Here is a 57,671-nt window from a genome sequence, read left to right as displayed (position 1 = left end):
TTTGGCGCTATGTGCGCCTTTATGTGTTCCTCCCAGGCTGGTTTCATGACCGGACAGAATATTTTGCTTGATGGCGGTGCTTTCCCAGGTGTGATTTAAGCCCTTCAAATTCCCTTCCAAAAGGTCATCTCTTGCAGATGGCCTTTTTTATTGATCAGCCCCCATCATAAATGAATAACCTGTGGATGAAAAAATGCGTTCTTTATTCTCAAACCAGTCCCGAATAATCCATAAAACCTGAGACAAAACCAACAATATGATGAAGCTAATTAGCTGGTTAAAATGTGTGCAGTGCAACCAGCTAATATATATTTACTTTACAGTCACTTCTGAAACAATCGTTTTAAAACTTCTGATAGAAGCTTGATTTAATTAAATATTTTCAAACTGCAATATTTATTAATGTTCCAGAATATTGTAGTATTCATGAATAGAAATGAGAGAAAAAATCTCAATAAAAATAAACTACAATATTAACAAGGGCTTACGTCGGTGACCGGACCGGAGACATTTTACACACACATACCATTTGCAGTCGCGCAGATAGATAACAACAACAACATCACAAATCCCAATCAGGCCATGATAGACTTGATGGGGGTACCTGCAACAGGGGTTGAATTAGCAAAAGTTCTCGCGATCCCTGAAGACATTGAATGGCTCACCGCTTCTGAAACAATACAGAAAGCAGAAAACACCAGCATTCTCTTACAGAAGATGCATGGCTGTGCCTTTATGGCGGAGATTGCCATTACGCCATCGCCGGATGGGAAAGATTGTCGCATCCTGTGGATCAATTCCGCCAAATCGCTGGAAAATGCGAACCAGTCGCTCAAGATCATCTTTGAGAATGCACCGCAAGCCTTGTTGGTTTGCCATCCGGTGACCTCAAAGATCATGCGCATCAACCATGCAGCCAGCAAAATGTTTGGTATGGATTTGGAAGACCGTACCCAATGGGGCAGTTTTGACGATCTGGTGAAGCCAACGACACGTAAAGCCGTCTTCCACAAAGTTCATAACGAAAACACCATCGATGAATCCCGCATCATGGTGTTTGACCGCCACCAATCCAAAATCCCGGTTTCCCTTTCTGCGCGCAAACTGGATATCGGGGGCGGGCAGTGCATTCTGATCGGCCTGACCACAGGTCTTGGCAAAATTGCAGAAGGAACGGCCCAGCTTAAAAAAGAATTTGTCGCTTCCGAAGCCGCCGAACCAATTTTAAACGCAACGCCAGTCCCCTTAATTGCAGCCACCCTTGAAAACGGCAAAATCGCACGACTGAACGTGGCAGCAAGCCGTCTGCTAAAGGTCAACCCACAGGATGTGGAAGCAGGCAAGGACACGCTTAACAGCTTTATTGCCGCCTCTCAAATCCGACCGCTTCTGGATCAGATCAAATTACAGGGGGAACTGGCTGAACAACAAATCACCATTACCCCAAAAGCTGGGGACAATTTCACCTGTTATGCGTCGGCCCGTCGTGCACAAGTGGATGGACGTGAATTTGCTGTCATAGGGTTAAGCGATACGCCCCCGCCAGATACCACAGGCTATGAAGATTTCTTCGATCAGGCACCACTGCCGATGCTGTTGATCGACAAAACCGATAAAGCCTGGATCAAACGGTTAAACCGTCGCGCCCATGAGCTGTTTATCGCAGGTGATGACAGTGATCTGGAACAGCTGCGCTTAAAAGACATTCTCGGTCTGAGAACCTATGCCCAATTCCGTAAAATCCTAGAAAAATCAGGATTTTCCGACGATTTTGAAACGGATTTGAACACCGCATATGGCGAAGAAATCGCTTGTTTACTGTCCGGCCATACTGTTCTGGTCAATGGGGAAGAACTTTTCCTCGTCAGCATCAACGATATTACCGAACGTAAAGAAAGCGCCCTGACGCTGGAACGGTTCTTTAACGCCGCCCCCCTGCCGATGATCCTTTCCACGCTGGAAACCGGGAAAGTCCGACGGATCAACAGGCGTGCATCAGAATTATTTGCAACCCCTGTGGATGTGGAACGTGCGACGCTTTCGCTGAAAGATTTCTTCGGGCAGGAAGAAACAGACGCCTTTTTCCAGAAGATCAAAAACGGTGGCTTTGTTGATGATTTCGAAGTCATTATCGAAACCCCATATGGTGAAAAAATCTGGGGCCTTCTGTCTGGTCAGTTGATCAATATCGAAGGCGAAGACTGCATCATGACAGGCATCAACGACATTACAGAACGTAAGAATGTCGAAGAAGCGCTCAAGCAATCGCGCGAAGAAGCCCTTGAAGCCACTCGCCAAAAGTCCACATTCCTATCGACTATGAGCCACGAAATCAGAACACCGATGACTGGCGTTCTTGGTATGCTAGAACTTTTACATATGACCAAGCTGGATGAAGAACAGAATTCAGCTGTCTCGGTCGTTAAAGATTCAGCAACGGCACTTCTGACCATCATTGACGACATCCTTGATTTCTCCAAAATCGAAGCAGGTCGCCTTCAGCTTGAAACCATTGCCTTTGACATCCGCGAGGTCGTCGAAGGCGCAGTTGAGCTGATGGGGGCTCGCGCACGCGGCAAAGGGCTGGAACTTCTGTGTCATGTGGATGAATCCGTCCCACAAGGCGTCCTTGGCGATCCGACGCGTCTGCGCCAAATTCTGTTAAACCTGATCGGGAACGCGGTGAAATTCACCTCAAACGGAGCGATTGTTGTCCGCGTACTCAGCATCCTAAACAAAGGGGATACAGCCTTTGTTCGCTTTGAAATTCAGGATGACGGCATCGGGATTTCGAAAGAAAAGCTCCGCCTGCTGTTTAAACCATTCTCACAGACCGATGCATCAACCAGCCGACACTTCGGTGGTACAGGCCTTGGCCTTTCCATCTGTAAAGCATTGACTGAATTGATGAAAGGCCAGATCAGCGTCACAAGTGAAGCAGGCGAGGGGGCAACCTTCTGGTTTGAACTGGGACTTGAAAAGACTGAGGTCGATACGCAAACCGACAAGAATGCCCTTGAAGGTGTCCACGCCTTGATCCTGCAAAGCCACGAAGATACCTTGCTGACCTATACCCAAATTCTTGAACAGCAAGGGGCCATCGTCTGTGGGGCCAAAAGCCTTGAAGATGCCCAGAACAAATGCATGCAGGGCACACCGGATGTAGCCATTATTGATCATTCCCACGAAGGGTTTGACGGGTTTGCTGCCATCAGAAAGCTGCAGGCCGACACCAAACTTGCCAGCGAAAGCATCATTCTGACCTCGTCCGATTATGCCGATAACGTCATGCAGGAAGCCCGGGAATTGGGGCTGGGCGGACGTATCTTTAAACCGGTCAGAAGTACAGCCCTTATCCGTCAGGCCTGCCTTGCTGCGGGCCGAGAAAGCACAATTCAGGCTCATAATGAGATTAAACCACGTCCGCAAATGGACCGTGAAGATGCCATTGCCGAAAACAAGATGGTCCTATTTGCAGAAGACAATCCAACCAACCAAATGGTTATCGGCAAACAACTGTCACGACTGGGCTATGCCTATGACATTGCAGAAAACGGCGTTGTAGCGCTTGAAAAGCTGTCACAGGTAGATTACGCGCTTCTGCTGACCGACTGCCGCATGCCGGAAATGAACGGCCTGGAACTATCGCTCACCATCCGTAAACAAGAAATTGATGACAAGGCGGAAAAACGTCTTCCCATCGTTGCCCTGACCGCCAACGCAACGGCAGAAGATGCTGATGCCTGCCTGTCCGCAGGCATGGATGATTATCTTGTCAAGCCACTAAAGTTTGAAAAGCTGGGCGAGGCCATGCAGAAATGGCTGCCGCTGGATCCAATTGAAACTATGGACGCTGAGATCATTGAAGAAAGCGAACCAGTCACGACGGACGAAACAGCTGTCGCTTCAGATACACCGCCTGTGGACCTGGAACAGCTAGGCGAAATCCTGGGCATGGACGATATGGAAATGTTCGGCGACATCCTGAACTTCTTTGTCGAAACCATGGATGAACTGCTAGTGGATCTGGAAGGATCCATCGCAGCCAATGACGTGGAAGCCATTTCAGATCATGCCCATGCGGCCAAAGGAGCGTCACGCAACGCCGCTGCCAAAGACCTGGGGGACGAACTGGAATATCTTGAAAAGAACGCAACCTCCATGAACCCGGATGATATCAAATCCACCCATCAGAACATCGTTAAAAACTTCGGTGTTGTAAAAGAATATGTCGCTCAATTAGGGAATTAGAAGAATGGGATCAATCGATTATTCATTAATGGACGCACTTGTTGTTGATGATGAAAAATTCTCACTGAAAATTGTCTCACGCATCATGAATCAGATCGGGTTTCGCGATGTGCGCGAAGCAAAAGACGGCGGACAGGCCCTTTCTGCCCTGATTGAATATCACGAAGATAAAGCGCAATTGGTGATCGCGGATTTCAATATGCCACAGGTCACCGGCCTGCAACTGTTAAAAGCCATTCGCACCGGGACAAAAAAGGTCCCGCGCGACACGCCATTAATTATGCTGACTGGAAATACCGACAAACACCTGGTGGCTGCAGCCATGGCCCTGGATGTAGATGCGTTTGTTGCAAAGCCCGTTTCTATGAAAGGGCTGCAGGACCGGATCAACCGAGTTTTGAAATCGGCACGCCCCTTAAAGGAGATCGAGGATTATCAAAAAGTCGATGTAGACATAAAAATCGCACAGCCTGCCGATGAGAAGAAGGAAATCGAACATCACGGCTCCGTCCTAAGAAAAGACGGTGGTGGCGGCAAGGAAGTGCTGCTAACCAGGGTCAGGGTAGGGGCAACGCTTGCCCGTCCTGTGCGCCTGTCAGATGGTAAAATTGTCCTGAATTCAGGCGTAAAAGTCACGGAGCGACTTGTCGATAAACTAAAAGACCTGAACGGGCTTGGTGAAAAGATCGAAACGCTTTGGGTTGAATAATCAGATAGGGGAGATTATTCTGCTGCAAAACCAATCAGAAACAGGATAATACCCCATGTCTAATGCCATTTCCCAGGACGCCCTTAATCAATTGTTTTTTGAAGCCCGCACACACAATGCGTGGCAGGATAAGAACGTGCCGGACGAACTGCTGGCACAGGCCTGGGAAACGGCCCGCTGGGCCCCAACCAGCATGAATTGCAACCCAACGCGCGTCACCTTTTTGAAATCCAAAGCGGCCAAAGAAAAACTGAAGCCATGCCTATCAGAAGGCAATATCGAAAAAACCATGCAGGCCCCGGTCTGTGCGATCATTTCCATTGATCCGGAATTTTACGTCAATATGCCGCGCCTGTTCCCGTCCTTCCCCGGAGCGGCCGATATGTTTGAAGCATCCCCCGATCTGGCCGAAGAAACAGCCTTCAGAAATGGTACATTGCAGGGTGCTTATTTCATGATTGCGTGCCGTTCTTTGGGACTAGATTGCGGTCCCATGTCCGGATTTGACAATCAGAAATTAGATGAAATTTTCTATAGTGGTTCCAAATTCAAGTCTAACTTCCTGTGTAATATTGGCTATGGTGACAAGGCTGGATTATATGACAGAAACCCACGCCCAGCTTTTGACGAAGTCTGCACCGTGGAGTAATTCATCCTTTTGTGTGAATACGTTATGGTAACTATCCCTTAAGGATATTTACGTGATATTGTGTGTGCAATAACACATAAAGATCGCGGAAATGAGCCAAGTTAACCAAGCTGTAAAAAGTATAGTAAACCCGAATTTACTGACTTGTTCGCCCACTGATACCATTTCGACCTGCGCCCATTCCATGCAAATGAAAGGCTGCAGTTCGATCCTTGTGGTTGAGAATGGCGTGCCAATCGGCATCTGGACAGAACGCGACAGTTTGCAATTAGACGTTTCAAACCTGGCGATCTTTGATCGCCCGGTCCGCGATTTTATGACCTCCCCGGTCAAAAGCATCCGCGATGATATTTCCATTGGCGCAGCCGCTGTGCGGTTTAAGGAAGAAAAAGTCCGCCACTTGCTGGTCGTGGATGGCGACAGCACGCCCATTGGCATCATCACTCAGACAGATGTGATCCTGAAACATGGGGAAGAATATTATCTGACGCTTAAAACCGTCGGCCAGACCATCACCATGACGGCCCCTGTTGTTAATGCAGACACCCCCTTTATAGATGCCATCCTCAACATCCAGAACGCGCCACAGGCCGCCGTCTGCGTATTTTTCCCCGATCACAGTTATGGCATTGTCACTGAAAAAGACATCACCCGCTTTGTATCGCAAAAACATTTCCCGACCACGATGGGGGACGCAGCATCCAGACCACTGGCAACCATTGCGAACAGCGCAAACCTTTTGGAAGCCCGTCACAGGCTGATCCACACCGGGTTTCGCCATCTGGGCGTCCACAACGACAAAGGCGAAGTCATTGGCCTGATCAGCTTTTCCAGCATTCTGTCCAGCCTGCAGTTTGAATATGTCCGGCGCATCAATACAATTCTGGAAGAACGCTCCCATGCGTTGATCCAGTCGCAAAACAGCCTGCATCTGGCTCACAAGATCATCGAAGCCTCCCTTGACGGGATCATCATCGTCAATCAGCAAGGCAAGATCGAATATGTAAACCCGACCTTCACCGAAGTAACGGGCTATAGCGCAGACGAAGCCATCGGCAAGACACCGACCTTGCTGAAATCCGGCCGCCATGGTGACGATTATTACAGCGATATGTGGTCTAAACTGTCCGAAGACGGCTATTGGCAGGGCGAGATTTGGAACCGACGCAAAAATGGCGAACTTTATCCTGAATGGCTTACCATCACCGCGATTAAAAACGATCAGGGTGAGATTTACCAATATGCCGGTATTTTCTGCGATATTTCAGAACGCAAAAGCCAGGAAAATGAAATCCGCCGTCTGGCCTATTTTGATGAACTGACAAAGCTTCCCAACCGCCGCCTGTTTGGGGATCGCCTGCAAATGGCCATTGCGCGCGCCAAGCGTCATGATGAACGTCTGGCGGTTATGTTTGTCGATCTCGATCATTTTAAAAAAATCAACGACACCCTTGGCCACAATACGGGCGATGCGCTTCTGGTCGAAGCTGCTGAACGTCTGGTCCACTGTACTCGCGGCGAAGATACAGTCGCACGCCTGGGCGGGGATGAATTTATCCTGATGTTCCCGGATATTGCCTCTATTGAAGAAGTGACAAAAGTTGCTGACCGGATCGTTGAATCCTTCTCTCAACCCTTTGTAATTGATGACAAAAAACTATTTGTGACCTCCAGCCTGGGGCTCAGCATCTTCCCTGATGATGGGGAAAAGGCCGAAATTCTGATCAAAAACGCCGATGCAGCCATGTATCGATCCAAGGATGAAGGGCGCAGCACCTTTAACCTGTTTAATCCATCTTTCACCGAACTGGGGATGCGGCAACTGACTGTCGAATCAGCCTTGCGCGGCGCCATTAAAAACAACGAATTTCAGCTTTATTTCCAACCCCAGGCCAAAGCGCAGGACGGTACCTTAATCGCCGCAGAAGCCCTGCTACGCTGGCATAACGATGAAATTGGGGAGATTGGCCCGGCAGAATTCATCCCGATTGCTGAGGAGATCGGCATGAATATCCAGATCGGGGAATGGGTGCTGGATCAGGCCTGCGCACAATTAAAAGAATGGCAGATGCAAAATCATCCACCCATCATCATTGCCATCAATATTTCACCGGAACAGATCACAGACACAAGCTTCCCCAAACTGGTGGAAGAAACCCTGAAAAAGTACGATATCAGCGGCGCCTGTCTGGAAATTGAAATCACCGAAGGCTCCTTCATCAATCAGCCGGAACTGGTGCGTACCAACCTCTACGCCCTTAAAAACATTGGAGTTCGCATTGCCATTGATGATTTTGGCACAGGCTATTCCAATCTCGCATACCTGCGCAAACTACCGATTGACCACTTAAAAATCGATCAGAGCTTCATTCACGAGATGTTTCAGGAAAAAGGCAATCGTCAGCTGGTTTCCACCATCATTAACATGAGCCAGAGCCTGGGCATGCAGTCCGTTGCCGAAGGGGTGGAAACCAAAAAACAGGCCGAATTCCTCAATGAAGGCGGCTGTTCCATCCTGCAAGGCTATCTGTTATCCAAACCGGAACCGGCAGAAAGTTTCGCCCGGCATTTCAAGTCTGCTTTTATGTCGCTGGAAGATGACGATTAAGCTTCTTCCATTTCTTTTTCCAGCCAATCCATAATTTCATCAATTTTGGCAGGCTTCGCCTCTAGGAAAAACTCACCACCTGGCGCAATTCGGATCGCCGGGCCAAAAGTGCATTGCCCCAAACATATAAATTTTTCAATAGGATACGTCAGACCCCGCTTGGCGACTTCCTGCTTTAAAAGGTCCAGGGTTTTCTCACTGCCACGCATGGCACAAGACGGGCTATCCACCCCGAAACGGCGGTTTGTGCAGACATAAACGGTCTTTGGGGCAGGGGAGTCAGACATAAATCTCTCGCATTTTATCTAAAAAACTTCGATTGCAGTTAAAAGATTCAAAATTAGATAAAATTGAATCGATTTCGAATTAATGAGGCGAAAATAATCTGATGGCAAATCAAAAATTTATTAACACAAACCAAATGTTGATAATAATATTTCACCACAAAAATTGCATTTCAGGACGAAATCACCTCACGTCCCAGTTCGGTTAACTTGCACACCAGCCAGTCCGGTTTCAAGGGGTTTGCAAACCAAGGTTCGGCCCATCCATTTCGGATGCAGCTTTTTACCGTCTGACTATTTATCTGCTGACCATACTCATCAAACAAGGGCAGCTTGCCCCCTGCCTGTGTGAGGCCCCGTTCCAGCCATTTGCGTTGCGCTGCTGATGGTTTTTGACCATCATGGCCGTCATCCTCTTTTTCAATCTTCTCTGTCATAGCAATCTCATTTTGATTACGTCAGGGATTTTAAAAGGGTAATGTGAAAATGGAAAAACGCCAAGTTTTATACATAACGACCATGAAACGGCAGGCTGATCGCCTGAGATAGCGGAGACTTCAATGGAAACGGTACTTCTTTACGCCACATGCGCAAACGAAGCAGAAGCGCGCGCAATTGGCCGCACTCTGGTACAGGAACGTCTTGTCGCCTGCGTCAATATTCTGCCCACCATCCAATCCTTATATTGGTGGAACGATGAAGTTCAGGAAGATACGGAAACGGCCTTTTTTGCCAAAGCCACCCGCGAAAATGTCGATAGAATCGTCACCCGCATAAAAGAAATTCATAGCTATGATTGCCCGGCAATCATCACAACGAACATCGAAAATGGCAACGAAGGTTTCCTGAAATGGATCACCGATGAATGCCGAAAATAGGGGTGTTTTTTGACCGATTACGTTTCGATACCGTTACGTAAATCAGCAAGAATGACTGGCAAAACCTGACTGTGTTCCGGCGCAGGCCGGGACCTCTTTAACGCCATTGCACTTCTTCTAAAAGGCCCCTGCCTTCGCCGGGGAACAGAAATTATAACTTCACACTAACAACAGCCTGTGCCGCAATCCCCTCACCACGGCCTGTAAAACCTAATTTTTCCGTCGTCGTGCCCTTCACACTGACACGATCCACCTCAATTCCCGCAATTTCTGCGATTTTCTGACGCATAGCATCCCGGTGCGGGCCGATTTTTGGGCGTTCACAGATAATCGTCAGATCAACATTCACCAGTATTCCGCCTTTTTCCGCCACCAGATCACAAGCTTTGTTTAAAAAGCGATCAGATGAGGCACCTTTCCATTGCGCGTCACTCGGGGGAAAATGACTGCCGATATCCCCGGCGCCAATTGCCCCCATGATTGCGTCCGTCAAGGCATGAAGTGCCACATCCGCATCAGAATGTCCTTTAAGCCCTTCATTATGTGGGACTTTCACGCCACACAATGTCACATGATCACCTTCACAGAAGCGGTGAACATCAAAGCCTGAACCTGTGCGAAATTCCGTCATTGTTTCAACAATCCTTTGGCCCTGAAACAGGTCTTCCTGAGTCGTTATCTTAAAATTATCAGCGTTCCCCATCACAAAACGAACGGACTTGCCCACCGCTTCCAGCAAAGCAGCATCATCCGTCAACTCCTTACCCTTAAGCTGTTGGTGTGCCGGATAAATATCTGAAAACATAAAGCCCTGCGGGGTCTGTGCGCGCCACAAATTGCTGCGATCCACAGTTTCACCACACAGGCCGTTTTCTTCACGTTTTATGGTATCAGCAACGGGCAGGGCGGGAATAACCCCGACGCCATCGTCTGTTGCCTCAATCACCCGATCAATCACCTCGGCGCTGACAAACGGACGCGCTGCATCATGGATCAGCACCAGGCCCGGGGCAAAATCAGCCAAACTTTCCAGACCGTTACAGACTGAATCTTGCCGTGTCGCCCCGCCAAAAGCAGGTGCTAAAAGCGTCAATCCAGCCACAGCCGATTCGTATAAATCCTGATCATCTGGATGAATCAACACCCGGACATCCCTAATTTTTGGATGAGACAAAAAAGTCTGCACCGTATGGCGCAAAACAGAATGATTGCCCAATTGACAATATTGCTTAGGCAAATCCCCGCCAAAGCGTCGTCCACGCCCGGCTGCAACGATGATGGCATAAATAGATTTCATAAGTTCTTCATACCCATCATCCCCTTAAGAGACAATAGCTATTGCATCCCTGCGCCACATAAGGCTAGATACTTGCCATGATGATACAGTCCATGGTTTTCAGTTTCAGCGCGGTTTTGTCACTGGCTTTGCCAGCGCTCTATTTCTTTAAAGAACCCAAAGGGCAGGGGGGAACCTTCTGGTCCTTGATAGCCGTTGCCATTGCCGGAACCATCAGCTGGACACTCGCCCAATTGTCCGGGGAATGGCGCACGTCGCTGTCTCTGGCCATCTGGGTGACCATCTCCGCCAGTATTATCAGCTTCACCATCACCTGCGGAATAAACCGTCTGGCCTGGCGTTTAACACCTTTGTTGATGCCGTATCTGGCTGCCATGGGCCTGTGGGCCATGCTGTGGCAAGCCTTCCCCGGTCATGTGATTGAAGGAGAAGGCGCGCTGAACAACTGGATCATGTTCCATATTGCGATCTCAGTCTTCACTTACGCGCTCGCCACCATCGCTGCCGTGGCCGCACTCAGCGCCTTTTTGGTGGAACGCGCCTTAAAACGCAAACGCCCAACCAAACTGACCCGCATGCTGCCCTCTGTCATCGACAGCGAAAGCCTGCTGGTGCGCCTGCTGATCGCCTGCGAAGTCATTTTGGGGCTGGATATTCTATCGGGTATGGGTGTTTCCATGATGGAAACCGGACATTTGCTGATCGCAGATCACAAATCGCTTTTCTCCATCGGTGCCTTTGTTGCCATTGCCGGATTGTTGTGGGCACAGTATCAAAGCGGTGTGCGGGGTCGTAAAGCCGCCCGGATCGTGCTTGTGGCTTATCTGCTGCTGAGCCTTGGATTCCTTGGCGTAAAGTTTGTCACCGACGTCATGATGGCCTAAACGCGCTCCGATTATTGCGCATATTTTGACCATAAAACAACTTTGCCTAATTTTTGGCGTTTTCTGATTGGAAACGCTTTTTTTGTTTTGCATCACTTTTCAAAAATGCCTATAACTTAGGCATGGAATTATTTTGATGAAAAAACAGTCAATGCAGATCGGACCCATCACTTTAGAAAGCCCCGTAATCCTGGCCCCCATGTCGGGCGTGACAGATATGCCCTTTCGAAAACTGGTTAAAAAATTCGGCGCAGGCCTTGTGGTTTCAGAAATGATCGCCAGTAAAGAAATGCTGCGCGCGTCCGAAAAAACCAAGAAAATGTCAACACCTTGTGAAGATGAAAGCCCCATGGCCGTGCAATTGGCCGGGACCGAACCAGACGTCATGGCCGAAGCTGCGCGCATGAACGAAGCACGCGGTGCCGACATTATCGACATTAATATGGGCTGCCCGGTTAAAAAGGTCGTTAAGTCCTTTGCAGGCTCTGCCCTTATGCGCAATGAAAAGCTGGCGGGCGAGATCATGAAGGCGGTGAAAGATGCTGTCTCCATCCCCGTCACAGTTAAAATGCGCCTGGGCTGGGATGATGAAAGCCGAAATGCCGTCACCTTAGCCAAAATGGCAGAAGATACAGGCTTGTCTTGCGTCACCATCCATGGACGCACGCGCGATCAAATGTATGGCGGGCATGCGGACTGGAACGCCATTGCCCCAATCAAACAAGCCGTTTCCATCCCTGTCATTGGCAATGGAGATATCCTGAATATTGAAGATGTAGACACCATGATTGCCCAAAGCGGTGTGGATGGCGTCATGGTTGGTCGTGGCGCTTATGGCCGCCCCTGGTTCTTAAAAGAGGTTATGCAGTACCTCAAATCCGGGGAACGTATTGATCCGCCCAGCATGGAAGAACAGCGCGACGTAGTGCTAGAACATTACGACGCCATGCTGGCTCATTACGGGGAACATGTCGGCGTGCGCCATGCCCGCAAACATCTCAGCTGGTATTGCAAGGGCATGCACGGCGCAACCGAATTCAGAACCGAGATCATGAAACTGCAATCGCCGGGCGACGTCAAACAGCATATTACCGACTTCTATAATCAAAACATCGAACGAAAGGTGGCCTAAGAGATGCCCAACAAGCCGATTTCCTTTGATGGTGAGGTGATTTTAAATTCCGTTGCTGCTTGCGTGTTCGTGATTGCATCCGACGGCACCATGCAGTTCGTCAACACAAGCGGGGAACAACTCCTACAAGCCAGCGCCAAATATTTAAAAGGGCGCGCCATTGATGAATTTATCCCCCATGACAGCCCCATCCTGGCCCTGATCACACAGGCGCGCCACGATCGGGCCAATGTCTCAGAAAACAGCATTACCATTGAATCGCCCCGTCTGGGCAAACATCTGGTCAATGCGCATGCCTCACCTCTGGTAGAAGATACATCCCTGATTATCCTGACCGTGACCAAACGGTCCTTGGCCGATCAGATCGCACGTCAGCTTAAACACCGATCTGCCGCGCGCACAATCACTGCCATGTCCGCCATGCTCGCCCACGAAATCAAAAACCCGCTTTCCGGTATTCGTGGGGCTGCCCAGTTGCTGGAAACCACAGCGGATGAAGATGACAAAGGCCTGACCCGTCTGATCACGGACGAAACAGATCGCATCTGCGCCCTTGTAGATCGGATGGAATCTTTTTCAGATGGCCGTCCAATCAAGCGCGAAGCGGTCAACATCCACCAGGTTCTGGAACATGTGCGTCAACTGGCCCAAAACGGCTTTGGCAAGAATGTCCGGTTTATTGAACAGTATGACCCGTCATTACCCCCGGTTTTCGGCAACAAGGACAACCTGATCCAGATAGTCCTGAACCTTGTGAAAAATGCCTGCGAAGCCGCAACGCAAGACAATGCAGAAATTATCCTGACCACCGCTTACCAACATGGTGTACGTCTGGCCGTTCCCGGGTCAAACACCCGGGTGCATTTGCCACTGATGGTGTCTATTCAGGATAACGGTCCGGGCATCCCGGATGACCTTAGAAGTCAATTGTTCGAACCTTTTGTCACCACCAAGGCAAAAGGCAGCGGACTGGGCCTTGCGTTGGTCGCCAAGATGATTGGCGATCATGGCGGGCTGATTGAATGTGAAAGCGAACAGAAGAAAACAATCTTTCGCATTATGTTACCGATGTATTCAGAAAAACAGCATGGTCCAATCGTGACCAACAAGGAAGATGTATCATGAGCGCCACTATTTTAGTTGCCGATGACGACGCCGCCATCCGTACCGTTCTAAACCAGGCCCTGGGTCGGGCAGGGTATGACGTGCAGGTCACAGGCAATGCCTCCACCCTCTGGCGATGGGTTAGCGAAGGTTTGGGCGATCTGGTCATCACCGATGTTGTCATGCCGGATGAAAATGGCCTGGACCTTATCCCGCGCATTAAAAAGCTGAGACCGGAATTACGCTGCATCGTCATGAGTGCGCAAAACACCTTGATGACGGCCGTGCGTGCCACCGAACGCGGCGCCTTTGAATATCTGCCCAAACCGTTTGATTTAAACGAACTGCTTTCAGTCGTCAAACGTGCTCTTGAAACCCCGCAGCCCTGCAAAGCAGCTCCTATCAGCAATGACCATGTGGAAGATGAATTGCCGCTCATCGGTCGTTCTGCCGCCATGCAGGATATCTACCGCACGCTCGCGCGATTGATGGGTACAGACCTGTCAGTGATGATCACCGGGGAGTCCGGCACAGGTAAAGAACTTGTGGCCCGTGCCCTTCATGATTATGGCAAACGGCGAAACGGAAGCTTCGTTGCCCTGAACATGGCTGCTATTCCCAAAGAACTGATAGAAAGCGAACTCTTCGGTCATGAAAAAGGATCCTTTACCGGGGCGACAAACCGCAAGTCCGGCCGCTTTGAACAAGCTGAAGGTGGAACCCTATTTCTGGATGAAATTGGCGACATGCCCGCCGAAGCCCAGACGCGTTTGTTGCGCGTCTTGCAGGAAGGGGAATTCACCACCGTTGGTGGATCCACACCTATCAAAGCCAACGTGCGCATCGTCGCAGCCACCCACCGGGATTTGCGCAGCCTGATCCGCCAGGGACTGTTTCGCGAAGATTTATATTACCGTCTCAATGTTGTGCCGATCCGCTTGCCCCCCTTGCGTGAACGCACCGAAGATATCCCCGAACTGGCCAACCACTTCCTCAGTCTGGTTGCTGAAGAAGGATTGCCCTGGAAAACCATCGAAGGCCCGGCGCTTGATCGACTGAAACAGCATAACTGGCCCGGCAACGTGCGTGAACTTGAAAACATCGTGCGCCGTCTGGCTGCGCTTTATTCGCAAGAAACCATCACGCTTGAAGTCATCCAGCAAGAACTGGCTGAATTAAGCGCACAAAGCGCATCTTCAGGTGGCGATAGTGATCCGGATAACCTGTCTGCTGCCGTAGAACGTCATTTGCGTTCTTACTTTGATGCCCATGGTGATAGCCTGCCACCAGCCGGACTTTATGACCGTGTCCTCAAAGAACTGGAAAGACCTTTAATTTCAATGACTTTGGAAGCAACCAACGGCAATCAGATTAAGTCTGCACAAGTCTTGGGGTTGAACAGAAACACCCTTCGTAAAAAGATACGTGAGCTGAATATTCCGATTACAAAAAACGCCGGAAAATAAATTAGCGGCAAAAGTGCAACAGGCGTTGCATCTTTGCAACAAGACGGTCTAAACTCTCCGCTTGAAATGTAAAATTGGCATTCGCGGAGAGTTTTTTTGTCCACAGCCACATCAAGTGCCGATCGTTTATCCAAGACGCTTACCTGGATCAAACGCCATCGCTTAAACAGACGCTTTGCTCTCCTGCTTGTTGCAGCGACCATCCTTTCCGGAATTGCCACATTTGTCGCCATGACCAGCTCCGGCCCGGAAGGGTCAAACCCATCTCTGGTCCTGAACCTGCTTTACCTTGATGCTGTCCTGATGTTGTTACTGGGTACGCTGATTGCCCGACGCATTGTAAAACTGCGCAGCCAACACTCCAAGGGCGTTGCGGGAACCAAGCTTCATACCAAGTTGGTTATCTTTTTCAGCCTGCTGGCCGTTACACCTGCCATTCTGGTGGCGATCTTTGCCGGGCTATATCTGAACTTGGGCATGCAGTCCTGGTTTAATGAAAGGGTATCAACGGCCCTGAGTTCATCCCAAACAGTCGCCAAAGCCTATCGCGATGAACATGTACGCAGTATCCAGATTGATGCATTGGGTCTTGCAAATATCCTAAACCGCAATGCGGCCATTCTATCACGATCCAAATATACGTTGGAACGTGAACTGCAAAAACTTGCGCTCGACAACAATCTGGCCGAAGTTGCGCTGATTGACAGACAAGGGCGCGTGCTTGCCCGCACCGCCCTGACACTCAGCCTGACGTTCAACCAAATTTCGCCAGAAGTCTTTGAAAGTGCAGAAAAAAATGAAGTCGTCATCACCTTTGAGCCACAAAATGATCGTGCACGTGCCGTTCTGAAACTTGAAAATTACATTGATACCTACCTGTTTATCGGGCGCTTCATCCCCCCAGAAGTCAGCGGGTCTATTGATCGTGTGGAACGAGCCTATCAGCAGTATTCTGAACTGGAAAAACGCCGTGAAGGTATTCACATCAGCTTTATCATGATCTTCCTGATCATCGCGCTGATGCTTTTGCTGGCCGCAGCCTGGCTGGGCATGACCTTTGCCAACCAGATGGCCCGTCCGATCACTGATCTGATTGCAGCAAGTGAACGTATCCGGCAAGGTGATTTGCAGGCCCGTGTTGATAAAGACCACAGCGGAGATGAAATCGGACTATTGGGCCGTGCCTTTAACCGGATGGCAGAACAGCTGGAAAGTCAGCGCCATGACCTGGTGGAAGCCAACCGGGAACTGGCTGAACGTCATCGCTTTACCGAAACTGTTCTGGACGGCGTCAGCGCAGGCGTGATCGGTCTGGATACCGCCGGACACATCCATCTGCCCAACCGTTTTTCCGGCCTGTTTTTAAAATCTGAAATCAACGACCTGATCGGCCTGCATCTAAAAGAAGTGGTCCCCGAACTGGAAGACCTGCTTACCCAGGCCATCGACAAGCCAACACGCCCGGCACAAGGCGAAGTCAAACTGCTGCGTGATGGCCAGGTTCGCATCATCAATGCCAGTATTGCCGCAGAATGGGTGGATGAAGATATTATCGGTTATGTTCTGACCTTTGACGATATTACCGAGCTGCAAAGCGCACAACGAAGTGCAGCCTGGGCCAATGTGGCACGTCGGATTGCGCACGAGATCAAAAACCCGCTAACCCCGATCCAACTGTCGGCAGAACGGCTAAAACGGAAATATCTGAAACATATTGAGAATGACCCGGAGACATTTTCCATGTGCACAGATACCATCATCCGCCAGGTCGATGACATGCGCGAAATGGTCAATGAATTTTCATCTTTCGCCCGCATGCCTCGCCCGGTATTGAAGATGGAAAATATTTCTGAAATCTGTGGCGAGATCATCTTTCTGGAAAAGAACCGCTCAGACGCCATTGAATATACCCTGAATTTGCCCGAAAACGATTTAACGCTGCTATGCGACCGTCAACAGGTATCGCGTTTGCTGACAAACCTGGTGAAAAATGGCGCAGAAGCCGTCTTTGGCAAATATGACCTGGACCCGGAAGACCCACTGCCAGAAGGCCTTGATGCCCCCATAGGGCAGGTTGGCCTGACGGTATCTGAACAGAATAATGAAATCATTGTCTGCATCGAAGATACAGGCAAAGGCTTCCCCAATGAACAACGCGACCGCCTGACCGACCCTTACGTAACCACACGCACAAAAGGGACCGGGCTTGGCCTAGCGATTTCCAAAAAGATTATGGAAGAACATCAGGGTCACCTGGCCCTGAAAGACCGCGACGGTGGTGGCGCGGTCGTCGAACTTCGCTTTAGCGAGCTTGAAGAACATGGATTGTCCCAATCCACATCACAAAAAGACAACGAAAAAAGTCCAATGGACGCAACAATAAGGTTGGTAACTGATGGCGCATGACATTTTAATTGTAGATGATGAAGCTGATATCCGCATGTTAACAGCAGGCATTCTGGAGGATGAAGGCTATGAAACACGCGAAGCAGGCGGGGATGAACAGGCCCTTGAAAGCGTACGCACACGCCGCCCAAGTCTTGTTCTGCTGGATATCTGGCTGCAGGGCAGCAAGCTTGATGGGCTTGGCATTCTAAAAGCGCTGAAAAAAGATCACCCAGACCTTCCCGTTGTGATGATGAGCGGCCATGGCACCATTGAAACTGCGGTAAAGGCCCTTCATGACGGGGCCTATGACTTCATTGAAAAGCCTTTTAAGACAGATCGTCTTTTGATGGCGGTTGAACGCGCGTTGGAAACCGCAGACCTGCGCCGCGAAAATGCCGAGCTGCGCAGCCGTGGCAATGTGGAAAGTGAATTGATCGGATCATCTTCGCGCATGAACCAGTTGCGTAGCGCCGTTGAAAAAGTGGCCTCATCCAATTCCCGTGTGCTGATCAATGGCCCGGCAGGGTCGGGTAAAGAGGTTTGCGCACGTCATCTTCATGCCCAGTCACGCCGTGCCCGTGGTCCCTTTGTGGTCCTGAACTGCGCCACCATGGACGCAGACAAAGTTGAAAGTGAACTTTTTGGCGTAGAGGCCAATGGTGGCCCCGGCAAGGTCGGCTTCTTTGAACAGGCCCACAATGGCACCTTGCTTCTGGATGAAGTGGCCGATATGCCACAGGATACCCAAGGCAAGATCGTACGCGTCCTGCAGGAACAGCGTTTCCAGCGTGTAGGCGGTAATACATCTGTTGAAGTCGATGTGCGCGTCATGGCCGCAACGTCGAAAGATTTGAGCCAAGAAATGTCAGAAGGACGCTTTCGCGAAGACCTTTTCTACCGTTTAAGCGTCGTTCCGCTGGATTTACCATCCCTGAATGCGCATCGCGAAGACATCCCGGAACTTGCTGATTATTTTATGAACAAGACAGCCGACAGTCTCGGCCATGCCGCACGCACCTTTGCCGATGACGCTATCGCAGCACTTCAGGCCTATGAATGGCCCGGTAATGTGCGGGAACTTAGAAATGTTGTAGAACGGGTCCTGATTATGGCCCCGGGGGATGCAAGCCAGTCCATCAAGGCCGACATGCTGCCCCGCGAAGTCATCAGCACCGATTCAGACAGTTTAAAATGGGATCAAAGCAGCGAAGTTATGGGACTGCCCCTGCGTGATGCTCGGGAAATTTTTGAACGGGAATACCTGAATACCCAAATCAATCGCTTTGGCGGCAATATTTCCAAAACAGCTTCTTTTGTCGGAATGGAACGCTCAGCCTTGCATCGCAAGCTTAAATCGTTAAGTTTGACACCGGATGAAAAAGGCAAGGCGAATTAATCATGAAAGTTATCATTTGCGGCGCAGGTCAGGTTGGCTCCAACATTGCCCACTATCTTGCCCTTGAAGACAACGATGTGACCGTGGTTGACCAATCTCCAACCTTGATTGGTAAACTAACCGATACACTGGATTGCCGGGGCGTTACAGGCCATGCCTCCCACCCGGATGTTTTGAAAGAAGCCGGGGCAGGGGAAGCAGACATGTTAATCGCGGTAACCTATACCGACGAAATCAACATGATCGCAGCGCAGGTTGCCCATTCTCTTTTTAACGTACCAACCAAAATTGCGCGGATCCGTTCGCAAAGCTATCTGGCACCAGAATGGCAAAACCTTTACACCCGTGAAAATCTGCCCATCGATGTGATCATTTCTCCGGAAATTGAAGTTGCACGCGCGGTCATGCGTCGTCTGACCGTTCCTGGGGCTACTGACATGATCCCGCTTTGTGGCGGCAAAGTTCGACTTGTAGGCGTACGCTGTGAAGAAGATTGTCCGTTGATCCATACGCCTTTGCGTCAACTAACACAGCTTTTCCCCGATCTCAGCATCGTGGTTGTGGGGATGGTACGGGATGGCAAATCCCTGATCCCCAGAAGTGACGATCAATTTCTGCCTGGTGACGAAGTCTTCTTTGTGGTCGATGAACAACATATGTCACGCACACTTACCGCTTTTGGTCATGATGAAACCGAAGCACGTCGCCTGCTGATCTTTGGCGGTGGTAACATCGGTTTGTTCCTTGCCCAGCAGCTGGAACGCGAATTCCCCTGGGTAAACGCCAAGATCATTGAAAAAAGCGAAGACCGCGCCCGCCAGATCGCCTCGCAACTGACCAAAACGACCGTGTTATGTGGTGATGTGCGTGATCAGGAACTGCTGATGGAAGCCAACGTAAATTCAGCTGAAACCATCGTTGCGGTAACAGATGATGATGAAACCAATATTCTGGGTTCCCTCCTTGCAAAACGCATGGGGTCTCAACGCGCCGTGACGCTGATCAACAAATCATTGTACGAACCTCTCCTAAGTAATCTTGATATCGATGTGGTGGTCAACCCGCGTAACATCACCGTCTCGCAAATCCTGCAACAGGTGCGCCGTGGCCGCATCCACAGTGTGCATAGCTTGCGTGAAGGATTCGGAGAATTGATTGAGGCCGAAGCGCTTGAAACCTCCCCACTGGTGGGCGAACCGCTGCGTGACGTTAAAATGCCCGCAGGCGTTCTGTTAGGCGCGATTGTACGCGATGGCGAAGTAATCAGCCCACGTGGCGGCACCATCGTTCAACCCAAGGACCGCGTGGTGCTGTTTGCTGCCTCTGATGCGGTGCGCAAGGTTGAAAAGATGTTCTCTGTTCGTCTTGAATTTTTCTAGAAATCACAAATACAAGAAAGATATCCTTCATGACCAAGCCTTCACGCCCCAAAGCGCTTTTGTTTGATTGGGACAATACATTGGTGGATACATGGCCTGCAATCCATGATGCTCATAACCACACATTGGTTGCCATGGGAAAAGAAGCCTGGACCTTTGAAGAAACCAAGCAACGGGTAAGAAAATCTATGCGCGACAGCTTCCCTGCGTTATATGGTGACAAATGGGAGAAAGCAGGCGAAATTTTCTATGCCCGATTCGAAGAATCGCACATTCGCGAGCTTGCCCCCTATGACGAGGCGGAAACCATGCTGAAAGCCTTGTATTCCAAGGGTTACTACCTGTCTGTTGTCTCAAATAAGACCGGAAAGTACCTGCGTGAAGAGGCAGATCATCTGGGATGGACCAAATATTTCAATAAGATACTTGGGGCAGGGGATGCTCAACTAGATAAACCCGACCCAGCGCCGGTTGATTTGGCCCTTGAAGGCAGCGGAATTGCTAGGGATTCCGGGGTTTGGTTCGTAGGTGATACGGACGTTGATTTACAGTGCGCACACAACTCTGGATGTGTAGGGGTACTGGTACGAAACGAGGCGCCAATTAAGGGAGAGTTTGACGGCATCGCTCCTTCTTGGTATTTCAATAACTGCATGGAGTTATTAGCAACATTAGAAAATTGTGAAGTCTGGGAGACAGATCAAGTTGCAAACGCTCTATAAAAACACTTTAACCATAAATGCCAACGATAAAGATAAATAGGGGATAAGACCCATGGCTGCTGAAAAATCCCAGAATGTGCAAGACGTCTTTCTTAATCACATTCGTAAACAGAAAAACTCCGTCACCATCTTTTTGGTAAACGGTGTGAAATTACAAGGGATCGTTACGTGGTTCGATAACTTCTCCGTGCTCCTGCGCAGAGATGGCCACACTCAACTGGTGTACAAGCATGCAATTTCGACAATCATGCCTTCTTCACCGGTGCAGCTGTTTGACCCAACTTCGGAAGACGAAGAATAAACGTGTCAGACAGTTCCTTTCCACCCAAAGACAAATCAGAAAAAGGGTGGACCAAAGATAACGACCGCATTCCTTGCATGGTCGTTCACCCGCATCTTAAAAGTGAGCGCGGAAATTTACGCTCGCCCGAAGCACGTTTGGAAGAATGCGTGGGCCTTGCCCTTGCGATCCATGTGGATGTCGTGCATCAGGAAGTCGTCAATGTTGCACGCCCCAAGGCCCCGACCTTGTTTGGTCAGGGTGTTGTGGAAGCGCTTGCCACCACCGTGGGCCGTGCGGGGCTTAAAAAGTGGGAATGGGCAGATGACAGTATTGATCTGGCCATCGTCGATGCCACCCTTACACCCGTTCAGCAACGCAACCTTGAAAAAGCCTGGAATTGCAAAGTCATTGATCGCACAGGTCTGATCCTTGAAATCTTCGGGGAACGTGCCCGCACGTCCGAAGGTTCCCTTCAGGTCGAACTGGCAGCCCTTACCTATCAACGTTCCCGCCTGGTCCGGTCCTGGACTCACCTGGAACGTCAGCGTGGTGGTGCAGGTTTCCTTGGCGGGCCTGGTGAATCGCAGATCGAACTTGATCGCCGGATCATTGACGACAAAATCGTACGCCTGAAAAAAGACCTGGAAAGCGTGAAGCGCACCCGCGAACTGCACCGAAAATCACGACGTAGTACGCCTTATCCTATCGTTGCGCTTGTGGGCTATACCAACGCAGGTAAATCCACACTCTTTAATCGACTGACCAAAGCCGAAGTCTTTGCCGAAGATTTGCTCTTTGCCACGCTGGACCCGACCATGCGCTCCATCAAGCTGCCTTCGGGCCGTGATGTGATCCTCTCTGATACGGTAGGGTTTATTTCCGAACTCCCACACGAACTGGTTGCCGCCTTCCACGCCACATTGGAAGAAGTCCATGAAGCAGACGTGATCCTGCATGTGCGTGATGCCTCTCATCCTGATACGGACGCGCAGCGCGCCGATGTGCTGGATGTTCTCAAAACATTGGGTGTGGAAGACAAGCTCGAAGATTGCCTGATCGAGGTTTATAACAAATCCGATCTGCTGGCAGAGGATGATATCGAGATCATCACCAACCGGACCAACCGTTCCGATGGTCGTGTTTCCTTGGTGTCCGCCATTTCAGGGCAGGGCACGGATGATCTGTTAAATGACATCAATGAACTGCTCAGTGCCCAGTTTGCCAAGTTCGAACTGGAAATCCCTTATAGTGACGGCCAATTGCTCAGCTGGCTCTATAACCACGGCGAAGTCACCCAACGCGTTGATACCGAAACCCACATCGATATCAGCGTGCGCATGAACGACGCCAATACAGCCCGTTTCAAACAACGCTATCCGCAATTTTTCGAAAGCGATGATAAGACGGATGCGAATGAAGGTGAATCCGCTGGTGGTTGGTCACCGACCTGAAGCCTCACCCAAATTGTCATCCCCCAAAATTGTCATCCCGGATTTATTCCGGGACAATCGGTAAAAGAAATTTCCAACAGTTCGGACTTGCACTCTCGGATTGTCCCGGAATAAATCCGGGATGACAGATAAGAGGGTAGATAAGAACGACACGCCCCACTTTTCCCTTTCATTAACCATCTTGGGTTACCATCTCTACAAGTAGATGATGTTTCGAAAGTGAAAACATGGCAACCAAACAAGCACAGGCCCGCTGGCGCAGCAAACATGCGTTGGTGAAAAAGCAGCTCAACGTCATGGCCAAACGGCTGATCCATGAAGATTTGGAAGAAATGGCCAAATCGTTCGAGCTTAAAGGCAAAGCCGAAGCCGTCACTTTTGCCACCTACGTCACCAAAGCCATGCAGCAACAAGCCGAATATAACCCCGAAGCCAAACGTATCATGGACCTGTTGGAACATGCCTATAAACGGGATCGTGATATTTATCGGCCATAAAAGAAATAAATCTTCTAGTTAACGCTACTCTTCGTTGTCCATCATTCGAATTTGGTGCATGGAAAAATACATCCAGAATGTGCCCTGTAAACATCCCCACGATAATCGAAGAGAAATCAACAGTAATAATATTCCGAACATGGTACCTGCATGAAAATCGAAAAAACGAAATGAAAATTTCAAGCCATCGAAGAATTTTAAAAATGAAACTAGCCAATACACAAATGTTATAGATATTCCTAGGATTGACAGGTGAAATGGGAAGACATAATCAGCAACGCCACCATCTTTGAATTCTGACAATCTAAAAATTTCTTTGCTAACCAAAACATTTTGCACAGCACCAACCAAAGAAATGACAATCGTCATTAAAAAGATGGATAAAGGAATTGAAACTTTTTCGGAAACCGTCGAAGGTGAACTATTGAGAAACAGAGATATGACAATGCCTAAATATACTTCCAACACTATCCAGCCTTGAACAACTCTGGAAACTCCCCTCTTTCCACCAGAACCATAAATAAACCAGCTGAAAAATGAATACCATTGACTATTCATTTGCGTTCCTGACTTCTCTATATTTTTTCTTCAAAACATTCGAAAATTCAGTGAAATTATCAATAATCTTATTTTTTGCTTCTATAAAAACATGATTCTTTCCCAAAGACTTTCTAACCAATTTTTTGCTCTCAGGAAGCTTCATTGTCGCACCTGCATCATCCCCAGTAGAGGCAGATGAGCGGGAAAGGCCCTCTGCTATTTCTTTGTCCAAATTCCCACCCGTCAAAATCGTCCGTGAATAGTGCGACCTACCTGCCTTATTCAACTTTTTCAAAGGGACAACAAAATCATCTGCATCAAAGGCGTTGGGGTGCTTTACCTCAAAATAAAATTTAGAAATTAATTCCGCATTATTCAAATGCTCAATAAAGCCTGTCGGGTCAATGATTGGATCAATAGTTGCTACTGCATTAAGTTCTTTACTTACCACCGAACTATCAAACAATTTAGATAACATGTTCGCTGAGTGAGTTATTGATGTAGAAAAGTCTGAATTTCTGCCAATAGCACATACTCCAAGTTCAATGTTAATGAGCACCTCGACAAATGGATAATCAGGGTGCTCTTTCTCCACTATCTCGCCTTGACTAATTTCATTGGTATGAACTTTCCTGCTTCTTGCAAATTTAAAATATACATTACCATGCTGAGCGTCTTGTTTTTCAAGCGCATAGTAACTTCTAGTTTTCAAATGTCTTTCTAAAGTACCTGCCAGAACTCTGCGTAAAATTTCACGCCCTTCTGGAAACTCCACAAAAAGCATTGATTGATATTGGAAAAACTGAACTCGAAAAATCTGATAAACTTCCATAACGCCCCTCAAATTAAACATAAAAGAGTATTTAATTAAATTATTACACGCTAATAATTAACTGAACATTTACCTGTACTAATTTTCCCGATGACTCCCAAACCATCCCTTGCTAAAAGGGGCGGATGAAAATTGATGTGGACCATATCACCCGGATTATTGCCGAGGTTGCGGATGAGGAAATCATGCCGCGCTTTCAAAAGCTCAACAGCGGCGATATCATGGAAAAATCACCCGGTGATCTGGTCACGACGGCTGATCTCGAAGCCGAAACGAAACTGATTGCCCGTCTGCAGGACGCGCTGCCCGGCTCCCTCGTTGTCGGGGAAGAAGGAGTTTCGGAAAATAAATCCGTTCTGGATGCTTTGGAAAGTGATAATCCGGTCTGGATTATCGACCCGGTGGATGGCACCCGTAACTTTGCCAATGGCGAAAGTGTTTTCGGCACCATGGTTGCTCTGTCTCTATCCGGTGAAATCATCGCCGGATGGATTCATGACCCGGCGCGCAGCCGCACGGCTGTGGCTGAAAAAGGGGCAGGGGCTGTCCTGTCCGGTAAAAAACTGCAGGTTCGTGACATCACTGCCTTTGAACGCATGACCGTTGCGTTAAGTTTCAGTCACCGACAATGGATTGAACAACGCGCCATTGATGGCTTGGGCCCGGTGCCGCACATGGCAAGGCGCTATGGGTCGGTTGCCCATGACTATATTTCCCTTGCTTGTGGGGAATTTCACTGTGCGCAATATCGCAGACTGAATCCATGGGATCATGCACCGGGCGTGCTGATCCACCGTGAAGCTGGCGGATATGATCAGATGATCGCTGCCAAAGAACCTTATAAAGCCCAAATCTATGCGGAAGACTGTTTGCTGTTAACCCCGAATAAAGAGATTTGGGAGCAGGCACGCGCCTTCCTTAACCCGGGGTCAGACAGCTATCATGTCTAAATCCCCCTTAGAGATTTTACAGAACACCTTTGGCTACGAAGAATTTCGCGGCGTTCAGGCTGAAGTGATTGATCGCACCATTGAAGGCGGTGACTCGTTAGTCCTAATGCCTACAGGGGGAGGAAAATCCCTTTGTTACCAAATCCCGGCGGTCTGCCGTGACGGCTGCGCCATCGTGATTTCACCGCTCATCGCGCTTATGCAGGACCAGGTTACCGCGCTTTGCCAAGTCGGTATCAAGGCGGCAACGCTGAATTCCACCATTGATCCGCAAACCACGCAGGAGATTGAACGCGCCATGCGGGCAGGGGAGCTGGATCTGGTCTATGTCGCCCCGGAAAGATTGCTGACGGATCGGTTCTTTACGCTTCTAAACCACTGCAAGATCTCCCTCTTTGCCATTGATGAGGCCCACTGTGTGTCCCAATGGGGCCACGATTTCCGCCCGGAATATCGCCAGCTCGTCAGCCTGCATGACAATTTCCCGAACATTCCACGCATTGCATTGACCGCCACAGCAGATGGTCCGACACGTAATGACATTGTGGAACGGCTTAATTTGGGCGCGGGCAAGGTCTTTATCACCGGTTTTGACCGTCCCAACATTCGTTACAGCATCGCACCGAAAAAGAACGCCAAGACCCAACTGCTTAAATTCCTTGGCGATTTTGGCGAACATGACAGCGGTATTATTTACTGCATGAGCCGCAAAAAAGTCGAAGACATGGCCGACTGGCTGCGCGATCAGGGCTATGATGCGCTGTCCTATCACGCTGGCATGGATAAAAACATCCGCAGCATCAATCAGGACAAGTTCGTGCGCGAAGAAGGCATGGTCATGGTCGCCACCGTCGCCTTCGGTATGGGGATCGACAAGCCGGATGTGCGCTTCGTTGCACACATGGACCCACCCAAGAGCCTTGAAGCCTATTATCAGGAAACGGGCCGTGCCGGGCGTGATGGCCTACCGTCCCACGTCTGGATGGCCTATGGGCTGCAGGATGTGACCAAGCTGCGCCAGTTCACCGAAAGTTCAGAACTGCCGGAACGTCAGAAACATGTGGAACGTCAGAAGCTTGATGCGCTGCTGGCTTATTGTGAAACCCACAGATGCCGCCGTCAGGTCCTGCTGGAATATTTCGGCGAAACCCTGCCAGAGCCTTGTGGCAATTGCGATACCTGCCTGAACCCGGTTGACACGTTTGATGGCACTGTGCCTGCACAAAAGGTGCTGTCCTGTATCTACCGGACCGGAGAAACCTTTGGGGCAGGGCATATCATCGATGTATTGCTGGGTGAAACCAACGACAAGATCATCCGTTTTCGCCATAACGAACTCAGTACTTATGGGATCGGAAAAGAATTAAAACGCGATACCTGGCGCTCCATCATTCGCCAACTGGTCGCCCTTGGCCTCATCCGCATGGATATCGAAGGCTATGGCGGCCTGAAACTGGGCCCGGACGTGCGTGCTGTCCTTCGCGGAGAACAAACCGTCCTGATGCGCAAAGACCCGGATGGCCGCGGCACTGCCAAAGCCAGACGCGCAACCAAATCCTCCATCGTGCTGGAACGCGAAGACGACAAGGCTTTGTTTGAAGCCTTGCGTGCGCAGAGACGAACACTGGCAGAAGAGCAGGGCGTTCCCCCTTACGTCATCTTTGCAGATGCCACACTCATCGAAATCGCCAAAGAGCGCCCGATGAAAAGCGATGACTTCCTGAATATCTCAGGCGTCGGGCAAACCAAACTGGAAAGATACGGTGCTGTCTTTATGGATGTTGTGGCGGAATTTGAGTAGCTCTCCCACACTGTCATCCCGGATTTATTCTGGGACAACCCGTTGAAGCTGGTCCGAACGATTGAAAATTCGTTTTACCGATTGTCCCGGAATAAATCCGGGATGACAGGTTCTTGAGTTTATTGTCACCGTGACAAACTAATCTTTGCCACACCAAAACCCAGCCCATATACTTCCTTCCAATCATTCTAAATCAATGGAAGGCAAAGCTTATGAAAGTCGCATTTTTGGGTCTGGGCGTTATGGGATATCCGATGGCGGGGTACCTGACAAAAAACGGTCATGACGTCACCGTTTATAACCGCACGACCGCAAAAGCAGAAAAATGGGCCGCTGAATATAACGGTAATTTTGCAGAAACGCCTGCGAAGGCCACTGAGGGCGCGCAAATCGTTTTTGCATGCGTCGGTAACGATGATGACCTTAGAAGCGTCTGTACGGGCGATAATGGCGCTTTTAGCGCGATGGACAGTGGCGCAATCTTTATCGATCACACAACAACCTCTGCCGAAGTGGCACGTGAGCTTTACGCAAAAGCCAAAGAAATCGGGCTTTCCTTTATGGATGCGCCAGTCTCTGGCGGCCAGGCGGGCGCTGAGAACGGTACGCTGACCATTATGGTTGGCGGAGATGAAGCGGATTTTGCCACGACAGAACCCGTCCAGCAATCCTACGCCCAGGCCGTGACCCACATGGGTGACGTTGGGGCAGGGCAATTGACCAAGATGGTCAATCAGATCACATTTGTTGCCGCCGTGCAGGGAATTTCAGAAGGATTGGCCTTTGCTGAAAATGCCGGACTGGATGCCAAAAAAGTCATTGATGTGATCTCGAAAGGGGCAGCCGGATCATGGCAATTATCGAACCGCGGATACACCATGGTGGACGATAAATTCGACTTCGGATTTGCCGTCGATTGGGTCAGAAAAGACCTCGGATTTGCCCTTGATGAATCGCGTAAAAACGGGTCCGCCTTACCCGTCACAGGCCTTATTGATCAGTATTATAAAGAGGTCCAACGCATGGGCGGCGGACGCTGGGACACCTCCAGTTTGATCAAACTTTTACGCGACTAGATTTCACTTTAAGAAGCGAGAAATATCTTTAACTTTCAATAACTTAAAAGTTAAAGTTAAATCTATTTCTCACTTTCTTTTGCCGCCTGCCAATGACTTTCCATCTCTTCCAACGTGACCTCAGTCATCTCTTTTCCGGACGCTCTGACACCATTTTCCATTGCCTTAAAGCGACGTTCAAATTTTACGTTACAGGACCGTAACGCACTGTCTGGATCGACATCCGCCCAGCGGGCCAAATTTACCACGGTAAAGAGCAGATCACCAATCTCATCCTTGACGCGTTCCTGAGATAAATTGACCTCGCGAACCTCTTCTTCGACCTCGGCCAATTCCTCTCTGATCTTATCCAGAACACCCGTCACATCCGGCCAGTCAAACCCGACACGCACAGCTCGCTTCTGAAGTTTCAATGCCCGGGTTAAAGACGGTAATCCACCTGCAACGCCATCCAGTGCAGAAGGGGGATTTTCACCTTTTTCGGCTGCCTTGGCCTTGCGCTCATTCTCTTTCTGTTGTTCCCACGCAATTGTTTGTGCATCGGCCGTTTCGATCACTTCATCGCCAAAGACATGAGGATGGCGGCTCAGCATCTTTTCAGCGATACTGCCAGCTACTTGATTGAAATCAAACAGTTTTTCATCTTTTGCCATCTGCGCATGAAAGACGACCTGAAGCAACAGATCGCCCAGCTCTTCACGCAGGTGAGGCCAGTCTTTGTGCTCAATCGCATCTGCGACTTCATATGCTTCTTCAATCGTGTGGGGCGCGATAGTTTCAAAGGTTTGCTCGATATCCCAGGGGCAGCCGTTTTCCGGATCACGCAGTTTTTCCATAATGGCCAACAGGCGAGCGATTTCACTGTCAAAAGAGGCGGCGTCATAATTCTTCACGTTTAAGCTCCAAACGATCAAACAGGTCAAAAATATTTCGACACACAATGCCTGAGAAAATGAAGACAAGAAAGCGGGAAATTCATCGCACAGCAAGACAGCCTGAGGCGACGCGTTGGCGACATCATCTTCACTAAGCTCACAGGCTTGTTCTTATTTGCGAACTTCAGAACCGCAACTGTCAGGTGAACCCAAAGTTAAAGTAAAATCACAACAGGGGAGCCACATATTTTTCATGCCAACCTCATCTTTCTCGACATATCTTTTGTCGCATAATTTATATTATGTATCAAAATGATACATAATATTTATCAATGCCTTATGTTTATACTGAATGAGTTATTGCGGAGTTAATGTAAGATTACATAACCCAAACTTCTCTTGGTTTAGGAGCGCTGAGATGGTTTAAGGTTTCTACTCTGGCGATTCTCTGGGGCTACTCTGCCAGACAAGCACAATGATGTTACAGCGGCTTTTCCGGGCTGTTTTTGACAAGAAGTAATCAGAGAACTTAAGTGAATTGGGTCAATAAAATGAGTCTTGGCTGAGTTACAAAACGCATCAAAAAAGGCCCCTTTTCAATCCAAGGAGCCGTCTTAAAATCAAGCGAATGATTCTAGCAAAATTAAGATTTAAAGGATAATTTCCAGACCATCAAAACATGGACGGACATTTTCAGGCAATTTCGCCCTCAGCGCGTCATAGTCCAACCCTGTGCCCAAATGAGTCAAAAACGCCTTTTCAGGAGCAATGCGCTTTATCCAGCGAAGTGCCTTATCCACATCGGCGTGCGTCTGATGCGGCACATCGACCAATGTGCCGATGACCCAAATCTTCACACCTTCTAATAACTTGAGGCTCTCATCAGACATATTCACCACGTCTGTTGAATATGCGAAATCCCCGATCCGGTATCCGATGGTCTCGCAATATCCATGGTCCTGCAGGATCGGCATGATGGATTGCCCATCGATCTCAAACGACTTTCCAGTTTCGATCAGATGCGGAACCAGGACCGGTTTGTAAAAAACGTCCACACCGTCTGGCAAAGGATCGAGCACATAGCCAAATCGTTCTGAAATATGATCCAGTGTTTCCTGATTGAGGTACACATCCAATGGCGCGTTCTGAAGCCGATTAACGCTTCGCAGATCATCGATACCATGTAAATGGTCCGCATGGCCGTGTGTATAGAGAACCGCGTCCAGACGGCTTAAATCAGCGTTTAAGAGCTGCTGACGCACGTCTGGAGAGGTATCTACTAGTAGAGACAGGGCATGATTTTCGATCAAAATGGATGGTCTGAGACGCCTGTTTTTGGGGTTTTCGGGGTCACACTTGCCCCAATAGTTCCCGATCCCGGGGACGCCACCTGAGGGGCCGCAGCCAAGGATCGTAACTTTCATATCAGCCCCGTTTCGCTTTCGAAAAGAGTGTGAAGAAATTGTCTGTAGTCTGTGTCGCCATTTCTTCTTCTGACACGCCCTTCACTTCTGCCACCTTTGCCGATGTATAGGCCGTAAAGGCTGGCTCATTGCGTTTCCCCCGCTTGGGGATGGGTGACAGGTACGGCGCATCCGTTTCCACCAACAGGCGGTCCAGCGGCACGTCCTTGATGGCCTCACGCAGTTCCTCTGCCTTTTTAAAGGTAATGATGCCGGAGATCGAAATATAAAGCCCCAACTCCACCATCCGGTCCGCAAAAGCCTTGGAGGCAGAGAAACAATGGATCAGCCCTTTAAAGGGAGCCGCCGCCATTTCTTCTTCGATAATGCGCAGCGTATCTTCTTCGGCATCACGCGTGTGAATGATCACAGGCAGGTCCAGTTTACGCGCGGCTTCAATATGGGTGCGGAACTGTTTTTGCTGGATTTCACGCGGGCTGTGCTCATAAAAATAGTCCAGCCCGGTTTCCCCAAAGCCGATAACCTTGTCACTCGCTGCTGGACCCGTCAGGTCTTCAACGCTGACTTCCGGCTCACTATCCGCATTATGGGGGTGAATACCGATGGTGCAGTATATATTGTCATGTGCTTTTGCGATGTCATGGACCTGATCGAATTTGGTCACATAGGTGCAAATGGTCATCATGGTTTTAACGCCAGCTTCATCTGCGCGCGCGAGAACCTCGTCAAAATCTTCTGCAAAATCGGGAAAATCCAGATGGCAATGGCTATCAACTAACATCAAAGATATGGCTTAGACTTGCGTCAAAGCCCCTTTCTTTTTCGCTTTTTCCAGATCAAGGGAATTCAGTTCTTCCACATCCCCATTTTCAAACACGATCTCAAAAACCGTCTCTTTATTCTTCGGGTTTTGACGCAGCGCGCGTTTGATCAGGAATTTGCCGTCTTTACCTTCATAAGAATTTTCCAATTCTTCATGGTCGATAAAACGTGGGAAGACCCCTTCCGGTTTTTCAAGTGGCGTACCGCCCTTCAAAGCCCCTACCTCACCGCAAGATGCGAAGCTGCGCTGATCATCAGCAATTTCCAGCAAGCCCAGCATTTTGTCCATAGCCGTCGGCATCAGTGGCTGCAGCAGCAAGGCAACGTTACGGATGGTTTCACACAGAACGTAAAGCACTGTGCCCATACGAGCCGGATCTTCCTTTTTAAGCTTCCAAGGCGCCTGATGATCCACATAGGCATTGGCCGCACGAATGGCAAGCCAGATGGTCTCAATCGCATCGTTAAAGGCCTGCACATCAATCTGCTTGCGTACCTCAGCCAGCAGACCATAGGCCTGACCCATCATTTCTTTATCTTCAGCCGTAAATTCACCCGGTGTCGGGATGGCGCCGTCACAGTTCTTCACAACCATGGACAGAACACGCTGGGACAAGTTGCCCAGATCGTTCGCCAATTCACCATTCATACGTGAAACCATGGCGGAATGGGCGAAATCGCCATCATTACCAAAGGGCACTTCGCGCAACATGAAATAGCGCACCTGATCCAGACCGTATTTATTAACCAGATCAATCGGATCAATCACGTTGCCGAGGGATTTTGAGATTTTCTCACCTTCGTTTGTCCACCAGCCGTGGGCAAAAACGCGTTTTGGTGTGGGCAGTTCAGCCGCCATCAGGAAAGCGGGCCAATAAACCGCATGAAAACGAAGAATATCTTTACCGACCATATGCACATCAGCAGGCCAGTATTTCTGATAATCAGCCGCGTCTGTATCTGGATAGCCGCAGGCGGTGATATAGTTTGTCAGCGCATCCAGCCACACATACATGATATGTGCATCATCATTTGGCACCGGAACCCCCCATTTAAAGGTCGTTCTGGAAACGGAAAGGTCCTGCAGACCGCCTTTTACAAAGCTCAGCACTTCGTTGCGGCGTGATTTTGGCAGGATGAAATCAGGATTGGCTTCATAAAATGCCAGAAGCTTGTCTTCCCAGGCCGACAGCTTGAAGAAATAGCTAGGTTCTTCCATCCATTCAACTTCCGCACCAGATGCTTTGGCAACGCGGGTGCCGTCTGGCTTCTTCTCGGTTTCATCTTCCGTATAAAAGGCCTCGTCACGCACCGCATACCAGCCTTCATAGGCGCCAAGGTAAATATCGCCGTTATCCAGCAGTTTCTGCCACAGGGCCTGACAGGCTTTTTTGTGGCGTTCTTCCGTTGTGCGGATGAAGTCGTCATTGGTGTAGCCCATGAATTCGGCCAAATCACGGAAGTTCTGCGACACGCCATCCGTGAATACTTGCGGATCAACCCCTTTTGCATTGGCGGAATTTTCCACCTTCTGACCATGCTCGTCCGTTCCGGTCAGGAATTTGACATCATAGCCGTCCAGACGCTTGAACCGGGCCATCACATCACAGGCCAGAGACGTATAGGCATGGCCGATATGTGGCTTGTCGTTCACATAATAAATGGGCGTTGTGATGTAAAAAGGTGTCGATCCCGTCATGGGTCACTCCAAACAAAGAAAGAATAAATATATAGTTTAGCGCTTCATCGCCCCTTCAAGGGCGAGGAAAGAATTCAGCACAGCCTGTTTGCGATCCAGATTGCCGCTTTGCGCCTGATCGAACAAAGAGCCAACCTTGCTCCATACATCCATCAGTTTGTTCATATCGCCAGTTTGCAAGATACGAACCATCAATGCGTCTTCTGCCTCGTTTAAGCCGAGCCCTGAGGTCTTAGCGCGTGCGCCCTGGGAGATCAAGCGTCCTAACCACCATCTAAGCAGGTCACCAAGCGTGCGAAAGGCCTCATCCGCCCCAGCCCTAGACATCTTGTCTCCCAGCTTATGCAAGGCTTCCACGTCCAATTGTGGCAAAGTGGACAGCAGGCTGACCAACTCTTCATAGAGGCTTAAACCACCCTCATCAAACAGGGAAAGGGCGCGTCCAAAGCTGCCTTCGGCCAATTTTGCAAGACCTTGCGCTTCTTCCGGGGACGATTCGGGCGCATATTTCCCCATCAGATCGACCAAAATATCATCTGATAAAGCGTTCAAATTCAAAGTCCGACAGCGAGACCTGATGGTTGGCAGCAAACGGCCCGGATTGTGCGCCAGCAATAGCAGAACAGCCTGTTCAGGCGGCTCTTCCAATACTTTCAAAACAGCGTTGGCGGAATTTCGGTTCATTTCGTCTGCGGCATCAATCACCACAACACGCCAGCCGCCTTCGGCTGAGGTTTTCCCAAGGAAAGCCCCCACCCCACGCACGCGATCTACGCCAATCTGACCCTTAAAACGGTTTTTCTTTTCATCGAATTCACGCTCAATGGTCATGATATCAGCATGACCACCCGCTGCAATACGGCGAAAGACAGCATCTTCCGGGTCCACATAAAGGCTTTCCGGATCGGTGGATGGCAAGGTATCGCCAAACAGACTGTCGCCTTCATCCCCACCAGGTTTACCGTGCTTTAACAGAAAACGTGCAAATCGATAGGCAAGAGTCGCTTTTCCAATGCCACGTGGGCCTGTAATCAGCCAGGCATGATGCATACGACCGGAATTATAACTTTCCAGCAGCGTCTTTTCCGCCTCATCATGACCAATCAGGTCGGGGCTTGTTTTCGGGGTGAGGCGGTCATCATCCATCATTGAAGGCCACCTTTAGACGGTCTGAAACAGCATTTTGTAAATCCTGCTGAATCTCTTCAATCCCCTGACGCGCGTCAACCACGCAGCAACGATCCGGATCATTTTCAGCGATTTCCAGAAAACCAGCCTTCAGACGAGTATGGAAATCGCGCGCCATTTTTTCATAGCGGTCTTCCCCTGCCCCACGACCCAGGGCGCGTTCGATACCTGTTTCAACAGGCAGATCCAGAACAAACGTCAGGTCCGGTCTGAAGTTTTCGATGGAAACGTCCCACAGGTTATAAAGCAGCTTTAAATTCAGACCATGACCATAGCCCTGATAAGCGATGGTGGAATCAGCAAAACGATCTGAGATCACCCACTTTCCAGCTTCAAGTGCAGGCCAGACGGTTTTAACCAGATGATCACGACGTGCAGCAAAATTCAACAAGGCTTCGGTCATGCCGTCCCAGCGACCAGGATCACCATTGACCAGCAGGTTACGGATATCTTCTGCGCCCTGACTGCCACCGGGTTCGCGGGTGAGGACGACTTCGATGCCTTGGTCTTCAAGGGCGGCTTTTAAAAGACGCACCTGCGTGCTTTTGCCAGCCCCTTCGCCGCCTTCAAGGGTTATAAAACGCCCCTTCGACATTACCCGGTTACACCCCAGATAATGGATTTAACAGCCGCACCCAGACGACCAACAAAGCCCAGACGGTCAGCATCTTCAGCTGCATAAAGCGGAATGACGATGTCTTTGGTTTCAGGGGCTGAGATAACAACGGTCGCCAGTTGCTGGCCTTTTTGAACAGGGGCCGGGATCGGGCCGTCATATTTGACCTGGACTTTCATCTTGCGACGGCTTTTGCGCGGCAGGGTGATTTCCACATCCTGATCAATCACAAGACCGACACTTTGTTTGTTGGACAGCCACAGTTCGGCTTGAGAAACTTCCTGACCTTTCTGGAACAAAGCGTAATTGTTAAATTCACGGAACCCCCATTCCATCAGTCTTTCAGACTCGCTGGAACGTGCACGCACGCTGTTCAGACCATTGACCACAAGGATCAGACGGCGCCCATCGCGCATGGCAGACGAGGTCAGCCCGTAGCCAGCTTCGGACGTATGACCTGTTTTCAGCCCGTCTGCGCCCATTGTTTTATACAAAAGCGGGTTACGGTTGCTTTGGCGGATACCATTATATTTGAAATTCTTTTCAGCGAAATATTTGTAATATTCCGGATATTCCTCAATCAACGCCTTGGCAAGAATGGCAAGATCGTGGGCCGTCATACGTTGACCCGGGTCCGGCCAGCCTGTTGCGTTTGCAAAAGATGAATCTTCCATACCCAATTCACGGGCTTTTTCCGTCATTTCAACAGCAAAATTCTTTTCAGAACCGGAAATCGCTTCGGCCACCACGATACAGGCGTCGTTACCGGATTGAATAATAATGCCTTTGATCAGGTCTTCCACACGCACCTTTTGGCGAGGTTCCAGGAACATGGTGGAACTACCAGAAGCTGCCCCGCCCTTACGCCAGGCTTTTTCAGAAACCGTAAATTTATCATCCAGCGTCAAACGGCCATCTTTTAAGCGTTCAAACACCAGATACAAGGTCATGAGCTTGCTCATAGACGCTGGTGGCATAGAGGCATGTGATTCTTTTTCCAACAGGACATGGCCTGTCTTTATATCGATCATCAGGGCTTCGCGCGCCGTTGTGTCAATCGCAAATGCCGAAGTTGCCAGTACGGTTGTTGCTAAGGCTGTTGCCAGAAATGTTGTACGCAGGCCCATGTTAGCCTTTCCCTTTTTCGATGATAATCTTTGCCGACGGATAGCCCGCCTGAATAACGTCATTTAAAATCTGATCCGCCTGACCAACGCTTTGCAGCGGCCCGACACGCACGCGGAAGAAATCCCGACCATTAACCAGCACCTGCGATACCTGCACATCACCAACGGAAGACAGTTTCGCTTTCACACGGTTGGCATTTTCATACTTTGAAAATGCGCCTGCCTGAATATACATGCGCGTGGCAGAAACAGCGTAAGTCTTAACCGTTTCGGTTGGCTTCACCACTTCAGGCTCACGAATTGCAGATTGTGCAACAGGCTTGTCCGCCATTGTCATTTGCTGCTGTGGTTGAGGGGCAGCTTGCGCACCTTGCGGGACATCCAGGCTTTGTGCGCTTACCTGCGGCTTTGCCATCCCGGTTGATTTAATCGGGGAATCTTTGGATGCAATCTGGTTGACATAAGAATTCTTGATGGCAAGGCTCTGGTCTTTCAGGATTTCAACCTTCACCCGCGCTGTACCCTGCTTTTCAAAGCCCAGCAACTGCGCACCACGTTTGGACATATCAAGGATACGGCCATGGGCAAAAGGCCCACGGTCATTCACACGCACGACCAGGGAACGGCCATTTTCAAGGTTGGTAACACGCACCAGTGACGGCAGCGGCAATGTACGGTGGGCCGCACTGACCAAATTCATGTCAAACACTTCACCATTGGCTGTTGGCTTGCCATGGAATTGTGGGCCATACCAGGATGAAATCCCTGTTTCCACATAATCAAAATCTTCCGCTGGATAATACCAGACGCCCTGAATTTGATAGGGATTGCCGACTTTATAATGGCCTGCAACAGGTTTATCGCTGCCTGCCGACTTGATAGAACTGGATAAAAAGGTCGTTTCTGCACAGCCCGATAAAAAGACAGAAGCCATCAAACCCATGGCTAAATGTGCAGGTTTTAAAAATCGTTTCATCATAAAGGAACCTTTTTTCCATCCTTTCGGCTTAAAATCTGCGACAGCATACTGTTGGATGTCCATTGCTTCAACCCTGCCTTACTTCAATAATTCCAAAAGTTCGACCGTTGGATGGCCATCTGCCGGAATTCCAATGCTTTTCTGGAAAGCCTTAATGCCTTTGCGGGTACGTGATCCTGCAATTCCATCAGGTTTTCCAACGTCATAGCCTTTGGCGTTCAAACGTGTCTGGATCATCATGGACTGATCACGGCTCAGCGGTGTTTCTTTCACCTGTGGTGTCTTCAATGGGCCTTTCCAGACCAGACGATCCGCCAGATGCCCCACGGCAATGGCGTAGAAGTTCGAACGATTCCAGTCCAGAATCGTGCGAAAGTTCTCATAAACCAAAAATGCAGGGCCTTTATAGCCGGATGGCAGGATCAAGGAGCCCTTCATATCAGCCTGTGGCAAGGCCTTGCCGTCAATATTGACAACACCCAGCTTTGCCCATTCAGACAGGTTCTTTTTCGTACGAAGCCCGGTCAAATCCAGATTAAATCCTTTGGGCAGCTTGACTTCACGCCCCCACGTTTCACCCGGTTGCCAGCCAGACTGCAACAGGAAGTTTGAAGCGGAATGGAACACATCCAGCAGACTGCCCCACATATCACTTTTGCCATCACCGTCACCATCAACCGCATAGGCTTTATAAGTCGTTGGCATAAACTGGCAATAGCCCATGGCACCCGCCCAGGACGCTTTCACATCATAAGGGATGTGCCCCTGATCCATAATCTCAAGGGTTGTCAGCAGTTGCTTGGTAAAGAAATCACGACGGCGTTTATCATGAGCCAGTGTGGTCAGAGACTGCACCAGCGGGAACACGCCTGTGTAATCCCCAAAGTTTGTTTCCAGCCCCCAAAACGCCACCAGAAAACGCGGCTGCACACCATATTTCGCATGAACCTTATCAAACAGTTTCTTGTGCTTCTTCAATAGCTCACGGCCACGCTTGATGCGTTTTTCCGAGATGCTATTGTTCAGATATTTCCAGAAGGTCAGGGAAAATTCCGGCTGACGGCGGTCCAGTTCCAGCACACGCTGATTTGGTTCCAGACCGGTCAGGGTCGCCGTGATGGTCTTTTGGGAAATGCCGCTTTGAGCCGCTACATTTTTAAAATTATCCAGCCATGATTGATAACTTTCTTGAGCATGCGAAGATGTCGGGCTGCTTAACAACAAAGCGCCTGCGACCGTCGCTGCTTTCAAAAATCTTTTCTTATCAATCATTTGGACCTCTTCAGTTAGGGGGATGGGAAAAATTCCGAAGTTTTATCGGTCAAATAATAAGCCAAAAGCCCTAACCATTCGTGAAGAGACGCCCTTAAAACGCCCAATCCCTGACGCGGATTTAACAGGACGCTGTAATGTGGATCAGGGCTGGTATGATAGTCCACCGGATAGGCCAGCACATTCACCCCCTGATGACGAAAAGCCGCCACTGACCGGGGCATATGACGGGCTGATGTCACCAGCAGCCAGGTCCCGGATGCCTTCTCTTTAATAATATCTTTGGTATAAAGCGCATTTTCATAGGTGTTTTGAGACACATTTTCCAGAACCAAGCGATCCGGGTTGGACACGATTTTTTCAAGCAGCGGCTGGATCATGGAGGCTTCGGTCAAGTCCGGTCGCCCCATCAACCCTGCCCCACCCGTAAAAATAATGGGGACGTCTGGGTAGCGTTCGCCTAGGTCATACAAAGAGAGGACACGGTCAATATTGCCATTCAGCGCCAAGCCACCACGTTGATCCGTCGTGTAAACATCCACCATGCCACCCAGCACGATGATCCCATCAATCTCTTTTGGATAATCGACAACAGTTGGAAAACGATTTTCCAAGGTTGTTTGCAGGTATGCCCCGAAAGGTACAATCCCGAAGATCAAATAGAAAGCAAACGCAATGCCACAAAAGAATTTCGCCAGTCTGATCTTGTTAAGAAATAGAAAGACCACCCCAAAGGTCAGCAGCAAAAACAGAATGTTTCCCGGTTCGAACAGCCACCAGAAGATTTTGGAGAGATAGAAAAACAAAGTACCCCTAACCCTTTATAAAGTCAGCAATAAACGCCATTACTTCTTTATTATGATCTGTTGCCCCGTCCAGCTTTAAAATTGCCTGATCTGCCAGATCATTCGGCAGGACATTGCCTTTTTTAAAAGTAATCAGGTCGCGCTCAAACGCCTGACTGAATTCCGGGTGCGGCTGAATGGAGACAGCTTTGTTCTTATATATAAGTCCGGCATGGGGACAATGGTCCGTCTTTGCAAAGACACCGGCCTCTGGTGGCAGTTTCACCACCTGATCCTGATGGATGGCATGTAAACCCATCTTACCTTCAAGTCCCGCAAAGGGTTCCAGCAGGTCATACTCAATATGGCCCAGCCCCCATCCGGCATCAGATTTTTCCACATGGCCACCCAAGGCTTGCGCAAGAATTTGATGGCCGAAACAGATACCAACCAGGGGAATATTGGCCGCATAGGCTTCTTTTAAGAACTCCTGCAGCTTCAACATCCAGGGCAAATTTTCATAAACCCCGTGTTTTGATCCGGTCACCAACCAGGCATCACACTGGATGATGCTGGTCGGGATGATGTCTTTATAAGCCGCATAGGTAATGAAGGACAGATCAGGGTCTGCTTCCAACAGGGCATCAATGAAGAAATCTTCATACACCCCGCCGTAGCCTTGCATCAATTCCTGCTCAAAGGCACCGCAGACCAAAATCCCAAGTGACGTCATTACTTTGTCTCAATCAAACCGGATGTTGGGGAACTTGGATCGGCATATGTTTTCTTTGGCATACGGCCAGCATGGTAAGCAAGGCGGCCACTTTCCACCGCCAGCTTCATGGCTTTCGCCATGGCAATCGGGTCTTTCGCCGCTGCAATCGCCGTGTTCATCAGGACACCATCACAGCCCAGTTCCATCGCAAAGGCTGCATCAGATGCTGTTCCCACACCGGCATCCACAAGTACAGGAACATTGGCGTTCTGTTTAATGATCTGGATGTTCACCGGGTTCAAAATACCAAGGCCGGACCCTATCAGGGATCCCAGCGGCATAATTGCCACACAGCCCATATCTTCCAGCGTTTTGGCCGCAATCGGATCGTCAGAGCAATAGACCATGACCTTGAACCCTTCTTTAATCAGCATCTCTGCCGCTTTCAGGGTTTCAGGCATATTGGGATAAAGGGTTGTCTGATCCCCCAGAACTTCCAGCTTCACCAGATCCCAGCCACCAGCTTCGCGTGCCAGGCGCAGGGTACGCACCGCATCATCGCAGGTAAAACAGCCTGCCGTGTTTGGCAGATAAGTGTATTTTTTAGGGTCAACATAATCGACCAGCATGGGTTCATTCGGGTTGGTCACATTGACACGGCGCACCGCAACGGTGACGATTTCTGCCCCACTGGCTTCAATCGCGATTTTGGTTTCTTCAAAATCCTTATACTTCCCGGTGCCGACCAAAAGTCTTGAATTAAAGGTCTGTCCGGCAATATCAAATGTGTCGTTCACGTCCTGTGATCCTCCGCCAATAAAATGTACGATTTCCAGCTTGTCGCCATCCCCAACGAGAATGTCGGCAAACTGTGATTTTGGGACAATTTCCAGATTGCGTTCAACCGCAACTTTTTTAGGGTCAATTCCGATCTCTGTTAAAAAGTCTGCAACAGATTTGGCTTGATCCAAACTACGTTCTTCACCGTTTACAATAACAATCATTTCTCACTCGCTGGATGAATTTTGCAGCGGAGTATGGACGAGCCATTCTGGATGCGCAAGAGGTCGATTAAAGAAAGATTGCATGCTGTGAAAGGCGTGTTATAAAGCATCATAATACTTCGCACATAAACGATAATGCGGATTGATAATTAATGTCCCACAAGGTCCTCATACTGAACGGTCCCAATCTAAACCTCCTGGGTAAGCGGGAGCCAGAAATCTATGGTTCTCAGACACTTAAGGACGTAGAAGACCAGTGTAAAAAGAATGCACTTTCTTTAAATCTGGAAATCGACTTTCGCCAGACCAATAGCGAAGGCACGTTGGTTGACTGGATTCAGGAAGCACGGGAATCGTTTGACGCCATTGTTATCAACCCGGCAGCCTACACACACACATCGGTTGCGATCCTAGATGCGCTCCAGGCTGCTGACAAACCTGTGATCGAAGTACATCTATCCAACATTCACAAGCGTGAAGAATTCCGGCATACATCCTATGTATCCAAAACAGCAACCGGGGTCATCTGTGGCCTGGGCGTGCAAGGGTACGAACTGGCCTTGCTGGCAGTTTCACGCATCCTCTCAAGTCGCTGATATAAGAGAAAACTTTATAATGGCTAACGACAAATTCAATAGCGAACTGGTTCGCGAACTGGCTGAACTTCTAAATGACACAGGGCTGACCGAGATCGAGTACGGACAGGACGACTGGCATGTACGCGTTGCGAAAAACATCACTGTTAACGCAACTGCTGCCGCGCCTGCTGCCGTAGCGGCCCCTGCTGCTGCACCTGCTGCAGCCCCAGCGGATGCTGGTCAGGATGATGCCAACCACCCAGGTGCGGTAACATCGCCCATGGTTGGTGTTGCTTACCTTTCCCCGGATCCTGATTCACCAAACTTTGTAAATGTTGGTGACAGCGTTGCTGAAGGTGAAACACTGTGTCTGGTCGAAGCGATGAAAGTCTTCAACCCGATCCATGCGCCAAAGTCCGGCAAAGTGTCCCGCGTGCTCGTCAGCTCAGGTTCCCCTGTAGAATTTGGCGATCCTCTGTTCATCATCGAATAATCGGATTAGTCCATGTTTGAAAAAGTCCTTATTGCCAACCGTGGTGAAATTGCCCTTCGCATTCACCGTGCCTGTAAGGAAATGGGCATTTCGACGGTGGCAGTCCATTCCACAGCAGACGCTGATGCCATGCATGTGCGTCTGGCTGATGAAGCCGTCTGTATCGGCCCTGCTGCCTCGAAAGACAGCTATCTGAACATTCAGGCGATTTTGTCTGCAGCCACCATCACCGGTGCTGATGCGATCCACCCCGGCTATGGTTTTTTATCGGAAAATGCTAATTTTGCTGAAATGGTGGAAGAACACGGCTTTACCTTTATCGGCCCAACACCGGAACACATCCGCCAGATGGGTGATAAAATCACGGCCAAGCAAATTGCCGAACAAACGGGTATGCCAATCGTACCCGGTTCTGCAGGATCTGTTGACACGGTCGAAGACGCCCTGAAAATCGGTGAAGAATTTGGCTATCCCGTTATCGTAAAAGCCACTGCTGGTGGTGGCGGGAAAGGCATGCAGCTCGTCAAAAATGCTGATGAGATGGAAGTCAACTGGAAGATGGCCCGTACCGAAGCCCTGGCGGCTTTTGGTAACGCGGACGTTTACATTGAGAAATTCCTCCAAAAACCACGTCACATCGAAATTCAGGTTTTGTGTGATACGCACGGTAATGCGGTTCATGTGGGTGAACGTGACTGTTCCCTGCAGCGCCGTAACCAAAAGGTTCTGGAAGAAGCCCCATCGCCTGCCTTAAATGACACACAGCGCGCCAAAATCGGTGAAACCGTGGCGGACGCCATGCGCAAGATGAAGTATCGCGGCGTTGGCACGGTGGAATTCCTTTATGAAAATGGTGAGTTCTTCTTTATTGAGATGAACACCCGTCTTCAGGTGGAACACCCGATTTCAGAAATGATTTCCGGTCTGGACCTGTGTCGTGAACAAATCCGTGTTGCAAGTGGTGCGCCGCTTGGCATGACACAGGATGACATCAAGTTTCATGGTCATTCCATTGAATGTCGCATCAATGCGGAAGACCCTGAAAACTTCATGCCGTGTCCGGGTAAAGTCACCGACTATCACGCCCCTGGCGGCCTGTCCGTTCGTGTCGATTCCGCGCTTTATGCTGGCTATAAAGTGCCACCGCACTATGACAGTATGATCGCCAAGCTGATCGTTCATGGCAACAACCGGAACGAATGCCTGATGCGTCTGCGTCGCGCCCTTGGTGAATATGTCATCGGCGGCATCAAAAGCTCTATCCCGTTGCATCAAAAACTCATGGAAAACCAAGAGTTCATCAACGGGGACTACGATATCAAATGGCTCGAAAAATTCGTCGGGCTTGAAGATTAAGACAAGAAAAAACGCTCTGAGAAATCAGGGCGTTTTTTTTGGCCCCGGACACAGTACCTCCGCCTTTTTCTTGCTTTAAATCCTGCAAACCATATATTTGAAAGATGGATAAAAGCGAAAGATACCATATAACACCGGAAACCCTGCTTCGCGCCTATGCTGCCGGAGTCTTTCCCATGGCGGAAACACGCGATGCCAAGGACCTCTTCTGGGTGGACCCGGAAGAACGCGGTATCTTTCCACTCAACGGACTTAAAATCTCCAAATCTCTTTATAAGACGGTTCGTCAGAAAAAATTCGACGTGCGGGTAAATACCAACTTTTTAGGCGTTATGGAAAAATGTGCTGAAAGCACAGCTGATCGCCCTGATACCTGGATGAACGACGATGTCTTTCGTCTTTATAACGAACTGTTTGAAATCGGCTGCGCCCATTGTGTGGAATGCTGGGAAGGCGACGAGCTTGTCGGCGGCCTTTACGGGGTCTCTTTAGGCGCTGCCTTTTTTGGCGAAAGCATGTTTTCCAGACGGTCCAACGCCTCCAAAGTCGCCCTCGTCCATCTGGTTGCCCGGCTAAGGCTATCAAATTATCTGCTGCTGGATACCCAGTTCGTCACCGACCACCTGGAAAGCCTGGGCGCGATTGAAGTTCCCAGGCGGACGTATCATTTGATGCTGGATGAAGCCTTACAGGAAGTGGCCGTGTCTTTTTATTGCGACCCGACCGATTCAGAACTTTCTTCAGAGATCGAAGCCATGTTCTTGCAATCGAGAACCCAGACGTCATAAACCGGATGTTCCATAGAATTTAACGCCGGGCTGGAAGCAAACATCCATCCACGAAAAACATCGCTTGCAGGTTCGCCCGGGCGGGATTCTGAAATATCAAGAAAAGCAGCACTTTCCGGCGTTTCAGTTGGCGGGCGCTTGTCGCAGGTACGTGCGACAATTTCCAATGTGCCAAAGCGAATAAACTGGCCGACAGGCGCTTCCAGGCGGGAAACACGAGCCGTTACCTTATCCAGCCCCTGCAAAACAACCGTATCATAAGGATCAGCCTCTGCCGCAAAGGATACAGGCAGAAGGGAGAGAGCAAACAGGACTGCACGCAAACGCATGTCTAAGGTTCCACGCCTTTTAAAAAGTGACTTGATTATTCAGGCTGCCAGGCTTGGTAATCACCTGTTGCACTTGGGCGGCTGGCGCCGTGGCGTGCATCCCCTTTCGGGTAATAGGCATGTTCGGTGCCTGTCAGATTTGGCAGATGACCTTGTTGCCAGTCTTTGGCCTGCGTGGCTTCTTCCGTCAGCGGGTCTTCCACCGTGTGGTGCAACCAGGCATGCCATTCAGCGGGGACCTTGGAGGCTTCGGAAATCCCTTTATAAAGGCACCAGCGACGCTCACGACCCTGCAGTTTTTTCTTGTTACGATAATATTTGTTACCAAACTCGTCCGTGCCGACCAAAGTGCCGTGCAACCAAGTATAAACGCGTGTGCCGATTGTCATAACGATACCCCTGTGCCTAAAGGCCATATCCGTAAATATTTCGCACATGTTTGTGCATGGCTATTTATAAGCAAGTCTTTCATAAATTACAAAGATTTCTTGATCAATGGGTCTGAGAAAAAACACCCTGTCCCATCATTTTTTCCATTTCTGCGGCCGGGACCGGACGGCTGAAATAGAACCCCTGGGCCAGATCACATCCTTTTTCACGCAGATATTCCAGCTGGCCCGGTGTCTCGATCCCTTCGGCAACCGTCTTTAAACCCAAGGCCCGCGCCAACATGATGATGGCATCCACGATGGCCGCATCACGTTCATTTTCCGTCACCTCATGAATAAAGGCGCGGTCGATTTTCAGTTTAGAAATAGGCAAACGTTTCAAATAAGACAGCGAGGAATATCCTGTGCCAAAATCATCAATTGACGCCATCACACCAAAATCACGCAGGTTATTCAGCGTTCGAATGGCAGAATCGGGTTCTTCCATCACCGAACTTTCGGTCAGTTCCAGTTCCAACATTTCTGGCGGCAGTCCCGTTTCCTCCAGCACCTCATTCATTAAAACCATCAAGCGTTCCGGCTGAGCAAACTGACGCCAGGAAATATTGACCGCCAGTGGGATGGGTTTATGCCCCTGATCGATCCAGCCTTTGGCCGTGCGGCATGTCTCGTGCAGGACCTGATGGCACAATTCCCCAATCAGACCAGCATCTTCAGCCACCGGGATAAATTCACTGGGGCCCACCAGACCAAGGCGTGGATGACGCCACCGCACCAACGCTTCCATCCCGGCAATGTATCCGGATTTCACATCAATCAAGGGCTGGAAGAAAGGCACGAATTCACGCTTGGCCAAGGCTTTGCGCAATCTGTTTTCATAAGCCAGAACGCGCAGGGCTCGGGTATTCATTTCTTCCACATAAAAACGATATCCCCCCGGTGAGGTCACCAATGCGCGTCTGAGCGCGGTGTCCGCATTCATCATCAGGCTTGCAGCCGTATCACCATCGCGACCCGAAATGCTGATCCCCATACTGACACTGACATCCAGACGTCGGTCACCCACTTCAAACGGGATTTTCATGGTTTTCAGCAGACTTTCTGCAAGAGCTGCCACATCGCGTTCATCTTCCACATGGGGCATGACGATGGAGAAACTGTCGGCTTTTAAATGGGCGATATAGACGTCTTTAGGCTCTAAAGCCCGCCTTAAATGTTCGCCCATAATCTGGACCAAACGGCTTGCGGTTTCACTCCCCAAGGTTTCATTCACCAGATCAAGACGGTCAATGGACAAAGCCATCAAGGCAAAAGATTTTGGCTCTTCCGCATCAAACAGACCTTGCAGATATTCTTCCAATGCCAGATGATTGGGCATATGGGTGGTTTCATCGTGATAGGCGAGATAACGCAAACGCTCATCCAGCAGGTGCTGCCCTGTGATATCGATGACAGCCCCGTCCCAGATAGCCTGACTGTCATCTGCCTGCCTTAAATTGGCAAAAAGCCGCAACCACAGCTTCATATCCTCATTCACATAAAGACATATTTCTTCATCAAGGGAGGTCTGCTGAAGAGCCGATTTTTTGACTTTCCGCAACAACTGCAGTTGATCTGCCGGACACAGCATCTCAAAGAAGGCATCCGGATTTTCCATCAGCACGTCACTATCTACCCCCATCAGCTTGCTCACGCCCTTGCTGATATAAGGAAAGGAAAGTGTGCCGTTTTCTTTCAAAACCATCTGAAACAGGGTGACAGGTAGATTGCCCATCATATCATCCAGACGGTTTTCCGCCTTTTCCAAGGCGTCTTTGAGGTTTTGCAGGACAGAGATATCGCGCAGAATACCGATATTATAAGTCTGACCTTCCAGACTGATTTTACTGAGCGACAGTTCCGCATCCAGTGTTCGCTCATGCAAAGTCTTAAGCGTGGTGCGACATTGTCCACCCAGACATACAGGCCAGTTCTTGGTATCCCCATCAAAAATGCAGCCCACATTTCTGTTCATCAGAAAAGAAGCGTCTTTGAAAGACAATAGGCTTAAAGCAAGGTCATTGATCGCAATCACCTGATGCGAACAATCAGTTAGAATAGCGGCTTCGTTTAAGCCATGGACAAAGCTTTCACATACACTTTGATGAGCAGGCGTTTGGTTCTTCACAAATTTTATCCGCTGATGCGCCTCCCCTTTCTTTTACAATAAGGTTCAAACGTATTAGCGGCTCCCGGCTAGAGAATGGTCGTTTTGTTATTTGATATACAATAGCATGCGGCCTTTTAACTAAAAACGCAATTTAAAAGTCCCTTACTTAACTTTATGGGGAATTCCCGCCAATCCGATTCTACACCCTTAAAAGGCGTATTTCTGCCTAAAAAAAGGTCATCCTGATACGCAAACAATGGATTCTCTTTAGGTTTTTCCTAGACTTGTGCCCCCTTGGCACCAACCTACTAGACCTAGTAGCCGCAAGATCAAGGAAACACAATGGGTTGCGGAAATTTTGGTTCTTTTGACCCGATGCAAGCCCTTTTTTTTTATAATTTTTTTTCCACAGGCCTGTCCTATTGGGAATCGGCAGACTGCTTAAGATTATGATTATTACGCATACGCAACAGTGCATAACTATACTTTGGTAGTACCTTGCAATGACTTCCAGAAAATGTTCTACATCTTGTGCCCCAAGTGAAGGCCTGCACGCCGTATATAGATGCAGTCTACACATCAGGGTGAGGGCAAATTATAAAAACTTTTTCGTTATTTCCGCTGCTAACTTTCAAGCAAGAGGCATACAGGGGCACCAATGCGTATTAATCGTCATTTCACGCAACAAAATAAGTCGCCGTACGACGGCATCGTTTTCAGAAAAGCTTCCAGCGAGATTCGCAATCCGGATGGATCACTTGTTTTCCAGGCAACCGACCTGGAAGTTCCAGAAAGCTGGTCACAGGTTGCCTGTGACGTGCTGGCACAAAAATATTTCCGCAAAGCAGGCGTTCCTGCCAAATTAAAAAGCGTTAAAGAAAAAGACGTTCCTGAATTTTTATGGCGCAGCGTCCCCGACGAAACTGCGATGAACGACATAGCGGAAGGGGACCGTTTCTCAGGCGAAACATCTGCAAAGCAAGTTTTTGACCGTCTGGCGGGCACCTGGACATACTGGGGCTGGAAAGGCGGCTACTTCGACAGCGAAGAAGACGCACAGGCCTATTTTGACGAAATGCGCTTTCAGCTGTGTGCCCAGATGGGCGCGCCGAACTCCCCACAATGGTTTAACACGGGTCTGCATTGGGCCTATGGCATTGATGGTCCGGCACAAGGCCACCACTATGTTGATTTCAAGACGGGCAAACTGACCCGTTCCAAATCTTCTTATGAACATCCACAGCCACACGCCTGCTTTATCCAGTCCATCCAGGATGATCTGGTCAACGAAGGCGGCATCATGGACTTGTGGGTGCGTGAAGCCCGTCTCTTTAAATATGGTTCCGGTACCGGATCAAACTTCTCCAACCTGCGCGCCGAAGGTGAGCCCCTGTCCGGTGGCGGGAAGTCATCCGGTTTGATGAGCTTCCTGAAAATCGGTGACCGTGCAGCAGGTGCTATAAAGTCCGGCGGCACAACACGCCGCGCAGCCAAAATGGTTGTTGTCGATGTGGATCACCCGGATGTTGAAAACTTCATCACCTGGAAAGTTAAAGAAGAACAGAAAGTCGCTGCCCTGGTTGCGGGTTCCAAACTGGCCCAGACACACCTTGGCGACGTGATGACAGCATGTGTGGAAGCTGGCGACAGTGAACATGCGTTTGATGCGAAGAAAAACAAGCCGCTGAAAAAAGCCATCATCGCTGCACGTAAAGTGATGATCCCTGAAAACTACATTCAGCGCGTCATCGAATTTGCAAAGCAAGGTTACACCGATATCGAATTCCCGGCTTACAACACCGACTGGGATTCTGAAGCCTACATGACAGTTGCGGGTCAAAACTCCAACAACACCGTGCGTGTGTCCAACGACTTCTTAAATAAAGTCCTGGCCGATGGGGAATGGGAACTGATCAACCGTCGTGACGGATCTGTTGCCAAACGCATCAAAGCCAAAGATCTCTGGGATGATATCGGGTATGCCGCATGGGCCTGTGCTGATCCGGGTATCCAGTTTGATACCACCATCAACGAATGGCACACCTGTCCGGAAGATGGCCGCATCAACGCGTCCAACCCTTGTTCGGAATATATGTTCCTGGATGACACGGCCTGTAATCTGGCTTCCTTGAACCTGCTGCAATTCACCAAAGAAGATGGCACCTTTGATGTTGCTGCTTTCTCTCACGCCGTTCGTATCTGGACGGTGACACTGGAAATCGCTGTTTTGATGGCACAGTTCCCATCCAAAGAGATTGCACAGCTGTCTTATGACTATCGTACACTCGGTCTGGGCTATGCCAACATCGGTGGCCTGTTGATGGCTGCTGGCCTGCCTTATGACAGCGCTGAAGGCCGTGCGCTTTGTGGTTCCATCACCGCGCTTATGACAGGTGAGGCTTACGCCACATCAGCTGAAATGGCGAAAGAACTGGGGGCTTTCCCGGGCTATAAAAACAACGCAGATCACATGCTGCGCATCATCCGCAACCACCGCCGTGCAGCGCAAGGCCTGAAAGACGACTATGAAGGTCTGTCTGTTTTGCCTGTGCCGCTGGATGCAGCCAACTGCCCGGAAGGTGAACTGATCGAAGCAGCCCGTAAATCATGGGATCGCGCCCTTGAACTTGGTCAGGAAAATGGTTTCCGTAACGCGCAAGTCTCTGTGATCGCGCCAACGGGTACCATCGGTCTGGTCATGGATTGTGACACAACGGGTATTGAGCCTGACTTCGCACTTGTGAAGTTTAAGAAACTTGCCGGTGGTGGTTACTTCAAAATCATCAACCGCATCGTGCCACAAGCGCTGATCAAGCTGGGTTACAGTGAAGAGCAAGCCAACAACATGATCCGCTACGCGGTCGGTCACGGCACGCTTAAAGGATCTAACGCAATCACGCACGACCAGCTGCGCGCCAAAGGCTTTGACGATGCAACCATCGAAACGCTGGAGAAATCTCTGGGTGATGCGTTTGACATTAAATTTGCCTTTAACAAATACAGCTTGGGCGAAGATTTCTGCGTGAAGACACTTGGTCTTGATGCCAAGAAAATGGATGACCCGAACTTCGACATGCTGGCAGAGCTTGGTTTCAGCAAAGCTGACATCGAAAATGCCAACACCTATGTTTGCGGTTCCATGACACTTGAAGGCGCCCCACACCTGAAGGATGAACACCTTCCCGTATTTGACTGCGCCAACCCTTGTGGGCGCAAAGGCAAGCGCTTCCTGTCTGTTGAAAGCCACATCCGCATGATGGCAGCTGCCCAGTCCTTTATCTCTGGTGCGATTTCCAAAACAATCAACATGGCCAACAATGCGACCGTGAAAGATTGTAAGGAAGCTTACCAACTATCCTGGAACCTGGGTCTGAAAGCCAACGCGCTATACCGTGATGGCTCTAAACTGTCCCAGCCCTTGCAGGCGCAAGTGCTGGATGATGATGAGGCAGAAGAAAGCCTGGCGGATGCGGTTGCGGATCAACCAACAGCCAAACAGGCTGAAATCGTTGCGGAACGCATCATCGAACGTGTTGTTGCCAAACGTCGCAAACTGCCAAACCGTCGTAAAGGTTATACGCAGAAAGCATCTGTTGGCGGTCACAAGGTTTACCTGCGCACAGGTGAATATGAAGATGGGCAACTGGGTGAACTGTTTATCGATATGCACAAAGAAGGCGCTGCCTTCCGTTCCTTGATGAACAACTTTGCCATCGCGATTTCTCTCGGCCTGCAATATGGCGTGCCGCTGGATGAATTCGTTGAAGCCTTTACCTTCACCCGCTTTGAGCCGTCCGGCATGGTTGAAGGTAACGACACCATCAAGATGGCATCTTCTGTTCTGGATTATATCTTCCGCGAACTGGCTGTGTCTTACATGGATCGTAACGATCTGGCCCACATCAAGCCGGAAGACCTGCATCACGATGCGGTTGGTAACGGTGAGCAACAGTCCGAACTGCCACAGGAAGACAAGGAAAAAGCCAATCAAATGATCGAACGCGTGGCCTCTCAAGGTTATATGCGCGGCCGTTTCCTGGTGTTCAAAGGTGAAAATGGTGAAAGCGGATCTGAAGGATCAACTGGCGGGGCCGTCAGCGGTGCTGCTTCCAGCGGAACCAACGATCTGGCCGCAGCGGCCAGCATTGATGGCGAACCAGATATCTTTACTGAAACCGACCAGAAGCTTGAACAAATCCGTGAAGCCCGCATGAAAGGTTATGAAGGCGATGCCTGCCCTGAATGTGGTAACTTCACCCTCGTTCGGAACGGGACATGTCTGAAATGTGTTACCTGCGGGTCCACATCCGGCTGTTCTTAATCGACGAAAAAATCTGTTAAGCGAAGACGATAAAGGGGAAGTCCGAAATTTTCGGCTTCCCCTTTATTTTTTAACAATATTCCCCTTGTTCTTTTAGCGACTTCCCCTAAATTCAAGAACAGAAAATAATAACAGGAGCCTGACATGACAGGAAAAATCGCGGCACGTCTTGAAGAACTCGGTATCGAACTGCCCGAAGCCAATGCCGCCGTTGGAAATTACGTCCCAACTTTAAAATCTGGTAATCTTATCTATGTTTCCGGTCAAATCACCATGCTGAATGGGGAATTGAAATATCTTGGCCGCCTAGGTGAAAACCTGACCGTCGAAGATGGCATGGCTGCTGCCCGCCTGTGTGGTCTGAACCTGATTGCCCAGGTGCGCGCTGCCCTTGATGGCGATCTGGACCGTGTGACCCGTGTGGTCAAACTGGGCGGATTCGTCAATGGCACACATGAATTTTCAGACCAGCCAAAAGTTATCAATGGTGCGTCCGACCTGATGGTCGAAGTTTTCGGTGAAGCTGGCAAACATACCCGCGCTGCCGTTGGTGTTGCCGCCCTGCCCCTTGGTGTTTCCGTTGAAGTCGATGGCATCTTCGAATTCGAATAAAATCGACATCCTTGAAAAGATTTCAGACATCAGCCCTGCCGACTGGAACAGTTGCGTTGGGGCTGATGAACCTTTTGCGCGCCATGAATTCCTAAGTGCGCTTGAAGACAGCAACTGCACCACGCCCAAAGCCGGGTGGATGGCGCAACATATAGTCTTACGCAATGATGAAGGCAAGATTCTGGGGTGCAGCCCGGTCTACTTGAAAGGCCATTCCTATGGGGAATATGTCTTTGACTGGTCCTGGGCCGATGCCTATGAACGCGCTGGCGGGCGATATTACCCCAAACTGCAATGTGCCATCCCCTTTACTCCGGTCAGCAGCCATCGATTGCTGATGCATCCGGATGCCAACAAAGACAACAAAGCAGCCCTGTTGGAGGGCATGATCAATCACGCCAAGGCGTTACAAATCTCTTCCCTGCACATCACCTTTTCGACCGAGGATGAATGGCATCTGGCGAAAAACCAAGGGATGATGGGCCGCACCGGGCATCAGTATCACTGGGAAAACCGGGGATATGAAACATTCGACGATTTCCTGGCGACCCTGTCATCACGCAAACGCAAATCCATCAAGAAAGAACGCAAATCCGTTGCTGAAAGCGGCATTGAAATCAAAGCCTTAAGCGGTGATGAACTTGAAGAGCATCACTGGGATGCCTTTTATGCATTCTATCTGGATACGACCGGACGCAAATGGGGGCATCCATATCTGAACCGTGAATTCTTTGGCCTGTTGGGGCAACGGCTGGCCGATCAGGTTGTCCTTATCGTTGCCATGAAAGATGAACGGATCGTCGCAGGCGCGCTGAATTTAAAAGGCAACAAAACAATCTACGGTCGAAATTGGGGATGTCTGGAAGACTACCGCTTCCTGCATTTTGAAGCCTGTTACTATCAGGCCATCGACTATGCCATCACCCATAAGCTCGCCCGCGTTGAAGCTGGCGCACAGGGTCAGCATAAAATCCAGCGGGGCTATCTGCCCGTAAAAACCTATAGCAGTCACTGGGTTAGAGACCCCGGCTTTGCGGATGCGGTCGAAAAATTCCTGGATCACGATCAGAAAGTCAATGATGCCGAAATGACAGAACTTGCCAAATTTTCTCCTTACAAAACCACCTGAAGGCTTCCTCACTCATATGGGTGATGCAACCTTACATACTCTCATCATATAGTTATGGAAAGTATATCGGGGGGTATCATGACACTAGCCATTCAAGCACCAGAAGCAGTTGGCATTCCATATATTGATCAGGCACATAACATGATCGCAGACTCTGTGAACAGCCTGTGCGAAGATTTGGCATGTCGTAAACCGCTAAACGACATTCTGGAAAAAGTCGACAAATTGATTGACGACATCCAACCCTATATCAACGAACGCAACAATTGTCAGAACCACAACGCCTGCAAAAACGGGATTGTGGCACAAGACATTATCCTGCGACTTGTCGATCTGCGCAGCACCTTTGCCAACTTTGGCGACGCCATGCCCCCCAGTGTCGCAATTTTAGAAACCCAGCAATGGGCGCAGCTGCATATCTTCAACGAAGGGGCAAAATGCAGCATCTGCCCCAAACGTTGTGCAAACTAAGTTAAAGCGCGTCCAGCACATCCTGAACATCACGTTCAATCATGGCTGTGCGCCCTTTCGGGGCCTGTCCATCAACCCAGGCCGGGAAGCGGATTTCATCACCAAAGGCAATCTGGCGTTCTTTCACATGCGGATGATTTAACACTTCATCAGGCGTGCGGATAGGTTCCATACAGCATTCCGCCGCTACCAGCTTATCTTCCCAATATGATAGACTTTCCGCCTTAAATAATTCGCGCAAAGTTGCGATCAGATTATCCTGTGGCAGCGGTTCGATATGACGCGCCAACAGGTCTTCGCGCCCCACAGCATTGCAGAAATTCTGCCAAAACTTGGGTTCTATCGGGGCAAAGGCAAAATAGCGGCCATCAGCGGTTTCATAGATATTGTAAAAGGCAGCCGCCCCTGTCAGCTCCCCTCGCCCACAATCATCTACCACACCATGATGGGCGGGCGTCAAGGACAAATAGTTCCAACTGAGCGCGGCTTCGAAAAGAGACACATCAATAAAGGCCCCTTTGCCTGTACGTTCGCGACGAAAAAGCCCGGCGAGAATGGCATTCACCGCCTGCATGGCCCCACTGTGATCCGCCATGGGGGGAAAGATCGGCACCGGGCCCGTTTCTGCATGCCCGGTTTGGGACAAGGCCCCGGTCAGAGCAACATAGGTCATATCGTGCCCGGCCTGCTGTGCATAGGGTCCTGTCTGACCAAACCCGGACAAGGCACAATGGATCAGCTTGGGGTTAAGTTCTTTCAGCTCGTCTGGCCCAAACCCAAGACGCGCCATCACACCAGGGCGGAAAGACTCCAGAATGACATCTGATTTTTCTACAAGTAGACGAAAGGCCCTTTTGCCTTCCTCACTTTTCAAATCCAGTTTGATGACCGATTTCCCGGCGTTCAGTTGCTTATAAAGCGGAGAGAGACCATCCTCGCCCGTCATAAAGGCCGTGCGCATGGGGTCACCAAAGGGCGGTTCGATCTTGATTACTTCCGCCCCAAAATCACCCAATGTCATGGTCGCAAAAGGACCGGGGATATATTGAGAAAGATCAAGAACGCGAATACCATCCAGGCAATCATTAAACATAAGAAAAGGCCTCATCAAATTGAATGAGGCCTAATCTACTCACAACATTGTTCAGTTAGCAAACATTATTTTTCAACAGTTGCCGGAACCTTGCTGCCTGACTTCTTGCGTTTTGGTTTGTCACGGATTTCGGTTTCCGGGAATTCAAACGCAAGCGCGCCATCATCCACTTTCACCTTCACCAATCCGCCACTGACCAGCTTGCCGAACAGCAATTCATCCGCCAGTGGCTTTTTGATATGTTCCTGAATGACACGCCCCAATGGACGTGCGCCAAAGTGCTTGTCATAACCTTTCTTGGACAACCATTTGCGGGCAGCCGGTGTCAGTTGGAATTCAACACCGCGATCCGCCAACTGACCTTCCAGTTCCATGATGAACTTATCGACAACCTTGCCAACCACATCCTGTTCCAGATTAGCAAACGGAACGATGGCATCCAGACGGTTGCGGAATTCTGGTGTAAACAGCTTTTCAATCGCTTCCTGATCTTCGCCTTCGCGACTTTCTCGACCAAAGCCAATGGCATTTTTCGCCAAATCAGCCGCACCAGCGTTGGTGGTCATGATCAGAATGACGTTTCTGAAATCAATGGTCTTGCCGTTGTTATCGGTCAGCTTGCCGTGATCCATCACCTGCAGCAGGATGTTGAACAGATCCGGATGGGCCTTTTCAATCTCATCCAGCAGGACGATACAATGGGGATGCTGATCCACGCCATCGGTCAACAAGCCCCCCTGATCAAACCCGACATAGCCAGGAGGGGCGCCGATCAAACGCGACACACTATGACGTTCCATATATTCAGACATATCGAAACGCAACATTTCCACGCCCAATGTCATGGACAATTGTCGCGCCACTTCCGTTTTACCAACCCCTGTGGGGCCGGAGAACAGATAAGACCCGATCGGCTTATCCGGTTCACGCAAACCTGCACGCGACAATTTGATGGCCGTAGACAGCTTATCAATCGCCGCATCCTGACCAAAGACCATGCGTTTCAAGTCGCCTTCCAGGCTACGCAATGCTTCTTTATCATCTGTCGAAACGGTTTTAGGCGGGATGCGAGCGATTTTGGAAACCGTATCTTCCACATCCTTGACCGTCACAGTCTTGCGACGTTTGTTGGCTGGCAGCAACATACGTGAGGCACCGACCTCATCAATCACATCGATGGCTTTATCAGGAAGCTTGCGATCCCCTATGTAGCGTGCAGACAATTCAACAGCAGACACAATCGCATCGGACGTGTAGCGCACCTTGTGATGTTCTTCATAATAAGGTTTCAGGCCACGCAGGATTTTGACAGCATCATCAATGGATGGTTCAGCGATATCGATTTTCTGGAAACGACGCACGAGGGCGCGGTCTTTTTCAAAATGACCACGATATTCTTTATAAGTGGTCGATCCAATACAACGCAACGACCCATTGGCAAGCGAAGGTTTTAGCAGGTTTGAAGCATCCATCGCCCCGCCACTTGTGGCCCCTGCCCCAATGACCGTGTGAATTTCGTCGATAAACAAAACAGCATGGGGACGTTTTTCCAGTTCTTTGACAACTGCTTTCAAACGTTCTTCAAAGTCACCGCGATAGCGCGTCCCGGCCAGCAAACTGCCCATATCCAGCGAATAAATGATGGCTTCGTCCAGAACTTCCGGTACCTGCTTTTTAACGATACGCAGCGCAAGACCTTCTGCAATGGCCGTTTTACCCACACCGGGGTCACCCACATACAGCGGGTTGTTCTTGGAACGACGGCACAGCACCTGAATTGTACGGTCCAGTTCAGCCTGACGGCCGATCAGTGGATCGATTTTACCTTCATTGGCTTTGTCATTCAGGTTGACGCAATAGCTGTCCAGTGCTTTTGCGCCATCGCCAGACTCTTCATCATCTTCCAGATCTTCATCCGTGCCATGCACCGCGCGTTCTTCGGACAGACCGGGCACTTTGGCAATGCCGTGGGAAATATAGTTCACCGCATCCAGACGTGTCATTTCCTGAATAGAAAGGAAGTAAACCGCATGCGATTCCCGTTCAGAAAACAAGGCAACCAGCACATTGGCCCCGGTGACTTCTTCCCGGCCCGAGGACTGCACATGAATGGCTGCACGCTGGATCACACGCTGGAAACCGCTGGTAGGCGATGGTTCCACAGGGGTATCACTGCGCAGATCGTTCAGTTCTTCTTCCAAGAACGCATTTAGATCATCGCGCAACTGATCAATGGAGATATCGCAAGCCCGAAGGACCGCAATCGCATCCGGGTCTTCAATGAGAGAAAGGAGCAGATGCTCCAATGTTGACATTTCGTGTCGGCGCTCCGTCGCCAAAGCGAGAGCGCGATGAAGGGTTTGTTCGAGATTTCTTGACAGCATATATTATGTCCCTTCGCTTATTATTTAATCTTTTTCCACTGAGCACTGTAAAGGGTGTTGATGTTGCTTTGCCAGGTCCATGACCTGTGTTGCCTTGGTCTCGGCAACGTCATAGGTAAAGACCCCGCAAAGACCGACGCCTTTGGTATGGACATGAAGCATAATCTGTGTCGCTTCATCCTGATTTTTCCCAAAGAAACGTTCCAGAACATGAACGACAAATTCCATCGGTGTGTAGTCGTCATTCAACAACAACACCTTATACATAGAAGGCTTTTTGGTTTTGCTGCGTGTCTTTACCGCAATACCAACATCGCCGTCATCATCATGTCTATTGTCTTTGTTACTCATTTTACTCAAGTCACTTAATGGTTGGGTTTCTATAATATTAGTCTGTTTTGTGATTGATGTAAGGGGCAAAATAAAAAAAGCGCGCAAGGTGAAAATTCACCCGGCACGCTTTTTTAAAAAATGAAAGCTGAGTGCTTAGATTAAG

At 49.6% G+C, this 57,671-nt stretch carries 52 protein-coding genes (2 of these 52 cut by a window edge); 28 read left to right on the top strand and 24 right to left on the bottom strand.

The window, feature by feature from the left end; translation table 11 throughout:
- The 5 genes from RYZ26_RS03345 to RYZ26_RS03325 all read left to right on the top strand — a co-directional run.
- On the top strand, positions 1–99 hold the 3' end of the coding sequence (locus tag RYZ26_RS03345) for an SDR family oxidoreductase (RefSeq protein WP_317681737.1). Its footprint begins 681 nt before the window's first position; 99 of the gene's 780 nt are visible here — the last part of the coding sequence; the start codon falls outside the window, past its left edge; its stop codon occupies positions 97–99.
- Positions 100–594: 495 nt separating this feature from the next.
- On the top strand, positions 595–4,251 hold the full coding sequence (locus RYZ26_RS03340; protein WP_317681736.1) for a response regulator: 3,657 nt from the start codon (positions 595–597) through the stop codon (positions 4,249–4,251).
- 4 nt (positions 4,252–4,255) lie between these two features.
- Entirely contained in the window at positions 4,256–4,960 is a 705-nt protein-coding gene (locus tag RYZ26_RS03335) for a response regulator (RefSeq protein ID WP_317681735.1), read from the top strand.
- Positions 4,961–5,015: 55 nt separating this feature from the next.
- Positions 5,016–5,609, top strand: coding sequence for a malonic semialdehyde reductase (locus tag RYZ26_RS03330; RefSeq protein ID WP_317681734.1), 594 nt, complete (start codon positions 5,016–5,018; stop codon positions 5,607–5,609).
- Positions 5,610–5,700: 91 nt separating this feature from the next.
- Complete coding sequence (locus RYZ26_RS03325; RefSeq protein ID WP_317681733.1) at positions 5,701–8,217, top strand: EAL domain-containing protein; 2,517 nt, start codon at positions 5,701–5,703, stop codon at positions 8,215–8,217.
- Here RYZ26_RS03325 and RYZ26_RS03320 read toward each other — a convergent pair.
- Complete coding sequence (locus RYZ26_RS03320; protein ID WP_317681732.1) at positions 8,214–8,504, bottom strand: (2Fe-2S) ferredoxin domain-containing protein; 291 nt, start codon at positions 8,502–8,504, stop codon at positions 8,214–8,216. The two genes, RYZ26_RS03325 and RYZ26_RS03320, sit on opposite strands and share 4 nt — an antisense overlap.
- 170 nt (positions 8,505–8,674) lie before the next feature.
- The gene (locus RYZ26_RS03315) at positions 8,675–8,938 is read right to left on the bottom strand and encodes a hypothetical protein (protein ID WP_317681731.1); all 264 of its coding nucleotides are present in this window, start codon (positions 8,936–8,938) and stop codon (positions 8,675–8,677) included.
- Between the two features lie 123 nt (positions 8,939–9,061).
- Here RYZ26_RS03315 and cutA point away from each other — a divergent pair, with 123 nt between their 5' ends.
- The gene (cutA, locus tag RYZ26_RS03310; RefSeq protein ID WP_317681730.1) at positions 9,062–9,379 is read left to right on the top strand and encodes a divalent-cation tolerance protein CutA; all 318 of its coding nucleotides are present in this window, start codon (positions 9,062–9,064) and stop codon (positions 9,377–9,379) included.
- Between the two features lie 151 nt (positions 9,380–9,530).
- Here the strand turns inward: cutA and RYZ26_RS03305 are convergent, their stop codons facing one another.
- Positions 9,531–10,676 (bottom strand): bifunctional 2-C-methyl-D-erythritol 4-phosphate cytidylyltransferase/2-C-methyl-D-erythritol 2,4-cyclodiphosphate synthase, encoded by a 1,146-nt coding sequence (locus tag RYZ26_RS03305; RefSeq protein WP_317681729.1) that lies wholly within the window; start codon positions 10,674–10,676, stop codon positions 9,531–9,533.
- 77 nt (positions 10,677–10,753) lie between these two features.
- Between RYZ26_RS03305 and RYZ26_RS03300 the strand changes: the two genes are divergently transcribed.
- From RYZ26_RS03300 to RYZ26_RS03250, 11 genes are all read left to right on the top strand, one after another.
- Positions 10,754–11,560, top strand: coding sequence for a cytochrome C assembly family protein (locus RYZ26_RS03300; protein ID WP_317681728.1), 807 nt, complete (start codon positions 10,754–10,756; stop codon positions 11,558–11,560).
- A 136-nt stretch (positions 11,561–11,696) separates the two neighbouring features.
- Positions 11,697–12,692: a tRNA dihydrouridine synthase DusB gene (gene dusB, locus RYZ26_RS03295; RefSeq protein WP_317681727.1), complete on the top strand. Its 996-nt coding sequence runs from the start codon at positions 11,697–11,699 to the stop codon at positions 12,690–12,692.
- A gap of 3 nt (positions 12,693–12,695) precedes the next feature.
- Entirely contained in the window at positions 12,696–13,817 is a 1,122-nt protein-coding gene (locus RYZ26_RS03290; RefSeq protein WP_317681726.1) for a two-component system sensor histidine kinase NtrB, read from the top strand.
- Positions 13,814–15,262: a nitrogen regulation protein NR(I) gene (gene ntrC, locus RYZ26_RS03285; protein WP_317681725.1), complete on the top strand. Its 1,449-nt coding sequence runs from the start codon at positions 13,814–13,816 to the stop codon at positions 15,260–15,262. Before RYZ26_RS03290 ends, ntrC begins: the two co-directional genes overlap by 4 nt.
- 96 nt (positions 15,263–15,358) lie before the next feature.
- Positions 15,359–17,668 carry a sensor histidine kinase NtrY-like gene (locus RYZ26_RS03280; RefSeq protein WP_317681724.1) on the top strand — a complete coding sequence of 770 codons (2,310 nt, stop codon included), beginning with the start codon at positions 15,359–15,361 and terminating at the stop codon, positions 17,666–17,668.
- Positions 17,658–19,046, top strand: a complete 1,389-nt coding sequence (gene ntrX, locus RYZ26_RS03275) for a nitrogen assimilation response regulator NtrX (protein ID WP_317681723.1) — start codon at positions 17,658–17,660, stop codon at positions 19,044–19,046. Before RYZ26_RS03280 ends, ntrX begins: the two co-directional genes overlap by 11 nt.
- 2 nt (positions 19,047–19,048) lie before the next feature.
- Positions 19,049–20,425 (top strand): Trk system potassium transporter TrkA, encoded by a 1,377-nt coding sequence (trkA, locus tag RYZ26_RS03270; RefSeq protein WP_317681721.1) that lies wholly within the window; start codon positions 19,049–19,051, stop codon positions 20,423–20,425.
- A 29-nt stretch (positions 20,426–20,454) separates the two neighbouring features.
- Positions 20,455–21,147, top strand: coding sequence for an HAD family hydrolase (locus tag RYZ26_RS03265; protein WP_317681720.1), 693 nt, complete (start codon positions 20,455–20,457; stop codon positions 21,145–21,147).
- Positions 21,148–21,199: 52 nt separating this feature from the next.
- Entirely contained in the window at positions 21,200–21,448 is a 249-nt protein-coding gene (gene hfq / locus RYZ26_RS03260) for an RNA chaperone Hfq (RefSeq protein WP_317681719.1), read from the top strand.
- A 77-nt stretch (positions 21,449–21,525) separates the two neighbouring features.
- A complete protein-coding gene (gene hflX, locus RYZ26_RS03255; RefSeq protein WP_317681804.1) occupies positions 21,526–22,881 on the top strand; it encodes a GTPase HflX in 1,356 nt (451 codons plus the stop codon).
- A 227-nt stretch (positions 22,882–23,108) separates the two neighbouring features.
- Positions 23,109–23,378, top strand: coding sequence for a hypothetical protein (locus RYZ26_RS03250; protein WP_317681718.1), 270 nt, complete (start codon positions 23,109–23,111; stop codon positions 23,376–23,378).
- 24 nt (positions 23,379–23,402) lie between these two features.
- Here the strand turns inward: RYZ26_RS03250 and RYZ26_RS03245 are convergent, their stop codons facing one another.
- A complete protein-coding gene (locus tag RYZ26_RS03245; protein ID WP_317681717.1) occupies positions 23,403–23,936 on the bottom strand; it encodes a hypothetical protein in 534 nt (177 codons plus the stop codon).
- The gene (locus RYZ26_RS03240; protein WP_317681716.1) at positions 23,929–24,750 is read right to left on the bottom strand and encodes a hypothetical protein; all 822 of its coding nucleotides are present in this window, start codon (positions 24,748–24,750) and stop codon (positions 23,929–23,931) included. The genes RYZ26_RS03245 and RYZ26_RS03240 overlap by 8 nt, the downstream gene beginning before the upstream one ends.
- Positions 24,751–24,875: 125 nt before the next feature.
- Between RYZ26_RS03240 and RYZ26_RS03235 the strand changes: the two genes are divergently transcribed.
- The 3 genes from RYZ26_RS03235 (at position 24,876) to RYZ26_RS03225 (ending at position 28,577) form a co-directional block, all read left to right on the top strand.
- Positions 24,876–25,700, top strand: a complete 825-nt coding sequence (locus RYZ26_RS03235; protein ID WP_317681715.1) for an inositol monophosphatase family protein — start codon at positions 24,876–24,878, stop codon at positions 25,698–25,700.
- The gene (gene recQ / locus RYZ26_RS03230) at positions 25,693–27,501 is read left to right on the top strand and encodes a DNA helicase RecQ (protein WP_317681714.1); all 1,809 of its coding nucleotides are present in this window, start codon (positions 25,693–25,695) and stop codon (positions 27,499–27,501) included. Before RYZ26_RS03235 ends, recQ begins: the two co-directional genes overlap by 8 nt.
- 212 nt (positions 27,502–27,713) lie before the next feature.
- Positions 27,714–28,577: an NAD(P)-dependent oxidoreductase gene (locus RYZ26_RS03225; protein ID WP_317681713.1), complete on the top strand. Its 864-nt coding sequence runs from the start codon at positions 27,714–27,716 to the stop codon at positions 28,575–28,577.
- A gap of 62 nt (positions 28,578–28,639) precedes the next feature.
- Here RYZ26_RS03225 and mazG read toward each other — a convergent pair whose 3' ends face one another.
- The 12 genes from mazG to thiS form a co-directional block, all read right to left on the bottom strand.
- Entirely contained in the window at positions 28,640–29,470 is an 831-nt protein-coding gene (gene mazG / locus RYZ26_RS03220; RefSeq protein WP_317681712.1) for a nucleoside triphosphate pyrophosphohydrolase, read from the bottom strand.
- A 632-nt stretch (positions 29,471–30,102) separates the two neighbouring features.
- Positions 30,103–30,876 (bottom strand): MBL fold metallo-hydrolase, encoded by a 774-nt coding sequence (locus RYZ26_RS03215; protein ID WP_317681711.1) that lies wholly within the window; start codon positions 30,874–30,876, stop codon positions 30,103–30,105.
- Between the two features lies 1 nt (position 30,877).
- Positions 30,878–31,657, bottom strand: coding sequence for a TatD family hydrolase (locus RYZ26_RS03210; protein ID WP_317681710.1), 780 nt, complete (start codon positions 31,655–31,657; stop codon positions 30,878–30,880).
- Positions 31,658–31,669: 12 nt separating this feature from the next.
- Complete coding sequence (metG, locus tag RYZ26_RS03205) at positions 31,670–33,397, bottom strand: methionine--tRNA ligase (protein WP_317681709.1); 1,728 nt, start codon at positions 33,395–33,397, stop codon at positions 31,670–31,672.
- Between the two features lie 36 nt (positions 33,398–33,433).
- A complete protein-coding gene (locus RYZ26_RS03200) occupies positions 33,434–34,546 on the bottom strand; it encodes a DNA polymerase III subunit delta' (RefSeq protein ID WP_317681708.1) in 1,113 nt (370 codons plus the stop codon).
- Positions 34,536–35,180, bottom strand: a complete 645-nt coding sequence (gene tmk, locus RYZ26_RS03195; RefSeq protein ID WP_317681707.1) for a dTMP kinase — start codon at positions 35,178–35,180, stop codon at positions 34,536–34,538. Before tmk ends, RYZ26_RS03200 begins: the two co-directional genes overlap by 11 nt.
- The gene (locus RYZ26_RS03190; protein WP_317681706.1) at positions 35,180–36,328 is read right to left on the bottom strand and encodes a D-alanyl-D-alanine carboxypeptidase family protein; all 1,149 of its coding nucleotides are present in this window, start codon (positions 36,326–36,328) and stop codon (positions 35,180–35,182) included. The genes tmk and RYZ26_RS03190 overlap by 1 nt, the downstream gene beginning before the upstream one ends.
- A gap of 1 nt (position 36,329) precedes the next feature.
- Positions 36,330–37,370 carry a septal ring lytic transglycosylase RlpA family protein gene (locus tag RYZ26_RS03185; protein ID WP_317681704.1) on the bottom strand — a complete coding sequence of 347 codons (1,041 nt, stop codon included), beginning with the start codon at positions 37,368–37,370 and terminating at the stop codon, positions 36,330–36,332.
- Positions 37,371–37,385: 15 nt separating this feature from the next.
- Positions 37,386–38,579, bottom strand: a complete 1,194-nt coding sequence (locus RYZ26_RS03180) for a lytic murein transglycosylase (RefSeq protein ID WP_317681703.1) — start codon at positions 38,577–38,579, stop codon at positions 37,386–37,388.
- 14 nt (positions 38,580–38,593) lie between these two features.
- Positions 38,594–39,385 carry a YdcF family protein gene (locus RYZ26_RS03175; RefSeq protein ID WP_317681702.1) on the bottom strand — a complete coding sequence of 264 codons (792 nt, stop codon included), beginning with the start codon at positions 39,383–39,385 and terminating at the stop codon, positions 38,594–38,596.
- Positions 39,386–39,392: 7 nt separating this feature from the next.
- Positions 39,393–40,097 carry a type 1 glutamine amidotransferase gene (locus RYZ26_RS03170; RefSeq protein ID WP_317681701.1) on the bottom strand — a complete coding sequence of 235 codons (705 nt, stop codon included), beginning with the start codon at positions 40,095–40,097 and terminating at the stop codon, positions 39,393–39,395.
- The gene (thiS, locus tag RYZ26_RS03165) at positions 40,097–41,083 is read right to left on the bottom strand and encodes a sulfur carrier protein ThiS (protein WP_317681700.1); all 987 of its coding nucleotides are present in this window, start codon (positions 41,081–41,083) and stop codon (positions 40,097–40,099) included. Before thiS ends, RYZ26_RS03170 begins: the two co-directional genes overlap by 1 nt.
- A 152-nt stretch (positions 41,084–41,235) precedes the next feature.
- On the opposite strand from thiS, the gene aroQ reads away from it, so the two are divergent.
- The 4 genes from aroQ (at position 41,236) to aat (ending at position 44,298) form a co-directional block, all read left to right on the top strand.
- Positions 41,236–41,679, top strand: a complete 444-nt coding sequence (gene aroQ, locus RYZ26_RS03160) for a type II 3-dehydroquinate dehydratase (protein WP_317681699.1) — start codon at positions 41,236–41,238, stop codon at positions 41,677–41,679.
- A gap of 19 nt (positions 41,680–41,698) precedes the next feature.
- Complete coding sequence (gene accB, locus RYZ26_RS03155) at positions 41,699–42,154, top strand: acetyl-CoA carboxylase biotin carboxyl carrier protein (RefSeq protein WP_317681698.1); 456 nt, start codon at positions 41,699–41,701, stop codon at positions 42,152–42,154.
- Between the two features lie 12 nt (positions 42,155–42,166).
- Complete coding sequence (gene accC, locus RYZ26_RS03150; RefSeq protein WP_317681697.1) at positions 42,167–43,510, top strand: acetyl-CoA carboxylase biotin carboxylase subunit; 1,344 nt, start codon at positions 42,167–42,169, stop codon at positions 43,508–43,510.
- 104 nt (positions 43,511–43,614) lie between these two features.
- Positions 43,615–44,298, top strand: a complete 684-nt coding sequence (aat, locus tag RYZ26_RS03145) for a leucyl/phenylalanyl-tRNA--protein transferase (RefSeq protein ID WP_317681696.1) — start codon at positions 43,615–43,617, stop codon at positions 44,296–44,298.
- Here the strand turns inward: aat and RYZ26_RS03140 are convergent.
- The 3 genes from RYZ26_RS03140 to RYZ26_RS03130 form a co-directional block, all read right to left on the bottom strand.
- Positions 44,220–44,627: a DUF2155 domain-containing protein gene (locus RYZ26_RS03140; RefSeq protein WP_317681695.1), complete on the bottom strand. Its 408-nt coding sequence runs from the start codon at positions 44,625–44,627 to the stop codon at positions 44,220–44,222. The genes aat and RYZ26_RS03140 overlap by 79 nt on opposite strands.
- A 35-nt stretch (positions 44,628–44,662) precedes the next feature.
- On the bottom strand, positions 44,663–45,016 hold the full coding sequence (locus RYZ26_RS03135; RefSeq protein WP_317681694.1) for an NADH:ubiquinone oxidoreductase subunit NDUFA12: 354 nt from the start codon (positions 45,014–45,016) through the stop codon (positions 44,663–44,665).
- A 103-nt stretch (positions 45,017–45,119) separates the two neighbouring features.
- The gene (locus RYZ26_RS03130) at positions 45,120–47,183 is read right to left on the bottom strand and encodes a putative bifunctional diguanylate cyclase/phosphodiesterase (RefSeq protein WP_317681693.1); all 2,064 of its coding nucleotides are present in this window, start codon (positions 47,181–47,183) and stop codon (positions 45,120–45,122) included.
- A 640-nt stretch (positions 47,184–47,823) separates the two neighbouring features.
- Here RYZ26_RS03130 and RYZ26_RS03125 point away from each other — a divergent pair.
- From RYZ26_RS03125 to RYZ26_RS03110, 4 genes are all read left to right on the top strand, one after another.
- A complete protein-coding gene (locus RYZ26_RS03125) occupies positions 47,824–51,486 on the top strand; it encodes a vitamin B12-dependent ribonucleotide reductase (protein WP_317681692.1) in 3,663 nt (1,220 codons plus the stop codon).
- Positions 51,487–51,630: 144 nt separating this feature from the next.
- Positions 51,631–52,098 (top strand): RidA family protein, encoded by a 468-nt coding sequence (locus RYZ26_RS03120; RefSeq protein ID WP_317681691.1) that lies wholly within the window; start codon positions 51,631–51,633, stop codon positions 52,096–52,098.
- Positions 52,076–53,227: a GNAT family N-acetyltransferase gene (locus tag RYZ26_RS03115; protein ID WP_317681689.1), complete on the top strand. Its 1,152-nt coding sequence runs from the start codon at positions 52,076–52,078 to the stop codon at positions 53,225–53,227. The genes RYZ26_RS03120 and RYZ26_RS03115 overlap by 23 nt, the downstream gene beginning before the upstream one ends.
- 78 nt (positions 53,228–53,305) lie before the next feature.
- Complete coding sequence (locus tag RYZ26_RS03110; protein WP_317681688.1) at positions 53,306–53,698, top strand: hypothetical protein; 393 nt, start codon at positions 53,306–53,308, stop codon at positions 53,696–53,698.
- A gap of 1 nt (position 53,699) precedes the next feature.
- Here the strand turns inward: RYZ26_RS03110 and RYZ26_RS03105 are convergent, their stop codons facing one another.
- From RYZ26_RS03105 to RYZ26_RS03090, 4 genes are all read right to left on the bottom strand, one after another.
- A complete protein-coding gene (locus RYZ26_RS03105; RefSeq protein WP_317681687.1) occupies positions 53,700–54,791 on the bottom strand; it encodes a CaiB/BaiF CoA transferase family protein in 1,092 nt (363 codons plus the stop codon).
- Positions 54,792–54,856: 65 nt separating this feature from the next.
- On the bottom strand, positions 54,857–57,175 hold the full coding sequence (clpA, locus tag RYZ26_RS03100; protein ID WP_317681686.1) for an ATP-dependent Clp protease ATP-binding subunit ClpA: 2,319 nt from the start codon (positions 57,173–57,175) through the stop codon (positions 54,857–54,859).
- A 24-nt stretch (positions 57,176–57,199) separates the two neighbouring features.
- Positions 57,200–57,526: an ATP-dependent Clp protease adapter ClpS gene (clpS, locus tag RYZ26_RS03095; protein ID WP_317681684.1), complete on the bottom strand. Its 327-nt coding sequence runs from the start codon at positions 57,524–57,526 to the stop codon at positions 57,200–57,202.
- A 140-nt stretch (positions 57,527–57,666) separates the two neighbouring features.
- Positions 57,667–57,671, bottom strand: the 3' end of a protein-coding gene (locus RYZ26_RS03090; RefSeq protein WP_317681682.1) for a phasin family protein. Its footprint extends 775 nt past the window's final position; 5 of the gene's 780 nt are visible here — the last part of the coding sequence; the start codon falls outside the window, past its right edge — the gene reads right to left on this strand; its stop codon occupies positions 57,667–57,669.

This window comes from Terasakiella sediminum (assembly GCF_033100395.1).
Lineage (GTDB): Bacteria > Pseudomonadota > Alphaproteobacteria > Rhodospirillales > Terasakiellaceae > Terasakiella.
Note: the sequence above shows the minus strand (reverse complement) of the source record. Positions and strands in the feature narration are given on the sequence as shown.

Coding starts and splice junctions, on each gene's coding strand:
- RYZ26_RS03340 (WP_317681736.1), top strand. CDS start 595: ATGGGGGTACCTGCAACAGGGGTTGAATTAGCAAAAGTTCTCGCGATC.
- RYZ26_RS03335 (WP_317681735.1), top strand. CDS start 4,256: ATGGGATCAATCGATTATTCATTAATGGACGCACTTGTTGTTGATGAT.
- RYZ26_RS03330 (WP_317681734.1), top strand. CDS start 5,016: ATGTCTAATGCCATTTCCCAGGACGCCCTTAATCAATTGTTTTTTGAA.
- RYZ26_RS03325 (WP_317681733.1), top strand. CDS start 5,701: ATGAGCCAAGTTAACCAAGCTGTAAAAAGTATAGTAAACCCGAATTTA.
- RYZ26_RS03320 (WP_317681732.1), bottom strand. CDS start 8,504: ATGTCTGACTCCCCTGCCCCAAAGACCGTTTATGTCTGCACAAACCGC.
- RYZ26_RS03315 (WP_317681731.1), bottom strand. CDS start 8,938: ATGACAGAGAAGATTGAAAAAGAGGATGACGGCCATGATGGTCAAAAA.
- cutA (WP_317681730.1), top strand. CDS start 9,062: ATGGAAACGGTACTTCTTTACGCCACATGCGCAAACGAAGCAGAAGCG.
- RYZ26_RS03305 (WP_317681729.1), bottom strand. CDS start 10,676: ATGAAATCTATTTATGCCATCATCGTTGCAGCCGGGCGTGGACGACGC.
- RYZ26_RS03300 (WP_317681728.1), top strand. CDS start 10,754: ATGATGATACAGTCCATGGTTTTCAGTTTCAGCGCGGTTTTGTCACTG.
- dusB (WP_317681727.1), top strand. CDS start 11,697: ATGAAAAAACAGTCAATGCAGATCGGACCCATCACTTTAGAAAGCCCC.
- RYZ26_RS03290 (WP_317681726.1), top strand. CDS start 12,696: ATGCCCAACAAGCCGATTTCCTTTGATGGTGAGGTGATTTTAAATTCC.
- ntrC (WP_317681725.1), top strand. CDS start 13,814: ATGAGCGCCACTATTTTAGTTGCCGATGACGACGCCGCCATCCGTACC.
- ntrX (WP_317681723.1), top strand. CDS start 17,658: ATGGCGCATGACATTTTAATTGTAGATGATGAAGCTGATATCCGCATG.
- trkA (WP_317681721.1), top strand. CDS start 19,049: ATGAAAGTTATCATTTGCGGCGCAGGTCAGGTTGGCTCCAACATTGCC.
- RYZ26_RS03265 (WP_317681720.1), top strand. CDS start 20,455: ATGACCAAGCCTTCACGCCCCAAAGCGCTTTTGTTTGATTGGGACAAT.
- hfq (WP_317681719.1), top strand. CDS start 21,200: ATGGCTGCTGAAAAATCCCAGAATGTGCAAGACGTCTTTCTTAATCAC.
- hflX (WP_317681804.1), top strand. CDS start 21,526: ATGGTCGTTCACCCGCATCTTAAAAGTGAGCGCGGAAATTTACGCTCG.
- RYZ26_RS03250 (WP_317681718.1), top strand. CDS start 23,109: ATGGCAACCAAACAAGCACAGGCCCGCTGGCGCAGCAAACATGCGTTG.
- RYZ26_RS03245 (WP_317681717.1), bottom strand. CDS start 23,936: ATGAATAGTCAATGGTATTCATTTTTCAGCTGGTTTATTTATGGTTCT.
- RYZ26_RS03240 (WP_317681716.1), bottom strand. CDS start 24,750: ATGGAAGTTTATCAGATTTTTCGAGTTCAGTTTTTCCAATATCAATCA.
- RYZ26_RS03235 (WP_317681715.1), top strand. CDS start 24,876: ATGAAAATTGATGTGGACCATATCACCCGGATTATTGCCGAGGTTGCG.
- recQ (WP_317681714.1), top strand. CDS start 25,693: ATGTCTAAATCCCCCTTAGAGATTTTACAGAACACCTTTGGCTACGAA.
- RYZ26_RS03225 (WP_317681713.1), top strand. CDS start 27,714: ATGAAAGTCGCATTTTTGGGTCTGGGCGTTATGGGATATCCGATGGCG.
- RYZ26_RS03215 (WP_317681711.1), bottom strand. CDS start 30,876: ATGAAAGTTACGATCCTTGGCTGCGGCCCCTCAGGTGGCGTCCCCGGG.
- RYZ26_RS03210 (WP_317681710.1), bottom strand. CDS start 31,657: ATGTTAGTTGATAGCCATTGCCATCTGGATTTTCCCGATTTTGCAGAA.
- metG (WP_317681709.1), bottom strand. CDS start 33,397: ATGACGGGATCGACACCTTTTTACATCACAACGCCCATTTATTATGTG.
- RYZ26_RS03200 (WP_317681708.1), bottom strand. CDS start 34,546: ATGATGGATGATGACCGCCTCACCCCGAAAACAAGCCCCGACCTGATT.
- tmk (WP_317681707.1), bottom strand. CDS start 35,180: ATGTCGAAGGGGCGTTTTATAACCCTTGAAGGCGGCGAAGGGGCTGGC.
- RYZ26_RS03190 (WP_317681706.1), bottom strand. CDS start 36,328: ATGGGCCTGCGTACAACATTTCTGGCAACAGCCTTAGCAACAACCGTA.
- RYZ26_RS03185 (WP_317681704.1), bottom strand. CDS start 37,370: ATGGACATCCAACAGTATGCTGTCGCAGATTTTAAGCCGAAAGGATGG.
- RYZ26_RS03180 (WP_317681703.1), bottom strand. CDS start 38,579: ATGATTGATAAGAAAAGATTTTTGAAAGCAGCGACGGTCGCAGGCGCT.
- RYZ26_RS03170 (WP_317681701.1), bottom strand. CDS start 40,097: ATGACGTCACTTGGGATTTTGGTCTGCGGTGCCTTTGAGCAGGAATTG.
- thiS (WP_317681700.1), bottom strand. CDS start 41,083: ATGATTGTTATTGTAAACGGTGAAGAACGTAGTTTGGATCAAGCCAAA.
- aroQ (WP_317681699.1), top strand. CDS start 41,236: ATGTCCCACAAGGTCCTCATACTGAACGGTCCCAATCTAAACCTCCTG.
- accB (WP_317681698.1), top strand. CDS start 41,699: ATGGCTAACGACAAATTCAATAGCGAACTGGTTCGCGAACTGGCTGAA.
- accC (WP_317681697.1), top strand. CDS start 42,167: ATGTTTGAAAAAGTCCTTATTGCCAACCGTGGTGAAATTGCCCTTCGC.
- aat (WP_317681696.1), top strand. CDS start 43,615: ATGGATAAAAGCGAAAGATACCATATAACACCGGAAACCCTGCTTCGC.
- RYZ26_RS03140 (WP_317681695.1), bottom strand. CDS start 44,627: ATGCGTTTGCGTGCAGTCCTGTTTGCTCTCTCCCTTCTGCCTGTATCC.
- RYZ26_RS03135 (WP_317681694.1), bottom strand. CDS start 45,016: ATGACAATCGGCACACGCGTTTATACTTGGTTGCACGGCACTTTGGTC.
- RYZ26_RS03125 (WP_317681692.1), top strand. CDS start 47,824: ATGCGTATTAATCGTCATTTCACGCAACAAAATAAGTCGCCGTACGAC.
- RYZ26_RS03120 (WP_317681691.1), top strand. CDS start 51,631: ATGACAGGAAAAATCGCGGCACGTCTTGAAGAACTCGGTATCGAACTG.
- RYZ26_RS03115 (WP_317681689.1), top strand. CDS start 52,076: ATGGCATCTTCGAATTCGAATAAAATCGACATCCTTGAAAAGATTTCA.
- RYZ26_RS03110 (WP_317681688.1), top strand. CDS start 53,306: ATGACACTAGCCATTCAAGCACCAGAAGCAGTTGGCATTCCATATATT.
- RYZ26_RS03105 (WP_317681687.1), bottom strand. CDS start 54,791: ATGTTTAATGATTGCCTGGATGGTATTCGCGTTCTTGATCTTTCTCAA.
- clpA (WP_317681686.1), bottom strand. CDS start 57,175: ATGCTGTCAAGAAATCTCGAACAAACCCTTCATCGCGCTCTCGCTTTG.
- clpS (WP_317681684.1), bottom strand. CDS start 57,526: ATGAGTAACAAAGACAATAGACATGATGATGACGGCGATGTTGGTATT.